Origin of the sequence: Bradyrhizobium sp. 2TAF36 (assembly GCF_052114925.1) — a bacterium.
In the GTDB taxonomy this organism is placed as follows: domain Bacteria; phylum Pseudomonadota; class Alphaproteobacteria; order Rhizobiales; family Xanthobacteraceae; genus Bradyrhizobium; species Bradyrhizobium barranii.
The window spans coordinates 1-51619 of record NZ_JBFRFR010000074.1 but is presented as its reverse complement, the minus strand read 5'-3'; the positions used below and the strand labels follow the sequence as shown (position 1 = coordinate 51619).

The window sequence follows — 51619 nt, the reverse complement described above, 5'->3', positions numbered from 1 at the left end:
AGGCTGAATGGGGGATTGGCGACCACGATATCGAAGTGACGCAAGCTGCTCTCGCCGTCCAGCAGCTTGGGATTTCTGATTGTGTCGCCCCATTCGACACGGTGATTGTCCTCGCCGTGCAGAAACATGTTCATCTTCGCTAACGCCCAAGTGCTGCCAATCGCCTCCTGGCCATAGAGCGCATATTTGTGAGAGCCTCCGAACTTTTGCTGCACCTGTCGCCCGCACTTCATTAGGAGGGAACCCGACCCGCAAGCAGGGTCACAAATGTCATCGCCTTCTTGCGGTTCGACAATCTCTGCGATCAGCTCGGACACTTCCGGCGGAGTGTAGAACTCTCCAGCTTTCTTGCCGCCTGTGGCAGCAAAGTTCTTGATCAAGAACTCATATGCGTTGCCAATGATATCCAGTTTCCCAACGCGGCTTGGGCGCAGATCGAGTGCAGGCTTGGCGAAATCTTCCAGGATATGACGAAGGATGTCGTTTTTCTGGGCCTCGTCACCAAGCCGGGTGCTATTGAAGCTAATATCCTGAAAGACATCTTGCAGTTTATGAATGTTCGCTTCCTCGATGGCATGGAGCGCCTTATCGATGCGTTCGCCGTTTCCGGCCTCGAAGCGCTTCTCGTAAAGTGCGTAAAAGCTTGCATCCTTCGGAAGAACGAAACGTTCGTTCTTCATCATCTCTGTTATCAGTTCGGGCTTATCGCCGAATTTCTTTTTGTATTCCTCGTAATGATCCTGCCAGACATCGGAGATGTATTTCAGGAAGAGCATCGTTAGGACGTAATCTTTGTAGATGCTTGGATCGACGACACCCCGAAAGGTGTCGCAGGCCTCCCAAACGGATTGATTGATTTTTGTTTGGTCAACTTTCTCGGACATGGCTGCGTATTTCCTTCCTAGTTCAAAATTTGCTTTGAGATGATATTGAGCTCTTGCTGGCGATTGAGGATCAGCTGTTCATGCAACTCCTTCTCGCGAAGTGCCGCCTTATGCAGTTGAATGATCGCTTTCTGAGTGGCGATGCTTGGTAAGCGCAGGGGCATATCTTCGAGCACCTGGCGTCTGATGCTAGTAATGAAGGTCCCCTCGGCAGCTTGCGCGAAGTATTTCTGGGCTTCGGGTTGATTGACGAGCCAAGCAAGAAACTCGGGGGTGGYGGGGCTATCCCGGTTGACTCGCACGAGAAAGAAGTGAGGGGAGCAAACGGCTTTGAGGGGCGRCTCCCCAACACACACAGCGAAATTACGATTGCCACGCGCGGCGAAGAGGATGTCGCCATTCTGCAGCCAGTCGGGATCTTTCCGTCCGTGCAATTCCGTTCGCACCAGAGCGGGCCAATCGATGCCTTTATCAGTGTTGGCGTCGCGGATGTGCACAACTGCCACACGACCATTCGGCGTCGGCTCAATCGCCTCGCGAAACGGGTATCCCGGCTTGATTTGTGCGCTGTCTCGTAATCGCATCTTTTCTCTGCATCATCGACAATGATGCAAAGGTACGTGACGGTTCCGTCGTCGTCAATGCTTCTTTCGCATCATATCAGATGATGCAAAAGAACCGCTGGTCCGCAGCAGTCCATATGGTATTAAAAATGCTCAATATTCGGTGCCGGGATGTTTGCTATGCATTCGGTAAAGCCTCGGGGTCGGATTGTTTTTGGTGCAATCTCGCTATTGCTTCCACTCATCTCGCCACCGATCAAGGATCATTAGCATACGGAGGCCTCCCGGCGGAGATCGCCGGAAAGGTCAACAAGAACACCTATGCGGTCCATGGCTTGCCGAATTTCCGAGTATCGATTGCCTCAAGGGCCATCAAACGTTCGAATAATTTGCTCGCATTGTTGTCCCTGGATTCCATGGTCGCGGCGCGCCCACTTCCATCCAAGAGAAACCAGCCGCCGTAGTTTGCCAAGTGCAACACGTCACTTCGGCTTCCAGCCCGGGGGCTTCAAGGTCCCGCTGTCCTCGCGCCCGATACCGCGGCCCGCAATGACGGCAGCGAGAGGGACGGCATCTCGGGCATGGCTGGCATCATGTCGCGTGCCGATTTAGTGATGCTGTCTATCCGGCTAAGTGCGGCGCCTTCTGCCAGCGCGATTGGGAGCATAGCAAAAGCAAGCAACAGGGCAACTCGGAGGGAGGGTTTCGCATTAGAGTGAGTGACCTGGACCCCTATATTTGAGGTCGCGTGTCCGCGGAAGATTTCTGAGGCCCGAAGCCCCAACCCAACAGGCTTTCTATCAATCACCCGAAGTAAGAGCCGGAATTGTTGCTAACGATGATCCGACCAGCCCTTGCAAATCGCCATACATGCCAGAAGTATTGGAAATTACCCTCTGAATTGTTTTTTCGCGTTTTGCCCAGCGCCGCTCGGCTGATCGACGCTCTTCTTGCAAATCTTCCTGCATGGTCACGAACGCTTCGACAATGGCGTCAACGCGTTGGCGAAATTCAATACCCGACAGGTAGGCGTATAGAATTTCCATCTTTTCGTTTTTCCCCATCGCCGCTCGTTTCGCCGAGGCGACTTCAAGCAATAGCAGCCGGAGGGCAGTCGCGAGATGAATCGCGCACCTGGGGTGAGTTACCCAAATTCCACCAACCTGTTTAAAGTGACTACAATCCTTTGGCAGTGCGTCACTCACCATGATGGCAATGTCGGCTTTGGCCTGTCGCTGGTCGTCCTTGATCTTTTGTATCCAGCCATCACTCCATGCCTTCGTCCTTTTTGATTCCCAAATGATGGAGCCAGCAAGGTCACCGCTCCGATTTTGAACACGCTGTATTATGTCCGCACCATTGATACCCTTTGGTACGGGCTGAATCAGATCCGATGGGAACGTTTGAGAAATCTGGTCTTCTAGAGCGAGTTCGAGTACCTCTCCCTGAAGCTGTTGTGAGCCCTGCTGCAGTTTGCGCCGAAGCTCATCGTTAGCCTTCATTGCATCTGAAAGGCGCTTATCTTTCTCAGCCACCTGCCGCGTATGTTCTTCTTCGAGACGTGTCGAAATTTCTAGCTGAAGCCGGACTCGCTCTTCGTCCAGCTTTCTCGCCATTTCGAGATCGCGCGCCTTTTCTCGCTCCTCTAGGTTTCGCTTCTCGGTACGGAGTTCAAGCTCGACTATCTGTGCTTGTGCAAGCCGTTCGCTCCGTTCGTCTGCTTGCCGCTTAAGGTCTGCAATCTCTGTTGAAAGTCCGGACCTCAATTGTGCTTCGATCTCTTTCGATAGATTGGCTCGTTCGGCAGCAAGCCGGTCAGAAATCGTCTGATCAAAAGCAGCCGCCTTTTTATCCAGTTCGCGTTCTCTTGCGGCAAGCAGCCTTTTTGTTTCCAACGCTTCGGCCTTAAATTCCTGGCGCGTTCGTTCGGCAATTTGGTGATGAATGGCTTCGCTGATCGGAATCGCCTCGCCACACCCCGGGCATTTGATGGTACCGAACCCGGTTTCCTCGTTCGCCACGATAGCTCCCCTCCGATCAATTGTTACTTTAGTGAATCACACCGCATTCGTTCGTGCAGAGTTGCACGATGCGCTGCTCGCGAACCAATTTGTCTCGCGCTATGCACAGCGCGTCCACAGAAGCTTGCATCCATGCCAGCAACAAATCCTGCCGACGCAGTCCCAATGCCGGAACGTTGAAGCGTGAAGACCTCTTTCTGCTGCCTACGAACATAGAGGCRCAGCCTTTCGATCTCAGCGCAGATGAATTGAAGATTCATAGCGCACTCAAATCATCGGGGACGTGGCCGAATTTTCTGATCACCTTGGCATCGCCGAAATCGCCGGTAGCAGGGTCACCAGTGCGGCTAAAGGCGACTGCGCCGACGTGACCTTCTTTGCGGGATAGCGCCTCAGCGCGCATTACAGCGGCGTTTGGATTGAAGCATTCCGTTGGCTCGCCAGCAGCCCGTCATCGGCGGCGACGAACGGCAGCGCGACAAAATAGGTGACTTCAGCCACGGCCTGACTCCAACCGCTTGACCTCACCGGCGAATAATGTTCTCTATATGTTCTTTTGTCAATCTGGCCTGACCATGACGAATGAGCGACCCGCAAGCTGGCGAATGCCCTCCGCGAAGCAGATGGAAAAGCTGGCGCGGGAGGCTGCTCCTCGGCGAGATATCGATAGGCCAGATAATCCGGCACCAAACGATTCGTCGCCGAGTGAATCATGGGATGCAGTCCTAGCTGATCCACGCGCCGCTCTGGCAGATCAGATCGTCATCACGGAGAAAACCAGCCAGGCCAAAGATGTCCGCGCCGCAATTGGTTCTCGCTACGGTGATGTTCTTCCAGCAGAGGGCCATTTGTTCGATCTCCTCGAACCGGAGGACGTTGTTCCGGCCTGGAAGCGATGGTCGCCTATACTTCTGCGGCCTGAAGGTCTTTACGGAACGCGCCCGGCAGAAGGTGGCAACAAGGCCGCTAAGCTCAAGGCTATTCGCGAGGCGTTACGCACCGCGAAACGAGTGTGGCTAGCAACCGATTGTGACCGCGAGGGTCAGCTAATCGGTCAGGAAATTCTTGAGCATTACGGGTATCGCGGTCAGGTGATGCGGGTGCTGTTCACCGCGCAGGATTCGCAGACCATCCGCGAGGCATTCGGTCGCGCAAAACCAAATATCGAATATGCCCGCCTTTACGCCGCTGCCGTTGCGCGCCGACAGGCCGATCAGATTTACAACCTGTCACTCACTCGCACCGCAACCGTCATCCTGGGACAGGGCGCGCGAAGAGTGATCGGGGTTGGTCGCGTAAAGACGCCGACATTAGCAATTGTATGCAAGCGCGAGTTGGAAATCCGGAATTTCGTGCCGCTTGCCTATTTCGAAATTGTAGCCACCGCGAAAGTTGCGGGCGGGCAATTCCAGATGCGCCACGCGCCGCAGGACCGAATTGTTAAGCGCGAAATTGCCCAGGACGTAGTCAAAGCGGCTGAAGGCTTCGAGGGCGCACTTGCCGTGCGCGTCGAGGGTAAGCGGCAAGCGCCACCCAAGCTGCATGATTTGCCGTCGTTACAGAAACTCTGCGGATCGCGTTTCGGCTGGTCAGCCAGCAAAACGCTCGAAGTGGCTCAGGAGCTGTATGACGGCCAGGGCAAGAAGATTATCACCTATCCTCGCGCCGAGGTTCGCTATCTGCCGCAGAACTTGATATCGGACGTGCCGCGAATCATTGCCGGACTGCAGGTGGGCCAATCGTTCAGCGCGATCCCTGTACCCGAGCCGCCGGTAATTCGTAGAGGCGCGAACGGCACGTTCTACGACAAGGGGCTGGAGGGGGCGAGCCATCATGCCATCATTCCCAACGTCAACACCATCAAAAAACTTCCGGAGGTCTGGCCCCGTCTGTCGTCTGACGAGAAGAAACTCTTTGATGTGATCGCGCGGGCATATATGGCCGCCCTGATGCCCGACTTCCGGTACCGGCAGACAACCGCAACGCTCGATGTGCACGGCTTTGAATTTCGCGCAGCCGGTCGCCAGCCCATTGAGCTCGGTTGGCGTGCAGCATTCCCGGAGTGGCAACCCGCCGACGAAAACGGCAATGAGGCCCAATTGCTGCCGCCGCTGCGCAACGGCGAGACCGCGCAACTGCAAGATCCAAAAATTGAGAACAAGGAGACCCGGCCGCCGCCACGTTACAACGAAGGCGCTCTGATCGAGGCGATGCAGAATGCCTGGCGTTTTGTCGATGACGAGGTTCTGCGGGATCGCTTGAAGGAAGCCAAGGGTATTGGCACGCCTGCGACCCGAGCCGAGATCATCGGTGGGCTTAAGAAGCAGGGTTTCCTGATTGCCCAGGGAAAGAACATTGTGCCGACCGAGACCGGCCTGTCGTTGTTCGGCGTTCTCAAACAGGCCGATCCGGCGCTGGTTGATCCGGGCGTGACGGCGCAACTTGAATGTCTGCTCGACGATGTCGTTGTGGGTAAACAGGAGATGGTCGGCGCGATTGACGCCGTATGCGATGTCGCCGAGCGCATTATCAGCAAACTGAAGGAGGGTGCAACTACGGGGCTGCCTTCTTTGCTTGGCAGGGCAGGTGGTAATGGCCCAGGAACGTTTCCGCCGACGCCTGCGATGAAACGCTTTGCTGACAGCCTCGTTCGGCAGAAAAGAATCAAACCACCGCCCGGTTACAAAACTTCGATATCGATCTGCCGCAAATTCCTTAGCGAACACGCGCCTAAAAAGTCAGATGGCGAAGCGGCCGGTAAGCTCGACCCCAAACTGGTAAGTCATGCACAATTGTTGTACGCCAAGAAGCTGGCGCAGGGGAAAGGTCTCATCATCCCCGATGATGCAAGGACCAACTCGGTCACGATGTCCGCATGGATCGATACAAATCGAGGTAAAAAACGCCGCAACGTTAATCGCAAAACCTCCAATAGGCCGGTGGGGTCGGCTGCACCCCAGGCTGCACCGCCGAAGAGGTCTCGAAAACGAAAAGTTAACGCCGATGCCGCTTCGACGGCTCCCGTGTCAGCAAACTCAAGCAGGACGCCGCTGCGGATTCCTTATGGCAACAAGCAAGTCGCTCTGAAGCTCGGTGCCCGTTATGGCTCAGAGGGATGGTATGCTCCGCCTGGAGTCGATCTTTCTGCATTCGGCGAACGGGGTTGGTTGCTTTAGGTGATTCTGAGGAAATTCTGTCTGAACCGAATCAGGATTGCGTGGCCTGTGTCGCAACACGTCGCCGCGCAATAGATTGTCGGGCTGAATCAGRAGCAATCTGCTTGCATCGACGAGTTCTCGTCGAACGAGTTTTGTGCTTTGAAATCCTGATCGGCGTGATGGGCAGCGGTGTCAGGCTTCGCATTGTTGAGACCCTCCATCGCTCTGCAAGCGCCGCCGTCCAAAGGCGAGAGCGGTGATCGGTGCATGTTGGCTCCAGTGACAAGCGAAATAGAGCAACCGGTCCGCGAAACCGTCCGCAGCAAAAACGGCAGTTTCGCCAAGTGCTTGATCTCATTGGTGGGCCCGGCAGTTTATGCACAAGCTAGCAAGTTCAACAGCTTACAGAAACGTGGTGACCAAAAAGCCGCTTTGAAGCCATTAAACTTTTTAACGCGCAGTCACCACCACCCTCTAGTTCGACCACGATTGGCAAAGCACCTGTGAGGTGCATGCCTTTTTCAGGCGGCCTCGTAGTGCGTTTACGCAAGCGGCCTAGCGAATGCCGCGCGTCTTGGGTAAACGCACGTGGGCTCGCGCCTCGCGCGGAAAAAAGACATCCGCCCCAAGTGGCGGCGTCACGAATGCAATCGACCTGCCTTCCCAAATCACGTACAACGGCGTGGGTCTCCGGACGGGGGGTTGTGAGGCAATGCCGCGCAGCGCCGAATGGTACGCTTGGCACGACAAGACGCTGGGCTATCGATCATCGGAAAACGCCGCCGGGTCCCACCACTGGGAGGGGTAGCCATAGTGCTTAAAGATTTCCGCTTGGTCGTTATCTAGCCTGGCTCGAGCGAAGCTGGGTAAAAGCTTCACCCCGAAGCCAGAGATCTTTCCTCCTTGATTGTCTGGTTCTCGGGCCATTCGGTCTTGAAGCAGCTTGGCAAAGCTGGGGTCACAAGCTCCGGTATCATGTTTGTCGCACGCTTTGAAAAAAGCTGCCGCAACCGTGTCAGCTAGTTGCAGGCCCTCACGTTCGTGGTGCGGATAAACGCGAAGCAGGTTTACATCCATCACTTCGAAGCAAAGCTTGCCCCAGGGCAGAAAGGGCTTATGTCGCTTCATTCGAAGCCACTCGTAGTACGCATGCATTTGGTCGTATCGGAGGCCACCTCTTGCGCTGTACTCGATGCGCAGACGCCTAGGTTCGCCATGGTCGGTCAGCGACCGTTGTAAGACGAAACGCGTGACGCGCTCCAGCAGCACCCTGGTCATCCAGCAGTAGAACCAGCATTGCGATGGAATCTTCTCGGCGTCAGGGTTCTTATATCCCTCCATGTTCTTTTTGTTCGATGCGACGACGAAACAACGCAAGTCCAACCCAGCTATGAACTGGCAGACTTGTGCCTTGTTAGCTGGAGACAGATCCGCGAAGTGAAGGGCCTTTGCCTGCCTACTTCTGAAACCTGCACGAATATCTCTGACCCAGCCCGCGACCTTGGACTCGTTGCTGGCTCTGATCACCACCGCCGAAAGGATGAGCCACTCGCTCGATCCAGGGAAGGTGCAGGGCTTTACAGCTCTTAGGCCGTCATCCCCCGATTCATCGATGTAAGCAATGTAGTCGTATGTCGTTTGTAAAGGTGTCATGATAGCTTTTTTGTCGCAAAAAATATGGCCGGTCGCAGCGCAATCAGGCCTGCCGTTTGATTCGGGCCGCGCGGAAGATTAGGGCAGCTTCTAATGTTAGGGCAGCTGGAAAGCCGTTTTCCCGGCTATTCACACTACGGGTTGCCGCACGAGGTCGATCTACTCGGGGGGGGCGGCAACCAAAAAGAAGTCCTTTTGCCCGTCCGAGCGCGGCGGCGCTTTAATCTTAACGGCCGCACTTGAACAGAATTGGCGAGAAAAGCGTTCTAAAGCTGATGGCCCTTGTGGCCTCGCGCGAAACCCTCGCTTCTACGGAGTTTGGCATGTCGCCGACCGCGCGCGCTTAATTTGCGCATGGTCCCGGTGGCAGCCCACCGGCGGTAAGTTCAGTGACTTACCAGGGCGAGAGTGCTGGCACGGGCTCTGTTGCGCGCAGGATCATCCGTTCGAGACGCCCTTTCGATGGCGCTTCAACTATTTTCTGATGGCAAAAGCCATTTGGCTCACTATTTTGGCGTGTGTAGCGGCTTGGCGGCGGGAGGCGATTTGTGGCGATAAAGTATGGTTCGGGTGCTGGCGGCCCTAGCGCCGATACCGTAGCCGACCCTCAGAAGTTATTTCAGGCACTTCCCGCCAAGGACAAGAAGTACGCGTAGTCTAGTCTTAATGAGGGGGTCCACCCGGCCGCCTATTTCGCTCCCGACAACTATCTGTGCTCGCAGGTTGAGGCAGAGGCCAAAGCGCTGGGGTTGAAATYCACCGACAATCCACGCTCGCCCGAATTTCTGACGGGAAGGGCGATCCTCATCGCGGACATTCGCGTCCTGTTCAATGGAAGCTCGAAATTCGGTGTCGGCACAACAGCGGAAATTGGGCTTGGGGCCTTTGTGATTGACGATGCTCACGCATGCCTCGCGACTATCGAGGGACAATTTACGGTTCGTATCCGTCGAGCGGAGCCTGCGTTTCAGCCCTTATTAGATCTGTTTGCGGACGATATGCGGACCCAATCGGAAACAGGGACGCAAGAAATCATCGACAATGCCGGACGCCCTCTAGTTCAAGTGCCGTTTTGGGCATGGCAGGATAAAACCACATCGGTAGTCAGTATTCTGAACAAGCACCTGCCGGAGAAGACGGCGAAGTTTCAGTGGCCGCTTATCAAGGAAGACTTGGCCGCGTGTAACTGCTTTTTCGTTCCGGGAGGGGTGGAAATATCGTCGAGGTGCCTTCCGACAGACAAGGTCCCCAGTTTTGAGAGGGCTGCGCGCCGGGTCTACATGACTGCCACGCTGGCTGATGATTCAGTGCTCGTCACCGACTTCGGCGTAGACGAGAAAGCGATAGCCAAGCCGATAACGCCAAAAACAGCCTCCGATCTTGGCGAACGCATGATCTTGGTCCCACAAGAGATCAATACTGGCATCATCGATCAGCACATCAAAGCGTTCGTTGCGCAGTACGCAAAGACTCAGAATGTGGCAATCATCGTTCCATCGAAATCGCGAGCGGATTTCTGGTCCGATGTCGTGACGCCTGGAATGACGCTGACAGCGGACAACCTCGAACAGGGCGTCGATCAACTCCGCAAAACGAAGGGTAATCTCGCTGTCCTGGTCAACAAGTATGAAGGCATCGATCTTCCAGATGATGCATGTCGGATTCTGGTCGTTGATGGCGTCCCGGATACCCGTCGGCTCATTGATGCCTACGAACAGGGAACGCTTTCTGACAGCGAGCGGTATCTCAGCCGACAGGTCCAGCGGATTGAGCAGGGAATGGGGCGCGGTATTCGGTCCAACGAGGACTACTGCGTAGTAATTCTTATGGGCCTCAATCTTTTGCGAGTCCTCTATGCCCAGGGTGCCGTTCAGCACTTTTCGCCAGCAACCCGCCAGCAGCTAAAGCTATCGCGCGATATCGCACAGCAGATTGCGCAGAAAGGCATCGATGCTTTGGCTGAACCGATCAACGATATGCTGACCCGAAATCCCGACTGGATTGCCGCCGCAAAGAACGCGTTGATTGATGTAACGTTTCCCGCAGAGGAGTCGGTGGACCAAATTCTGCCTCTTCAAAGGCAAGCCTTTGAAGCGTTCCGCCGTGCAAAACATGCGGAGGCCGCCGAAATTCTTCAGGCTGCTACGAACATTGCGGAAGAAGACGCCGTTAAGGGCTGGCTTATGGAGCAGAGCGCAGCGGCGCTGCATCGTGCCGACAGAGTTGGCAGTCAGGCCCGGCTGGCAGCGGCCGGAGATCGCAATAAGCTCGTGATGAAACCTCTCGCGGGCATCGCGTACAGGAAGATAGACACCCAAGGTGTGGATCAGGCCCAGCTGGCCCGTGAATTCCTCGTACATCAATATAAAGCGGGAAACGCATTGATCATTGGCGTGAACGCTATCCTAGCTCATCTGGTTTTTGACGAATTCGGGACTGACGACTTTGAAGAATCGCTGATGCTCGTCGGCAAACATATTGGGTTCAACGCACAACGTCCGGAGAAGGAGAAAACCGCTAAGCTCGATGTTCTTTGGGCGATAGGAAATCAACGTTACGTGCTATTTCCGTGCAAAAGCGGTGCGATTTCGGACGCGATCTCGAAGCATTACGCCGATCAGGTTAGTGGCAATATGAATTGGTTTACCCAGACCTATGGCCCGGGTTGCACTGGCACCCCGGTCGTTGTGCATCCGTCCACGGTTCTCGATAAGGACGCATACGTACCAAACGCCACACGCGTTATTGACAAGGGAATGTTGACTAAGCTTCGCGAGGCGGTCTCAGCCTATGCCGCTGGTATCAAAGATACCTTCGACAATCCGACGCAAATTAGAGCGCACCTGAATGCGAACAAACTTCTAGCAGCACAATTGTCAGAAGCCTTTACGCTCCAAGTCCAGAAGCCGACATAAGCGGCTAACCGCCGAGTTCTTCTGACCCAAGAGGCCGTATCCTCACGCCGCCGCGCTCGGGGAAGGCTCTCGTAAACCTCTCTTACCCGCGCCCCCGGCCCCTTTGAACGTGTCCGCTATTTAAAACCGGACATCGAAGGAGCCAGATCAAGAACCGAAGACGTTGGACCAGCTTCACTTTTCTTATGGATGAAGACACCTTTGTACCATACCGGTCCTAGCACCTGCATTTATGTCTCGCGAACCACCGGTACCAGGCARCTTGATCTCCGGGACCATTGGAAGGGCCTCGCGGCCAAGTTTCTGGCACCAAGCCAACATCGTTGTGTTTGGCTTCAGAGAACGCGTTTGATCGTCGAGAAAGCGACACGTTCCGGGCACTTCAACTCGCGTCGGATCTTGATATTTGGGATCGGACTTGCATATGTCGGTCGTCGTACAAGCCTGCCACGCCTGATTTTTCGCGTCTTCAATCGAGACTTTTGATAAGATTGTTATGGTGGAGTCGCCGCGGGGTTTGCCAGTATTTATGTCTTGGCAATCTGCTCTTACAGACCCCGAGTAAACAGGAGCCGGGAAGCCTCCTATCGCGTCGGAGGGTGTATCCCTACAATCCTGTGGACTCCCCCAACAAATGGGGAAAATCACTTCTTGCCAACTTTGAGGCCGCACGCCTTGGAGACCTCGTATCCAGTGGCCTTTTTTCCAACCATCTCCAATTTTTTCAAAGAAACCCTCGCCGCCAAGAGCAACCTCTCCACTGAACACGAAGAACACTGCTAGCATTATGCTACAGATACTTAGGAAAATCGCGCGCCACATAATGACTCCTCCATCTTCCAATTTACGGGAGCTGAACGCGCGCTGGCCTGATTTGTCGTGGTGAACCGAGCGAGGCTGCATGCACAAGCGACGAAAAAGCCACGCAGGGTCGGCGGTCAGCATAGCTTAATTACTTTGACTATACCCGGTAGCTTGGACGGCTCGCAATTGCCTGTCAATTGTAATCCTGTGACTGCGAAGGTCTGCTCGGTCATCAGCCGCAATACCATGATCGAGCACAAAATGCTTCTTGCGATCAGCCTTCCGTGTGTAGAGCTGAGCCATCTGGTGCCCGCTCCAGCCGAACATGGCATTCAGCTCGGCCTCACTGGCCCCGCTTTCGGCGGCGATGGTCGCCGAGGCCTTGCGCAGGCCGTGAGCGCTGGAGCCCTTCTCCTTCAACCCCTTCCTGGTCACCGGGATGCCTGCTGCCTCGACGGCCTCACGAAAGAGGTTACCGAGCGACTCCTTGGTGTAGTTGGTGCCGTCGTCCTTGGCGATGATCGCCAGGCCCGGCGAGGGACAGGCCTTGATCGACATCGTCAGCTCCGGATGGATCGGGACGTAGATCGGCATTTTCCCCTGGCGCTTTTCCGTCATGAGGTGGACGATGCCGCGCCAGATGTGCTGCCTGCCAAGTTGCGCGGCATCGCCGCGTCGCAGCCCAGAAAAATATCAAACACCAGGCGCTGCTTGGTGCCGACCGGCCAGCGCTTCTCGTATTTCTCGATCAGCTCGATGGGCCAAGGCAGATGGCCGTCATTGTCGCCGCTGTCGCTTCTGGTGCGCGTGATGCCCTCAGCCGGATTACGGCCGTCGAACAGCTCGTTCGCGATAGCCCACCGGAACAATGCACTCACCGCGTTGAGGAAGTGCCTCGCTTGATTGTCGGTTCGAGCCGACATGCCCTCCTCGACCTTCTTGCGCCGTGGAGAAGTGGACCGGCCCTCGTCGGAGGACATGGCGAGAGACTCCGAACTCGCATTTCTGCAGTTGGAGAAGGAGCGCGGCTGAAGAACGCGCCGCGAACATCGTAGTCACCACCTTGTGGGCAGGTGGTGACTCTAGGCCAAAAATCTCAATAAAATTAAGACTGGAATACCTGTCTGGTGGGCCCGGCAGGACTCGAACCTGCAACCAGACCGTTATGAGCGGGATTGCTACAGGTCCATCGCGGCATCCGTTGAATTGTTACCGGCGGCTAGCACTGCCGCAAGCTTTTCATCGTCGATGATGTAGTAGCGGGGCTTCCCCGGTATCCCAATAATTTTGCGCTCAACGGTGGCAACGTCTTTGCGCGTTGTTCGCATGACACGATATTCAATAAGCAATGCCTTCTCACCATCACTTGCTTTCCATGCCTGTGGTTTGACGAGCGTGGTTCGGGCGATCCGAAACCCGTCCGCTTCCTGGCGTTCGAGGGCTTCAATGTCGGAGCAAGATTGGCCTTTTTTTACCGGAACCAGAGTTAGGTGGTCCAGAATATCTCTCAATCTACGTGCTACATCCTTGATCGTCCGGGGTGCGAGCGCAGGATGAATGGGTTGCTGGGAGCTGCCAATAACAGCAAGGGCGCTGGCCATAGACTTCTCGATTGCGGCCCGCGTCGCTTTCTTTTTCCAAGGCAGTATTCCATATTCGATGCCGAGTGCTGCAGCGGCATACAGGACTGAAAAGTTTGCGCCGATCCGCTGAGCGGGGCCTGTCTCTAACCTCAGAGATGATTGCTCGCTGAATTGGCCGATGTGATGCTTGATCCGAGCTAACGCGGCTTCGGGATCGCGCATAAAATTCTTCAGAAAGGCGTCCATCGCGAAGCCTTGGTTGGCCAACGCATCCCGGCGAAGCTTATCAGCGAGAATCCGGCCAAATTCACCAGCTTCGCGGCCGCTTGGTACCTTGACGCCATCAAAAACGCCGATGCTGCCGGGCTCTACGACAGGCATATCGATGAAGCGTACTACTTCGCCTCCTATACGAGCCTGTCCGGCCACTTCGGCGATGGTCTTGAGCGCGAACTCACTGGTGCTCAAGACAATGACCCGGAATTCTCTTGCGGTTAAGTTGATCGTTCTCTGATAATTCTTGTCGAGATTCCTTGCTCGATTACGGGAGAACAAGAAAGCTAACTGCTTCGCTTTCACGTGGAGCGCGACTTTGTTGTCCTCGTCACCGCTTTCGTCTAAAGGTAATAAGCCGTCGCGGTGGCCAACCGCTAACTCCTCAAGCGCCGCCTCCGAGTCCGACCACTTTGGCAATCCGTTCTCATTATTCAAACCGGGCACCGATGCGGCAGCACAGAGGAGGCTGGACTTGCCCGTGGAGGTCGGCCCGAAAAGGTTGAGGGCAAACGAATCCATTGAGAGCGGACGCAGGAGAGGCGCTGCTAGGGCCGCAGCGATGGACAATCGAAGGCCAGTGGATTTCCTGGCTAGTTTACCCACCGTGTTTCGCCACCCCTTCAGGGATCCCGGCCCTTTCGTGTAGAGGGCCAAATGAGCGCCAGTATCCGGGTCAATCAAGATTCTTTTCGTTCCACCGTACTGACGCAACGGAGTGATTATTGCGGTACCGTTCTCGTACCAGCCCGGAGCGCCCACATAGACAAAGCGGCGGCTCGGTATTTTGGCCACCACCACCTTCAGTATGTCCAGGGCCGACACCCCGTCAGGCGGCCAAAGGTAACCCCTGTTGCCGAGCGCGTCGGCAATGGTTGATAGATTTCTGGGGTTGATCGCAGCCATGTTGAACTGTTCGGATGCCCTTCGGCCATCATAGTCCTCGAATCTAATTTCCACGACTTTCGTACGATCCGAGCGTTCGCCGATGGCATGGAAGCGGATGGGCGCAGCAATGCGTTGCTTGTCCCCACCCCTCCTAAGAAATACGCCAGCCTTCGTGAGTATTATGGGCTTATGTCGATCCATCGGAATTCCAGTATGCTCAGTGCTCAGGTGCTCAGTCAGAAATTAGCGTTCGCGCCACACGCCGATATGAGGAGGCCAACTCGATAATCAGTTCGGTTGAAAATCTCGGCCTAAACTGCCCCTTGAGGCGGGTTCTCTTCATCGAACCAGCCGCAACTCGGGATTTCATCGTCTATCGTCGATACGACGCTCTCGATTGCTCGCCCTTCACCGGCGCGCGATCTTTTTGAATTTGAGGCCACCCTTCTGAGCACTCAGGCGGATGCCAGACAGAACCATCAGTTCCAATGGTTCGGTGCCGTCGAGGGCCAGCAGCAGATACGGGAGCCCACGCCGATTGTTTCTCAGCAAAGCTGGAAGCTTGATCGCCTTGTCCTTGTAGGCGAGGAATTCGAGGCYGTAGGTCTCGGTGGTGTGGACGGGGCGGTCACCGCGTTGGAGGCCGGGGAAGATGCGCTTGAGGCGACGCCTCAGTCGCTTCCGATCAGAGGTCCACATGACGATGTGCCAATGCGGTTGATAAAAGCCGCCCTCCCAACTAAGGTCGATGCTGCCGAGCATGACTCGTTTGAAGCCAGCTTTCGTCAGCGCGTCCTTGAGCCACCGGTTCAGCTTCTGGACCTTGAGAACAGGTAGATCCTCCGGCTTGTACGTGACCATCAGTGGGATGATCGTCACCATCACCAGCAGCTTACCCTTCCGCGTATCCCTCAACTGCTTGATCGTGGTCCGCTGGGCCGCCACCTTTGCCTTTTGAAAAGCGCGCGAGCATTCGGGGCAAGCCAGCGATCCGCAACGTCGTGCCGCGCAACAGTAGTGAAGTTTGTCGGCCAAAATCTCAAGGCGGGTGGCAACGTCGGGATTTCCATCCCGCTGCTCCCGCTTTGCTGTTCGATACAACAGGTGGATGATCTCGGCCTTTCGCTCCCTCGCCTTTTCGGCGGTGAACTGCCTGCCGATAGAGGGCTTGCCGTCACCGAACCAATCCTCGGTCGCTAGAACCTCGCGGTGGACTTCTGCGTGGGTTTGAAAGACGGGGCCGTTGCGACGCAGGCGCTCATGAAAGTTCATGTGAGTGGTTACTCCTCGTCGTCCAGGTCATCATCATCTAGCTCATCGTCATCTAGCTCATCGTCATCCAGCTCATGGTCGTCGAGATCATCTTCGTCGTCATCTAGCTCATCGTCATCGAGATCATCATCGTCGTCATCGAGGTCTTCGTCGCCAAGGTCCTCGTGCTCATTTACAATTAGCTCCTTCCAGGTTTTGCCCAGCATCAATCGCTGTTTCCCGGCCACGACCGCGGCGCTTGCTCGCTCCTGGAGAGCCTCTGCTTTCCAGAATTCCGCGATCTTGGCCATTCTCTCTAGATTGGCAGCGGCTTCGGCGGCTTCCTGTTCGGCTACGAGCACACGGGCAGCGAGGTGATTCAACACCCCAACACCGACGGTCTTTCTTGCTCGCGATTTCTTTAGCTCAACACGGTCGATCTTCTTCATCCTGCGCTCCTATCCACAGATGCCGCCAATTGGAGCGCCTCGAATCCACACACGTCGAGCAGAGTCATTCCGCGCGGAAATTGAGCGTGAGCAATCTTCGGCAAACTTTGGAGACGTTCTGAAAAAGTGATCACGTTCTTCGGGTGCGGAAAGTGCACTTGTTGTTGCTGACCTAGCTTCGCCGTCGGCCAAGTTTTCTTGCTGGACCAATCAATGTGATTTCGTGGAATGCGGTTGTGGTTCATGCGACGGACTCTTCGGCGTGCGACCGAGATTCGGTCGAGGGGCAGTTGTTCGCCGGAACGATTAATTCGTCCCAGGTCATGCCCAGCTTGGCCCGTTGCTTCTCCGCCACCACCGCAGCGTTCGCTCGCTCCCCGGCTTGATCTGAGCCGAGCAAACCAAGCGCCTTTACCAAGAGATCGCGTAGACGGCCATCAACAGGGTGTCGTGGAGAGGTCGCGGCAGAGCTCGCATAGACCCTTTCTGCTCGTAGCCGCTCCCGAACCGCTTCTGYTTTCGCCCGCATCGCCTCATCCGTAGCTTGTTTCGCCTCAGCTCTAGCCCTAGCGGCGTCGGCTTGGGCGGCCTGCGCACGAGCAATAGCTGCAGTGAGATCGTCCTGCGCCACTTCGCCGTGCGATCTCTTCTTACTATTGGCGCGTTCGGTCGCCCGAACACGCGCGCGTTGACGTTTGGCTTTGGACTCAGGACCGAACGGGGTCTCATCTCGGTATCCGGAATCGTGCCAACTGAGATATCGATTTACAGTGGAAACCGCTTTTCCAATTGCAGCAGCAATCCGTCGTTGAGACGCGCCTTGCTCCCTAGCTTCGGCTATGTGCTTAGCGGCCCGGCGCAGATCATTCTCGCCGGATGCAATTGCTTTCTTCGCGATCTGCAAATGTGCTTGGATACACGCTTCTTGCGACAAACAATGGCTGTCGGCACGAGCATCACGAGCACCAGATGTTGCGTCTGCTTGATCGGTCATGATGTGGATCGCTCAGCAGTCGAACCGCTATGGTTCTGCTCGATCCAAGCATCGATATCGGTTTTAAGATACCGAACCAGCTTTCCAAGCTTTACGTAGCGCGGGCCTGTGCCCGAAACACGATAACGTTCGAGGGTGCGCGTCGATATCCCAAGCAAGGACGCGACACGCTTCTGATCAAGGATAGTTTGCATGTAATGACTCCGAGGTCGGAGTCACGTGACATTCGGCAATTTTGCCTGCAACGTCTTGCCAATTTTGCCGCAAAAAAATTGCAGCAAGATTAGCGACGACGTGGGCCTGAATTACCCGCTAATCTTCGCTGCTTCGCGAACTCTTCCTCTTTGAGAACTTTGCGAATCACACCTCTGGTCGCCCCTGGCATTGCCGCGCGAATGGACTGCTCAGCTTGCGCCATGTTTGGCTTGGGATTGGACCGGCTATATAGGGCGCGAACCTCATCCCTGATCAGGTTCTCCTCGGGGCTGACCCCTTTGCGTCGATTGTCCAGAGCAGGGCCGTGCGGCGAGCTCGACGCGCTATCTCTGTCCTTGGTGGGCCAAAGCTCATAAACCCTCGCACGTAAGAGCAACAATTGCCGCATCTTTCGGTCGGTGACTGCACGCTCGCTCGCTACTCCACCGGACAGCACAAAAGGCATTTGATCCGAAACTAAATAACTGTCTGGGTAGTCTATCTCTGCGTATCGCCAGAAAACGCCAGTTGGGGGATCATCGAGAGCAAACAGCTCACCAGGGATGAACGTATGGCTTTGTGGCCACCCATCCTGCGCCCACTTGATTGGTATCTCACCATCTTGGAGAGCCGCTCGAACCTGACTTAGAGCGTCCAATGCTGGAGAGTGAGGAGAAGGATTTCTCAGCCACTCCATGCCGGGGGGAGCGTCCTGCGTTGCTTTAGGCTCTTTGGGTTCGGAAGTAGACCGGTCGCTTTCGACAGAAGCTACGTGTTCCACGGCTTGCGCCAGTGTGATCCATTCCGATTTTTGACGTTCAAATCTTGTTTTGTACGGCATGTTGCGACCGTCTATGCTCCGACAGACACCGTCGTCCCAGCGACTCACCTATTTCGGACATCGTCAGCTCTTGTTGCGAGGCATTTTTGTCGCCGCGCGACCACGTTCAGAGATCGCACAACCGCCTGCATCCATGCAACTTGCACCGCTGATCTCCCCGAAGTGAATGCCTATTTAAGTGGATTGTCGCGCGAGCGCCAGTCAGTCCGGCAGTCTAGAAGTTGCTCGCGGCTCTGGCACCGCCACCGATATTTCGGGCAGAGAAAGCTCAATTCTGGAAAATCGCATTGGCGGCAGGTGTCGGTATGTGTCGTCTAGCTGCCAAGTAGTTTGGGCGCTACTCTCCGTCTCCACTACGCATATCAATCAGACACTGGTTAGCGAGGGCGACCTCTAGAGGCGCGACGCTGGTCGTGTGCGGCATCACTGTGCTACAATGCGCAATATAGGCAGCTCCAATATCGTTCCGCGTTTACTAACCCGTCAGGAAGCTGCGGCTTATTGTGGGGTTAGCGTTCCAACATTCGACGGCGTTTGCCCCGTGAAAGCTATCGCCTTGGGCAATGGAAAGAGGCTCGAACGCTTCGATAGGATTTCGCTGGACGGGTGGATCGATTCCCTTGCTCTGAAGTGTCGCGAAATAGGCAAAGACTGGTTGGCTGAACTGGATAAGCAATGACCGTTCTTCGCATCAAGGGTTTGAAACGCTATCGCGCTAAAGGGCGATGGTACGCCTACCACCGAAAGACCGGCATTCGCCTGAAAGCAGAGTTCGGCACCRCAGAGTTCATTGCCGAGCTGGCCTTGATCGAACGAAAGCTTAAGACGGCCAACGCGCTCCCCGGAACGTTGGGCTCACTACTGGCGTCTTACAGAAACTCGCCCGCTTTCACTGATCTAGCGCCCGCCTCTAGGGACGGCTATGCACGCATGATGAACCTGCTGAAGCCGCTCGATGCCATGCCGCTTGTCGAACTATCTTCGCAATTCGTTGCGGGACTACGGGATCGCGTCGCAGCAAAGCATGGTCGCAGACAGGCGAACTATGTAATGGCAGTTCTTTCGGTCGCTTTTGAGCACGGAAAAGAACACGGCATCGTCTCGGAAAATCCGGTCAAAGGGGTTAAGCGGGTCAAGCGAGCGAGGGGGGCCAAGACCGCAAATCGTCCTTGGACGCCGGATGAGTGTAGGACAGTGATCAGCAGCCTCCCCCCGCAACTGAGGCTTCCTGTTGCGCTCGGAATGTTTACAGGCTTGCGCAAGGGCGACGTGCTTGCACTTACCAAGGCGGCGATCAGGGAGGGCAGGATTTGGCGAAGGACCAACAAAACGGGACAGGAAGTCTCGATTCCAGTTCACCCCGATCTCGGTCACCTGCTGGCAACCGCACCAAGGCACGATGCGATTACGCTTGCGGCCACGACGAAGGGCACCCCTTGGACGGAGACCGGGTTCAATTCGTCTTTCATCAAAGCAATGGCTGCGCTGAAACGAGATGGGAAGATCGGGGACGGGCTCACATTTCACGGTTTGAGGCACACGGTCGGGACTTTGCTGGTCGAAGCCGGGTACGACCTCGATACTGTACGCCGATGGCTTGGTCAGAAGACGCTGGCCATGGCGATCCACTACTCCGAATCGGCCGACACCTCAGATCGCATGGACCAGGTGATCAAAAAGCTCGACCCACTGGGGCGCAAACCGCGAACATAAATGTCTAACCCGGGACGGAAACTGTCTAACCGGACCGACTGTGTATCGCTAAGCCATTGAAGTTATGGTGCCCAGGGGCGGAATCGAACCACCGACACTGCGATTTTCAGTCGCATGCTCTACCAACTGAGCTACCTGGGCGTGCTCCAAAGAGGGGCCAAGGCCCATCGAGCGGGCGGTTTATAGTGGGCTCGGAGCGGCATGTCCACCCGGCTTCGCCAAGTGGCTTCGCCGGGCGCGGCCCGGCTGTGCACAAGGTGGGGCGGGCTTGCTGCGGCTGGTGCGCGGCGAATCGGAAGTCGAAATAAACATCTGATATTATTGGCTATTCTTCGCCATCCGCCTCGTCATCGCGGCCGGGGATGACGTAGGAGCCTTTCAGCCAGCGGTTCAGGTCGACGTCGCGGCAGCGCGAGGAGCAGAACGGGCGGGTGGCTTCCGACTGCGGCTTGCCGCAGATCGGGCAGGTTTTGAGCGGGCCGGCGGGCTTTTTGACGTGGTCGTCCATGATGTCGGCAGCTTACTCGGGGTGAAGGCGTTCAAGAGCCTGTCGGTAAAGCGGTTCCTCGGGCGGTCGCGCAGGCGTCGCGGGCCGGGTCAAGCGGGCCCATTCTACTGTGCATGGGGTTGTTTTCGAGATTTTTGTCGGCGCGCTAGATGGCCGTGGCGTTGAGCCAGCCGAAGCGGATCGGAAAACCTTCGCCGCCGAGCAGCGTCGTGGTCTCGTAGAGCGGCAGGCCGACGACGTTGCTGTAGGACCCGACCATCTTGACCACGAAGGAGCCGGCGATGCCCTGCACGGCGTAACCGCCGGCTTTGCCGCGCCATTCGCCGGAGCCGATATAGGCTTGGATGTCGTCCTCGGAGAGGCGCTTGAAGCGGACGCGGGTCTCGACCAGGCGCTGGCGGAAGGCCTCGCGCGGCGTCACCAGGCAGATCGCGGTGTAGACGCGGTGGTTGCGGCCCGACAGCAGCCGCAGGCACTGCGCCGCCTCGTCCACCAGATTGGCCTTGGGCAGGATGCGGCGGCCGACCGCCACAACCGTGTCGGCGGCGAGGATGAAGGCGCCGCGCAGCTCGTCGTCGAGCTGCACCGATTTCAGCGCCGCATCGGCCTTGGCCCTTGCGAGACGGTTGGCGCAGGCGCGCGGCAGCTCGCCCCGCTTCGGCGTCTCGTCGACGTCGGCCGGCCGGAGCGCGTCCGGCTCGATGCCGGCCTGGTTGAGCAGCGACAGGCGCCGCGGCGAACCGGAGGCAAGTACGAATTTGGGGCGGCCGAGCATCAGGTGATTTGGGGGATGAAGCAGGGGATGAATTGCGCGCGGAACCTATCGGAAGGGGGCTGATTTCACAACCCGGGAACCCGGACTTTACTGATTCGAGGCGTCCAACATGCGTGTGCCCTCGGTCTGTGACGCGGGTGTTACGGCTAACCGCTCGCCGCGCCGACCTTCGCAAAACGCCTGCGGATGCGCATCAGGAGCTGGTCGCAGACCTCGCGGTAGGCGGCGAGCTTCTGGTCGCGGGTGCCTTCGATGGTGGTGGGATCCTGCGTCGGCCAGTATTCGACGTCGGCGGCGAGCGTGCGGGTCAGCTCCAGCGCCTTGTGGTGCGCTTCGGGCGAGAGCGTGATGATGAGGTCGAAATTCAGCCCCTCCCAATCCTCCAGCTCCTCGAAGGTCTGCGGCTTGTGGGTGGAGATGTCCTGCCCCAGCTCGTCCATCACGGCGACCACGAAGGGATCGAGCTCGCCTTTCCTGGCGCCGGCCGACTTCACGTAGAGGCCCTGCGGAAACATGTGCCGGAGCAGGCTCTCGGCCATCGGCGAGCGCACGCTGTTCATCGCGCAGGCGAACAGCACCGATTGCGGATCGCGTGCGCGTGGCGGACCCGCCATCGCGCCTAGCCTCTTTTGAAAGAGGGCATGGCCTTGTCGGAAAACCGCTGCACATTTTTCCGGGCCATTAAGCCGTTTGTCTCGCGCATGATCTGGTCCGAAAACCGGTGCCCACTTTTCGGGATCATGCGCCTAACCCTTCCAGTGCAGGACGGTGATGAGCGTGAACAGCCGGCGCGAGGTCTCGAAGTCGACCCGCACCTTGCCCTTCAGCCGCTCCTGGAGCGTGCGCGATCCCTCGTCATGGATGCCGCGGCGGCCCATGTCGATGGCCTCGATCTTGTCCGGCGTAGCTGTCCGGATCGCCTGATAGTAGCTGTCGCAGATCATGAAATAGTCCTTCACGATCCGCCGGAACGGCGTCAGCGACAACAGATGCGCGACCACGGGCGTGCCTTCCTCGCGGCGAATGTCGAACATCAGCCGGCTGCCGGTGATGCCGATATGCAGCGTGAACGGCCCCTTCCCGTCGGCGCCATCGGGCGCGAACAAATTCTGCTCGATCAGATCGTAGATCGCGATCGCGCGCTCGTGCTCGATGTCCGGCCCGGAACGGCCGATCGAGTCCTCGTCGAGGGTGACCGCGACGATGCGATTGGTCGAGTCGTCCTGTTCGGGCGGCTGGGTCATGACAGATTGAGGCGCAATCCAATCGAGCGCGAATGAGCGTCCAGCCCCTCCGCTTGTCCGAGCGTCATCGCGGCAGGTCCGAGCGCACGCAGCTGGTCCGGACCGCATTTCAGGATTGAGGTGCGCTTCATGAAGTCGGCAACTCCGAGGCCTGAGGAGAACCGCGCCGAGCGCGCCGTCGGCAGCACGTGGTTGGAGCCGCCGACATAGTCGCCGATCGCCTCCGGCGTATGCGCCCCGAGGAACACCGCGCCGGCGTTGCGGATCTTTCCGGCAAGCGCGTCGGGATCATCAGTCATGATCTCGAGATGCTCGGCCGCGATCGCATCCGCGAGCGGAATGGCGTCGGCAAGATTCTTGACCATGATGATGGCGCCGAAATCGGCCCACGACGTGCCGGCGATCGCGGCGCGCGGCAATGTCTTCAGTTGCGCTTCGACGGCCTTTTCGACATCCGCGGCGAGACGCGCGGAATCCGTGATCAGGATCGATTGCGCGCTGGCATCATGCTCGGCCTGCGCCAGCAGATCAGCGGCGATCCAGTCGGCATTGCCGGTGTCGTCGGCAATCACCAGCACCTCGGAGGGTCCCGCGATCATATCGATACCGACCTTGCCGAACACCAGGCGCTTTGCGGCGGCGACATAGGCGTTGCCGGGGCCGACGATCTTGGCCACCGGCGCGATCGTGGCGGTACCGTGCGCGAGCGCCGCCACGGCCTGCGCGCCGCCGACCCGGTAGATCTCGCTGACGCCGCCAAGCGAAGCGGCCGCCAGCACCAGCGGGTTGAGCTTGCCGTCCGGTGACGGCACCACCATGACGAGGCGCGCGACGCCGGCGACCTTCGCGGGGACCGCGTTCATTAGCACCGAGGACGGATAGGCCGCGGTGCCGCCGGGCACATAGAGGCCCGCGGATTCGATCGYGGTATAGCGCCAGCCGAGCTCGACACCGAGCGGATCGGTGAAGCGCTCGTCCTTCGGAAGCTGGCGGCGGTGATAGGTCTCGATGCGGTCGCGCGCGAGCTTGAGCGCATCCAGTGTCGCGGCATCGCAGGCCTTGACGGCCGTCTCGATTTCGGCGGCGGTGACGCGCAGGCCGGATGCATCCAGCTTCAGCCGGTCGAACTTTGCCGTGGCCTCGAGCAGGGCCGCATCGCCCCGCCGGGCGACGTCGTCGACGATGGTGCGCACGACGGCCTCGACGTCGGCCGAGACCTCGCGCTTGGCGGCGAGGAAGGCCGCGAATCGCTGGTCAAAATCGGCGCTGCTGCGGTCGAGACGAACGGGCATTTTTGGCTTGGCTTCCGGCTGGTCTTTGGGGCGGATTGGCTCACCCGACCCCCTGCTCAATGGCGCGGCGGGGAAGCTGCGTCAACCCTCGGGAGATGCCGTTCCGGCAGCGGCCCGACCTGGCTTGACTGGTATACCGGCCAGCTCACCCCTCCTCCTCGAGGCCCAGTCCGGCCCCGAGCGCGTCCGCCCCCAGATCGGTCAACTCGCATTCCAGACATTCGACGTCGAGGCGGATGGCGCCGCCATGGGCGAACAGCAGCAGGGCGCTGCCGCCGGGCTCCTCGTCGCGGCCGTCCTGGGAGTGAAACTCGATGCCGACGAGGTCCAGAACCTCGTCCGGCGCGCCGAGGTCGATGTTGCGCGACTTGCAGGCGAGCACGCGGTCGAAGCGGAGCGCGGCGACCAGCCGGCGGGGTTCGGCCTCGCCGTCCAGTGACTGCTCCCAGTCCAGCCGGCTCATCCCGACCACCAGCCGCTTCTCGCTTTGCCGCCAGATGATGTCGGCGGCCTGGACGCGGGCGTCCTGCACATGGGTCGAGATCACGGCGAGATCGTCGGCGTCGAGCGCGATCAGTTTGAGCTGGGGCGACATCGCCGGCATTTCTCCTCGGGGGCCGATAAGGCTCAACGCGCGCGGACGCGGAAATTTCCGTGAAACTAACGGGCCAGCCGGCTAGAGGCTATTGATATCCTCCATCTCCAGCACCTTCCGCGGATACCCCTCCCGGGCGACACGAATCATGGCGCGGCCCATCTGCTCGGTCGAGGTGACGAGCCGCGGCGAGATCCGGCGCAGCGCCGACCAGAGCGGCCCGGTTGTGGCATACACGGCCTGCACCCAGGCGGTCTTCGAGCGGGCGCCGTGCAGGGGCTGGATCGCGCCTGGACGGAACATGTAGGCGCCCCGGAACGGCAGCTTGAGCAGATCGTTTTCGGTCTTGCCCTTGATCCGCGCCCACATCCGCGATCCCTGCTCGGTGGAATCGGTGCCGGCGCCGGTGACGTAGACGAACGTCATCTGCGGATTGAGCTTCGCGAGCGTCGTCGCCGCCGCGAGCGTGAGATCGTAGGTGAGATGGCGATAGCGATCCTCGCTCATGCCGATCGAGGAGACGCCGAGGCAGAAGAAGCAGGCATCGAAGCCCGTGAGCTGCGCTTCGATCGCCGAGTAGTCGGTGAAATCGCCGTGCGTGATTTCGGTGAGCTTGGCATTGCGGACGCCGGTCGGGCTGCGGCCGACCACGAGCACGCGGTCGATGCCGGTGTCGATCAGGCATTCGCGCAATACGCCCTGCCCGACCATGCCGGTCGCGCCGAAGATGATGACTTGCATCGTGACGTCCCCAACCGGCCCGTGGCTCATGCGGCGACCGCGATCTCGTCGAAGGATACACCGGTCAACGTCGCCGAGACATCCCACAGCATGGCGGCCGCGGCGAAATCCTTCGCCTGCGGCATGATCTTCGCCGGCGCGGGCGGCCCCTTCAATTCGTAGAACCAGTTCGGACCGTAATAGCCACCGGGCTCTGCAGCCGGAGAGGTTGCCGCGAACAGCGTGGGCAGCGCGCCTTCGGCTGCGGAGTGGCTTATGAAAGGCTGGAGCCAACGGCTCACACGCCACTGGAAGCTGTTGGCGCCCGGCCCGTTCGGAATGAGATCGGTCCGCGCGTAGCCGGGATGGGCAGCAAGGCTCGTCAGGCCCCAGCCGGCGGCGAGGCTGCGGCGCTGCAGCTCCAGCGAAAACATCAGCATCGCCAGCTTGGACTGGCAATAGGCACGCCAGGGACGATAGGAACGCTTGCCTTGCAGATCGTCGAAATTGATCGCGCCGGAGCGGTGCGCGAGGCTCGACAGATTGACGATGCGAGGCGCTTTCGCGCGGCGAAGCTGCGGCAACAGCTGTGCTGTCAGCGCGTAATGGCCGAGATAGTTGGTGCCGAGCTGCATCTCGAAACCATCCTCTGTCTGCTGCCGCTTCGGCAGCGCCATCACGCCGGCATTGTTGATGAGGAGATCGAGCTGCTCATTGCTGGCGGCAAAGCGCCTGGTAAAATCGGCGACGGAGGCGAGACTGGCGAGATCGAGATGCTCGTAGGCGATCAATGCGTTGGGAAACCGCTCGCAAATGCCCTCGATCGCCCGCAGGCCCTTTGCGTCGTTGCGTCCGGTGAGTATGACAATGGCACCGGCGCCCGCCAGCGCCATCGCCGTCTCGTAGCCGAGGCCGCCCGTCGCCCCGGTCACGACGGCGGTCTTGCCGCTGAGGGAGGGGATGTCTGCCGTGCTCCAGTCGGTCATGCCGTATCTCCGTTCGGGGCTGGAATGAGGCCCGCGACCGGTCTAAATGTGCACTGAGTGCAAGTTTGCAAGAGGTGAAATAATTTGAAGGCTTCAAAGCCCGGCGGGAAATCGGTCAGGACAGGCGCCAAGCCATTGCCGGCAGGAGCAAAATCCCCTGACGGCCCCGGCCTGCGCCAGCGTAAATTGCAAGAGACCCGCGAGCGGCTGACCCGTGCGGCGATGGCGCTGTTCCTGGAGCGCGGCTTCGAGGCCACGACCATCGACGACATCGCGACCGCGGCCGACGTGTCACGCCGCAGCTTCTTCCACTACTTCGCGTCGAAGGAGGACGTGGTCGCCGCCTGGCAGGAGGGCGCAGCAAGCGCGCTGGTCGCAGAGGTCGTGGCGCGGCCAGCGGGCGAAACCATGCTGACGGCGGCGGAGAATGCGATCGCGGCGGCGGTCAGGCGGATCGACCCGGCGGAAGCGGCGGCGATGTCGCGGCTCAAGCGCGACAATCCCGCGCTGCAGGCGCGCGACCAGCTCAAATACGAGAAGCTCGAGCGCGCACTGGCCGAAGGGCTTTCGCAGCGTGCCAAAACCAAATCGGACAGGCTCAAGGCACGGCTCGTCGCCATGATCGCCACCGGCGCGATGCGCGTCGGCGGCGAAAGCTGGATCGGCGAAGGTGTGCGCGAGAAGCCGGAGGTTTTCGTGAAGCGCACGTTCGATGCGATCAGGGCGATCTTGAAGTGACGCTCTTCCCCTCTCCCCTTGTGGGAGAGGGTGGATCAATCGCGCTTCGCGCGATTGAGACGGGTGAGGGGTTGTCTCCGCGCGTGAACTCTTGCAGTTCGACTCGTTGAAGCAGACCCCTTATCCGGCGCCATAGCCGATGCAGAGCATCGGCGTTCTTAAGAACGGCGGCCGAAGGCCGCCTATGCCACCTTCTCCCACAAGGGGAGAAGGAAGACTCCCTCACCCCTTGAAGAACGCGAGCAGGTCCGCGTTGATGGTTTCGGCGTGCGTGGTCGGCATGCCGTGCGGGAAGCCCTTGTAGGTCTTGAGCGTGCCGTTCTTCAGCAGCTTGGCCGACAGCGGGCCGGAATCGGCGTAGGGAACGATCTGGTCGTCGTCGCCGTGCATCACCAGCACGGGCACGCTGATCTTCTTCAGGTCCTCGGTGAAATCGGTCTGCGAGAACGCGACGATGCCATCGTAATGCGCCTTCGCGCCGCCCATCATGCCCTGGCGCCACCAGTTCTGGATCACCGCTTCCGACGGCTTTGCGCCGGGACGGTTGTAGCCGTAGAAAGGACCGGAAGCGACGTCGCGGTAGAAGCCGGTGCGGCTGGCGGCGAGCTGCTTCTGGAGATCGTCGAACACGCTCTTCGGCAGGCCGCCGGGATTGGCCGCCGTCTGCACCATCAGCGGCGGCACCGCGGAGAGGATCGCAGCCTTCGCCACCCGGCTCTCGCCGTGACGCGCGATGTAGTGCACGACCTCGCCGCCGCCGGTGGAGTGGCCGACATGGATGGCGTTCTTGAGGTCGAGATGCGCGGTCACCGCCGCGAGATCGTCGGCATAGTGATCCATGTCGTGGCCGTCGGCGACCTGCGAGGAGCGGCCGTGGCCGCGGCGGTCATGGGCGATGACGCGGTAGCCGTGATTGGCGAAGAATATCATCTGCGTGTCCCAGTCGTCGGCCGACAGCGGCCAGCCATGGCTGAACACGATCGGCTGGCCCGAGCCCCAATCCTTGAAAAAGATCTCGACGCCGTCCTTGGTGGTGATGGTGGGCATGAATGGCTCCTTCAGTGAAAATCAATCCGGGGCTCGCAAAACGCGAGCCGGCGATCCGGAGATGGTCGGGCGATGTCACGAGGTCGATGCCGCGCACCGACCGTGAACGTGCGATCAGGCAAACGTCATCGGCTTGTAGCGGCGCCAGGCGCCGATGGTCAGCACCACGAAGAACACCAGCACGATGCCCTGCACCACGGCGAACACGGGGCCTCCCGGCGGATTCGGCGGCACGGCAGGCGCGAGCGCGGCGAGCGCCGGCACCTTCAGGAACGACTGGATCACCAGCACGAAGACGTTGAAATAGAGCGAGATCATCGCGGTCACGATGTAGACGGGACGCCAGACCCCTTTGAGCTTCATTCCGTAGAGCGCGAGGCAGGCGATCGCGAGCAGCACCAGCGAGATGCCGGCGATGATGTACGAGGGCAGCAGCTCCTTGAACGGAAACAGGAAGCCGGTGACGCTGGTGAGGATCGTGAACAGCAGGAAGATCGCGGTGAGGCCCGGCATCGGCTTCGACCCGAGCAGGCCGAACATCACGACCAGGCCGGCGACGATGCCGATCAGGCTGATGATGACATGGACCAACGTGAAGGCGGGCAGGCTCAATCCAAGCATCATCTCACTCTCTCCGTTTGGAAGCTTTGGATGGTATTACGGCCCTCATTGAATGGCTACATGCGCGATGTCACAGGCTCGTGCGGAGCCATGCGCCGTCGTGCGAATCGACAAACGCATGACTGAATTTTTTGCACCGCTGTCACAAACGAGAGCAGTTTGTAGCCCGGATGGGGCGAAGCTAAATCCGGGCTACGAGCTTGCAGGTCTTCGACGAAAGTTGAATCGAATTTGGCGAGACGCTTCGCGCGCGCTCAGACTTCCTTGGTGTCGAAGATCAGCAGATCGGCGCCGCCGCTGGCGAATTTCGGCACGTCGCCCGCGGCCGCCTTGCCAGCTTCGCTGCCGAAGGCCTTCTGGATGTCGCCCACGCTGTCGAAGCTGAGAATGGCGACGAGGTGGACGCCCGATGGTCCGGCGGGCGAGCCGACTGCGCCCGTACTGACGGCGTATTTCTTCAGGCCGGGAAGTTTCTTCGCGAGCGGAATGTGGGTCTCGGCATAATGCTTGTCGAAGGCGGCGGCGTCCTTGGGCGTCTTGTAGAGCACGACGAGTTCGGCCATTTAGTCCTCCCTTGTGAATCTTTTGTTCTTCCACGCGCGATTGGCCTCGCGACGGGGCGATAGTCCGTGGGACACGGCAAGATGGCAAGTGAGATTCCGCTTGCCGTCTGCTTGTCTTGTCCTTGACTAAAGCGCCGGTTTTGCGGCGTCGCCGAGATAGCCGTGCAGGGAGGCCACGACCTGCGCGCCTTCGCCAATGGCGCCGCCGACGCGCTTGACCGAGCCGGAGCGGACGTCGCCGACCGCGTAGACGCCGGGCACCGAGGTCTCCAGTGGGGCCACCAGCTTGCCCTGGTTCAGCTCGGACTGCGCGCCCGTCACGACGAAGCCGCCGCGATCGAGCGTGACGCCGCAGCCGTCGAGCCAGCTGGTGGCGGGATCGGCACCGACGAACAAAAAGAGATTCTTGATGTCGGCGGAGTCTTCATCGCTCGACAGCCGGCTCTTCCAGCGGATGCGCCGCAGCAGCGAAGCCTCGTCGCCCTCGAGCGCGGTGATCTCGGTGTTGAACATCAATTCGATGTTGGGTGTCGCTTCGATGCGCTCGATGAGATAGCGCGACATGCTGGCCCCAAGCCCGCCGCCGCGGATGATCATCAGCACCTTCTTGGCGTGTCCCGACAGGAACACGGCCGCCTGGCCCGCCGAATTGCCGGCGCCGACCAGGGCCACCTCCTCGCCGGCGCAGAGCCGCGCCTCGACCGGAGAGGCCCAATACCAGACGCCGCGGCCCTCGAACTTGTCGAGGTTCTCGATCTCGGGGCGGCGATAACGCGCGCCGCTCGCAACCACGACTGCGCGCGAACGCAAGGGATCGCTGCCGTCGAGCGTCACCGCAAAGGCGCCGTCCCGGCGCGTGCAGTCGAGCGACTTCACCGTGACGGGGATCATGATGTCGGCGCCGAACTTCTGCGCCTGGTTGAACGCGCGCGCGGTCAGGGCCTGGCCGGAAATGCCGGTCGGAAAGCCCAGATAGTTTTCGATGCGCGCGCTGGCGCCGGCCTGGCCGCCGAAGGCGCGGGTGTCGAGCACGGCGACCGAAAGCCCTTCGGAGGCGGCATACACCGCGGTCGCCAGCCCCGCGGGTCCGCAGCCGACGATCGCGACATCGTAGATGCGGTCGTTGCGGGGGCCGCCGATCATGCCGATCGCGCGCGCAACCTCGGTTTCGCTGGGGTTGCGCAGCACCTCGCCGCTCGCCGCGACGACCAGCGGCCAGTCTTCCGGCTTCGGCGAATAGCGCGCGATCACCTCGGCGGCGTCGCGGTCACGCTCGGGATCGAGCAGATGATGCGGCTGGCCGTTGCGGGTGAGGAAGCCCTGCAAGCGCACCACGCCGGCCGAATACGAGGGACCGATCAGCACCACACCGCCGACGCCGGCCTGAAGCAGATTGACCCGGCGCAGGATCAGCGCGCGCATGATGCGCTCGCCGAGCTCGGCCTCGGCGACCAGCAGCGCGCGCAGGCGGGGCGGCGGCAGCAGCAGCGTCTCGACCTCGCCTTCGGCGCGGCCGTCGACCAGCGCCGGCCGGCCCGAGAGCTGGCTGAGCTCGGCCAGAAATTGCCCCGGCCCCTGGTCGATCAGCGGCGTGACATTGCCGAGCCCGTCGCGCTGGGTGATGGCGACGTGGCCCTTCAGCACGACGAACATGCCCGGTCCGGGCTTGCCGGTCTCGAATAGGAATTCGCCGTCAGCGTAGGTGCGGACCTCGCCGAAATTCCGCATGCGCTCGATCTCGGCCGATGTCAGCGCCGGAAAGGTCTGCTCAGGGCGCGTGAACCGCGACATCTGCGCGTCACCATCGTCTCGTTGCTGCTCGTCCTGCCCCATTGCCACGTCCATGCACTCCAAAAAATCTAATCGCCAGACTTCAATCGCCGGTCTTGCCGGCGGTCCCCTCATCTAGGGAAGCATCGTCGTTCTGCGAGGGGTCGGTGATTGCGGCGCGTTCGCGCGCCTGCACTTTCCGTCGCTTCAGGTTTTCGCGCAGCGCCGATTTCAGCCGGTCGTCCCGCGCCCCCCTCGCCTGTCTCGTGCTCTTGTCGTTCTCGTCAGCCATTAGCGGTCCATACCAGCGATCCGCGATAACATGCCCGGAGAATGCGGCAGCTCAAGAGGCCCCTCACGAACTGTTCGTGCGAAATCCAAAATGGGCCGAATGCCATGCCGCGGCCAACTGGCCAGTTGGCCGGGGATATCGGAACCGAAATCGGCGGAAAGTCGGTACTTTCACCTGAAAACGGGCATTTTGGCCCCGATATCGACCCGATTTTCTCGTTTTGGCGGAGCTAGCAAGCTTGCACAGGAGGGGGGCTTGTGGCAGATATCGGCCCGCTTGGTAGGCCCCCTTGGCGGCCGATTCTCATCCCAGCACATGCTGCCGTAGCTCAGTGGTAGAGCACTCCATTGGTAATGGAGAGGTCGACAGTTCAATCCTGTCTGGCAGCACCAGTTTCCTCAGAAAATCGCCTTCTTCCGTTGCCCGGTTGCCTCCTGGGAGGGGCCGGACGTGTCGTCCGCCCCCTCCGATTCTCGCAGTGATCGAGCTCAGCTAGAAGCCGAAGCCGATGCCGCCGGCTGCGAGATGGTGCGATGTGCCGCCGAAGCTGGCCGTCCACGGGCTGGTCGCAGCATGAGCGGGATTCACGGTGGAGCCGAAAACCTGATTCACATCGCCGACGTACAGATAGCGGTACTCGCCGAACAGGTAAGCGCCGCTGTTGCCGAGGGCGAAGCGCGCACCGGCCTTGGCCTGTGCCGCAAAGGTCCAGGCTGAGGAGTCCGGACGCGCGTTGAAGTGGTTGATGCCAGGCTCGGCCGGGTCGGTCTGTGTGGACGTGGCGCCGTTGATGGAGACGTTCGCGGCCCCGATCCCGCCACCGATATAGGGCGTGATGCCTTGATAGGGCGTGTTGAAACCGACAACCATGTTCGCCAGCAGCACCGTGGTGCGCGTCGGGAAAGTCGTGTCGAAGGAGTGCTCTGCAAATCGGTCTGTGGGGGTCACCAACGTCGCACGCGGCTGGTTACCTGCCAGATAGAAACCTTCGATCTCCAAAGCGGGCCGCAGATACGTACCATACGACCATTCATAACCGAGATGCGCGCCACCGAACCCGACGCCGCCGCTGCTGGTCCGCCCTGTGGCGTCGACAGCCAAGGGGCCCCCGACGGCCTCAACGAAAAAGACGGTGCCGAGCTGGCTGACGTCAGTGCCGCCGCGACTGCCGCCGCCACCGAACACACCGACATAGGCACCGCCGGTGCGCGCCGGCACGACTGCGGGTCCCTTGTTGTACATCGCATAAGCCTGCGCGGGCGGTGCTACCGCAACCGTCTCCCTCGCGGCGTCGCGTCCGGCTGGCTTGGCTGCCGGTGCAGTCGCCTCTCGCGGAGTGACCGTGCGCCGCTCCTGTTTGGCCTCCTTCAATTCGGCGCGCAGCTCGGAGATGGTCTGCTGCTGCGCTTTCAGCATGCGAAACAGTTCGGCGTTGGAGGGAACGTCCTCGGCATGGGCGGCGCTCGCCGTCATCAATCCCGCGGCCACGATGAAACATTTACGCGCTGTCATTTGATACCCCGCCCCTCGGTTGCAAATCATCGCTGACACTATGGAACCTGGTCAGGCCATCGCAAAGATATCGCGTCCGCGGATGCGACCGTTTGAGGCACCTAAGCTGGCGATTACGAACGCATGTGGATTTTGAGCGACACGCACCCCGCGTCTCGATCAATCCCATCGGGCAACACGATTCTCAATTCACGCATGAAGCGGCATTCTCGCGGCATGAAACGCCCGAGTTTTGCTCTCCTCTTTCGCTCTCTTCCGTGAAGAGGGCGCAGGGAAGGCCGGGTGCCGGCTGGCACCCATGATCCGCTGCGCCAGGAATTTGCACACGCAAATGCGCAGGCGGGAAACAGGTGGGCCGGAAAAACACCCGGCCTTCCCTGCGCGATGGTCTGACGGCTTATGCGCGCTCTCCCCGGAGCCGAGTTCCTTCTGGCCTCCGTCACCTCGCGAATTGGCGATGCCTCGAAACCCGGTAGAGCCCCGATCCATCTCCGCAAGGCTTGACCGTAGCAACGACGGTCAGGACCACGCGTTTTCGCCGTACGCAGCGATCCAGCTCCGCCCAAGGGCTTCGCCGGACACAGGCGCCGTCCGTCCCGCACGCAGTCAAGGCCCTCACGAGGTTCATCTCGCCCTGGTCCCGCATTCGCGTGCCCGGCACTGCCGCGTCCACCGCACCCCGGCCCACGTTCGTGACGACGTACGATCGCCCCTCTTCTCGGGCCGGGATGGCGGAGAGAATGCCGCAATTCCGAATTTCGGTAAAGTGGAATATTTTTACTGAAGAGGATTGACGGGTTTGTGCGAGCGGCGGGTGTTTTGCCCGACGCATCAATTAGCGCGAGCGTGTCGGCTTTTGGCGACATCGCATTTGTCACTCGCCGCAGGTTCCATCAGGTCATGCTGCTGACGCATTCTCTGTCTTAGTCGGGGACAACCTAAAACACTGCGTGCGGACCGCTCTGGTTCGCACATCGGTTCCGTAGCCAGGGGTTGGCTCGAATCCGCAAAGCACTGGTGCAAGTTCGTGAACGCTTCCGCGTTCGCTTGACCATGTTTGCGGTGTCGGAACCGGACGATCGAAAAAATCACAGGAGTTATAATGCTGTTCCGCTCGAGCGCCGCAATTTGCGGCGCCCTGGTTGCGCTTGCCGTTTCTGTTCCCGTTGATCGAAGTGAAGCGTGTGAAGTTCACTCAAGCGCCGTCGTCGATGCCGCCTCCGGGGAGGCGATCGTTGGCGCCGCATCCATGTACAATCCGTTCAAGCCCGGCAAGGAAGAGGGCGGTCCGAACACAGCCTCCGGCGAGCGCTATGATCCCTCTGTCTGGGCGGCTGCCATCAAGACGAATTTGCGCGGGAAATTTGGTGGGGTCCAATTTGGCGCGAGGCCGAAATATGCGCTCGTCGAGGCCGTCGGCAAGAAGGTCATCGTCAAGATAAATGACGTGGGGCCATTAAGGCCTGGCCGCATCATCGACCTCAACGAGCGGACGATGCGCCATTTCGATCCAAGCCTGGAACTCGGAGTCATTGTTGGCGTAAGGGTGATCCCACTTTCAGGGGACGATTGGATCCCGGGACCGGTGGGCTGAACGTCCCACGCGAAGTGGCGTGGCCCGGATGGAGCGCGAGCGTAATCCGGGACCGTCAGCCGCGGAGCGAACTTGCGGCGGCGCAGAGAAGCACAGTCATCTCGCGGGGGTTTCGTCTTCGTCCGCCTGGTGTCCGGTGAGGCGATCGTCGGCACGGCGCAGCCGCCGGCATAGCTCTCGATTGACGTTCTGCAGGACGATCACATAGGCGTGGATATCGGCCTTGTAGCAAGCGTAGAGCTTTTGCGCCGTCAGCTCGTACAGCACCGTCGGACTCTCCGCGACCACCGTGGCGGAGCGATTCTGCATTTCAATCAGCGTCATTTCACCGAAGAAATCGCCAGCCTCCAGAACGGAAATCGGGATGACGTTCCCCGAGTTCGCCCGCTTGCTCACCGCCAGCCGGCCGGACTTGACGATGAACAGCGAGCGTCCCGGCTCGCTTTCCGCCACGACGGTCGCGCCGGCATCAAAGCGGCACTCGACCAGCATCGAAATCAGCAGGTCGAGGCTCGGGTCCGGAAGACCGCCGAAGAACGGCGTCGCGAGCAGGAACGTTTTCAGCTCGGGGGCACTGACAACCATCGCGCTAGGATACGCCCCGTCGCTATCTGCGACAAGCGGAGCGGAGATCGGCGCTGACGACGCCGAACGTGTTTGAACAAGGCGGTCAGCAAAAGTTTCGTAGGATGGTAGAGCGCTTGCGAAACCCATCATGCTTCCGCGCGGACAAAGTGCGATGGGTTTCGCTTCGCTCTACTACGCGCTACGCGCGGCCATGTCACCGCGGCGCAGTGCTCTCGCCGCGCAAGGTCCTTCGCTTTCGCCACACCTGCAGGTCGATCATGACTTTTACGGTTGCCGCGAGGACGAGCGCGCAGAGTGCCGCCTTAGAGATCGTCTCCATCGTCCCCTCGATTAGCAGGCAATGGACCACGCTGCCTGCGACGATGACGATCGCCAGCGGCATGTGAATGAAGCGCCAGGTTCGTGGTCGCAGTCCCAATCGCCGGCGCAGGGCGGCCAAAAGCGCGACCGCGAAGATGGCCCACATCGCGGTCACGCCAAAGGGAGAGAACGGCGTCGGCGATGAGAAAGTCAGCGCGTCGATCATGTCGGGCGGGCTGGTGATCCAGAGGCCAACGACATGGATCACGATCGCTGCGACCAGCGCGCCGCCAATCCAGTGATGTGCGCGCCGTCCGCGATAGGCCGGAAATCCCGGCAGATATCCGCCGATCAGCAGGGGCTGAACGAGCACGAGGCCGAGGGCAACAATCCCCGCAAACCCGGCCAGGATGTAAAGCGAACCGCGCCATGCGAGCTGCTCGCTTCCCGCTGCCGCGGCGATCGGCACGCCAATTGCCAAAGCAAGGGCGACCCAGATCAGGATCACCCGGGCCAGTCTCCACCCCTTCATTCGCAACCCGGTCAGCCCGGCTGCAGGACGAAGTGCGCTTCCAGGCTCGTCTCCTTCGCGCTCCGCATCACCGGCCGCAGAAAGACGGTCTTGAACTCGCCGCTGTCATAGGCGAGGTGACCGTGCGGCTGGCCGAAGATCGGAATGATCTGCGGCATCTCGAGCCGGAACTTGCCGTCCTTGTCGGTGAGCGTGGCGCCATGACTCTGCGGCTCCTGCTCCTGCCCTTCGGTCGTGTGCGCCCAGATCTGGATGCGCTGCCCGGCGAGCGGCGCCCCGTCGCCTGCGCGGCGTACGGTGCCGCTCATCCAGAAGCCGCCCTTGCCGATCCGGTCCACGATCGCCGCGCCCTTCCGGTAATTGTTCGCGCCACCCGACATCGACTCGGTCGGTGCGAGGCCTTCGGCACGGGCCGGCAACAGGAGCCCGGACACCCCGGCCGCCAGGACCGAGCCGCCGGCGGCGAGGAGATAGCGTCGGTTGAGTACGACCATGGTCATGTCAGTTCCTCCTCGCGACCCCAGCAGTTGTTTCACCAAGGGTACAACAACAGGCGCAAAACGCCCAGTTGAGACAAAGGGCGCCATGGGTCGCAATAACAGGGTTGTGAACGGAGGTGCCGGCCACTCAAACAGCCGCGAACGAACGCCATTCTCGCGGCATGAAACGCCCGAGTTCGGTTTTGGTCCTTCCCGCTCGTCCGTGAAGAGGGTGCAGGGAAGACTTGGTGCCGGCTGGCACCCATGGCCCGCTGTGCTGCTTCGGCCATAGCGCCGGGCCACTGTTCAGCCTGCTGCGGGCGTAATAGCCTGATCGGTCCAACACATCATGCGGGGCAAACTTGCTCAATGCGGGCTGGGAGAGACCATCAATGAAGCGCTGGTTGCCCGGACTCGACACTCTCCGTCAATATGAAGCAGCATGGCTTCCGCACGATATCTTCGCCGGCATCGTCCTGGCGACAATGCTGGTCCCGGTCGGCATTGCCTATGCAGCTGCATCGGGCCTGCCGGGCATCTACGGTTTGTACGCAACGATCGTGCCGCTGCTGGCCTACGCGCTGTTCGGCCCAAGCCGCATTCTCGTCCTTGGCCCGGACTCGGCGCTGGCGGCAATACTCCTTGGAGTCATCGCTCCCTTGGCTCAGGGCGATCCCCTGCGGGCCGTGACACTCGCGGGCATGATGGCGATTGTCTCAGGGACGGTCTGTATCCTGGCAGGTGTCGCGCGCCTTGGCTTTATCACCGAGCTTCTCTCGAAGCCGATACGCTACGGGTATATGAACGGAATTGCCCTGACCGTATTGATCAGCCAGCTGCCCAAGCTCTTCGGCTTTTCCATCGAGAGCGAGGGGCCACTGCGAAGCCTGTGGGCGATTGTCAGCGCGATCCTTGGGGGGCAGATAAACTGGGTCGCGTTCGCGATTGGCCTCGCCACGTTGATCGTGATCCTGCTTCTCAGGAACAACAAGCGGGTACCGGGCCTTCTGATTGCGGTCGTTGGGGCTACGCTCGTCGTCGGGGTGCTTGATCTCGGGACGCAATACGGCGTCAAGGTGCTGGGCCCCCTTCCCCAGGGCCTGCCGGGTTTCGTTGTCCCATGGATCACCTCCAGCGACCTCGTGCCGGTGCTGATCGGCGGTTGTGCAGTAGCGATGGTTTCGTTTGCCGATACGAGCGTACTTTCACGTGCCTATGCTGCGCGATTGGGGTCTCGGGTCGATCCCAACCAAGAGATGGTCGGGCTCGGTGCCGCCAATCTGGCGACGGGATTTTTCCAGGGCTTCCCGATCAGCAGCAGTAGTTCACGGACACCCGTTGCGGAAGCCGCCGGTGCCCGCACTCAACTCACCAGCGTCGTAGGCGCGCTTGCCATCGCGTTGCTCCTCCTGGTCGCGCCGAGCCTGCTCCAACATTTACCCACCGCCGCATTGGCCGCCGTCGTCATCGCATCGGCGATTGGCTTGATTGAAGTTGCCGACCTCAAACGAATCTATCGCATTCAGCGGTGGGAATTCTGGCTGGCGATCGTCTGCTTTGTCGGCGTAGCAGTGCTCGGAGTCATTCCAGGAATTGGTCTTGCGATCGCAATCGCTATCATCGAGTTCCTGTGGGACGGTTGGCGCCCACACTCCGCCGTATTGGGGCGCGCCCACGGCGTCAAAGGCTATCACGACATCACACGATATCCGGATGCGCGCCGGGTCCCCGGGCTGGTCCTGTTTCGCTGGGATGCACCTCTGTTTTTTGCCAACGCCGAATTCTTCAGGGAACGCGTCCTGGATGCCGTAGCGACATCGCCAACACCCGTGCGTTGGCTAGTTGTTGCCGCGGAGCCGGTCACGAGCGTAGACGTCACCGCCTGCGACGTGGTTGCCGAACTGGACCGATCGTTGCACGCGCAAGGCATAGAGTTTTGTTTTGCCGAACTCAAAGATCCCGTGAAGGACAAGCTGAAAAGATTTGGCCTCTTCGCGCAGCTTGGAGAGAATTACTTCTTCCCGACAATCGGCGTAGCCGTCGCCCGCTATCTCGAAACCAACAACGTGGAATGGGAGGACTGGGAGGACGACGATGTGCAGGGCTTGGAGAGAGTAGCGGGCCAAGATACCGCGTCTGGTCCTTAGCCGAGATTCAGACTCAAACCCGACAACTGCGTCCTGACGTGGTATCATTTTTGTCCCGGATGCGCAGCGATTGCAGTCGTATGCTCGCCGTCCCTTTTTCGACGACAGCCACCGTCATCGTGTCGGGCTCGAAGGTCACCTCGAGGTCGGCGCCGGCATCGACGGCAGTGCCGATCATCACCAGATCGACGAATTCCCTCCCATCGTTATCGCCGAAGATGGCGCGCTTGATACCCAACCAACTTTGGACCGGCACCCTGACCGGGTCGCATTCGTTTGCGTAGGCCAGAGTCACGCTGCCCCGAGGCCTGGCGCCGTTATGCACGAGATAGATGCCTTGGCCACCGACAAGCCAGAAACCGGGCGAATCTCGACCGTTCATGGCTCGCACCGAAACCGGCCATTGCCGGACGGCCTCGTTCCAGAGCGCCTTCAGCCTCGCATGAGGGAAGGTCAGCTTCACTGAAGTTGGTTCCGCCGAGCTGCGTAGTTACGAGTTGCGATCGCGTCGGCAATCTGGTCGCGTGGCACAACGCACACGATCTGGGCATCATTCGGCAGGGCGAACGTCGGCCAATAGGTTTCGGCGTCGTACGCCGCGATCACCACGACGGCTTCGACGTAGGCAGCCTTGCTGTTGTCGGCGACGGAAAACCCAGCGTCCGTCAGCGCGGTGCGTTCCTGTTCGTCAAACTTCACGGCGTCATCTCGTGTCTGGAGGACGCCCCCGCGACTCGCGGTTTACCCACACCGCTTACGGAAACCTCGTTAAATCGCATTAAGGTTGTGAAGGATCGGCAATGTCCGGCGACGACGGGAGCCCGACGACCCAAGCGTCACGGCTGCGCGAACGAGACCCAAGCCGTTGAATGATCTTTCTTGTCAGCGCCGCGTCCCTCAATACTCAGCAGGCATCCACTGGTGGCGCCGCAGCGCCCTGCCACGACTGCGTCCAGATGTCGCGCTCCCCGTCCATGGTCAGGACGATCGGCATCGGCTTCGGCTGGATCGGTTGTTACCGCGATTTAACTGGCTGATCTCTCCGGATCGGGCGAGGGCTGCACGCGAGCACACCGTCCGCGAGAACGACCAACAATGCCGGAAATTGAAATCACCGACGAGTGCCGCGCTCTGATTGCGGCCGAGTTCCCGTCCGACGATACCGGACAACGCATGGCAAGCGGCAAATGGCAGATACAGATCGATGAGGTGACGTGGCAAATGCTGCACAAGGCACGGCGGCCCGGCGAGTCAGTGTCGGACTGCATCATTCGCGTTATCATCATCATCCAGCACAAGCGCGGCTTGCTGTAGCTGCTGCCAACGGGAAAGGTGCCGGCCACATCTCGACCGAACCGACAATCATGGAGGTTCGTCCCTCCACCCCAGAGACGTGGAATAGGAACAGCAGAACAATTCACGAGATGGAGCCAAAACTAGTAAACGGAGGACGATTTCGCTCTTGAGAAGCAAAAAGGTAAATCCTGGCCCGCTGCGTCGTTTCTGACGTTAGCACAGCAGGTTTGGATTGCATTTGCGCGCTACGGCCGCGCTAACATTTCCATAATGAGCCACTACATGTGAGGCCGCAGCGCACATCGCACTCCCACCCGGTACGCCAAACATGATCCCCTTCTCCGTGCTCGACCTCGCGCCCATCCGAAGAGGTGGCGATGCAGCGCAGGCGTTCCGCAATTCGCTCGACCTCGCCCAGCATGCCGAGCGCTGGGGCTACAAGCGGTTCTGGCTGGCCGAGCATCACAACATGACGGGCATCGCGAGCGCGGCGACGTCGGTGGTGATCGGGCATGTCGCGGGCGGGACCAGGACGATCCGGGTCGGGTCCGGCGGGATCATGCTGCCGAACCATTCGCCGCTGGTCATCGCCGAGCAGTTCGGCACGCTGGAGTCGCTCTATCCCGGGCGCATCGATCTCGGGCTCGGCCGCGCGCCGGGCACCGATCAGTTCACGGCGCGGGCATTGCGGCGCGACCTCGCCACGAGCTCCGAAAACTTTCCGCACGACGTGCTGGAGTTGCAGGCGCTGCTCGGTGATGTCCAGCCGAACCAGTCGATCCGCGCCGTGCCCGGCTTTGGGACGAAGGTGCCGCTCTGGATCCTGGGATCGAGCACCTTCGGCGCGCAGCTTGCCGCGATGCTCGGGCTGCCATTCGCGTTCGCCTCGCATTTCGCGCCTCAGATGATGATGCCGGCGCTGCGCGAATATCGGGCGCGCTTCGAGCCGTCGGCGCAGCTCGACAAGCCCTATGCGATGGTCGGCGTCAACGTGTTCGCCGCCGAGAGCGACGCGGAGGCGCAGAGGATGTTCTCCTCGCTCCAGCAGCAGTTCATCAATCTGCGCCGCGGCACGCCCGGCCCGCTGCCGCCGCCGGTCGACGACATGGACGCGCTGTGGTCACCGGCCGAGAAGGCTATGGTTGGCCAGTCGCTGTCCTGCTCCGCCGTCGGTTCGCCCGAAACGGTCGAGGAGAAGCTGAAGGCGCTGATCGCCGAGACCGGCGCGGACGAGCTGATGACGACAGGCCAGATCTACGACCACACCGCGCGGCTGCGCTCGTTCGAGATCGCAGCCGAGGTGCGCGACCGGCTGGCGGCGTGAATCAATTCCGCCCTAGTCCGGAAAGCCGAACAGCTTTGCCGGATTGTGCACCAGGATCTTCTCCAGCTCGGCCTGGTCGGGCGCGTAGCGGTACATCAGCTCGAGCAGATCGGCGTCGTTCGGCGGCTGCTTGACGGAGACGGGATGCGGCCAGTCGCTGGCCCAGACGCAGCGGTCGATTGCGGCCTCGATATAGGCGCGCGCGATCGGGATCACGTCGTCATAGGGCGGGCCGGCCTGCGAGGTCTTCTCGCCGAGCGACAGCATGACCCAGAAATTGCCCTTCTCGAGCAGCTCCAGCATCTTGCGCAGGTTCGGATCATCCTTGCCATTCGAGGGCACAGGCCGCGCCATGTGGTCGATCAGCACGGGGACGTCGAGATTCTCGTACTTGGCGACGCTGGAGACGATGCCGTCCTTCTCGGGCTGGATCTTCACGTACCAGCCGAGCTCGCGGATGCGCGCGATGGCGCGGGCGAAATCGGCGTCCGACAGCACGGCGCCGAGCTCCTGGCGGAAACTGAAGCGCGCGCCGCGCACGCCCGCGTCATGCAGCTTGGAAAGATACGAGTCGCTCGCTTCCGCGAATACCAGTGCGTTGGCGCAGCCGCGATAGTTCGGGCCCATCGCCGCAAGACCGTCGAGCACGACGGAATGATCCGCACCATAGGTCGTGGTCTGCACGATGATGCCGCGCTCGATGCCGAGCGTCTTGTGCACGCGTAGCGCCGCTTCCCAGGTCGCGCTCGGCATCCGGTAGGCAGCGCCGGGGCGTTCCGGATATTTGTCGATGGGCCCCAGCACGTGAAACTGGCTGTCGACGGTCTTCGGCGGCGGCGCCTTGATGGGACGGCGCGGGTTCGGGTCGAACGGCAGATAGGTCGGCATGCGCAAACTCCCTCAGTCGATCACAGCGGTGAAGTCGCACTGCACCAGCGCGCCGCCGTCCATATTGTCCATCGGCAGCGCGTGGCGCGCCGGGCGCGAATGCTCGTCCGGAAACATTTTTAACCACTCGACATTGACCGGGCCGCGCTGCGTGCGGTCCTTCAGCCACACCGTCATCTTGATGATGTCGTCGGTGGTGCCGCCGGCGGCTTCCACCGTCGCCTTCATATGCGCGAACATGTTGGCGCATTGCGCGTCGAGGCTCTCGGGCATCACGCCGGCCGCATCACGGCCGAGAATGACGCCGGACATCACGAGATTGCCGATGCGGCAGGCGTTGGGAATCGGGTTGGCGTGCTTGAAGCCACCGATGTGGATGCTCTTGCGCCGCGTTTGACCCGTCATGATGCGCTCCCTCTTATGTGTTGGTTCAGACGAACTGGCACGACACCGAGCCGAACGCGCCATAGTCGGCGTGAAAGGTGTCGCCGCGGCGGATGTCGACGGGCCGCGTGAACGATCCCGCCAGCACCACCTCGCCGGCCGCGAGATATTCGTCATGCGGCGCGAGGCGATTGGCGAGCCAGGCGATGCCGTTGGCGGGATGGTTGAGCACGCCGGCCGCAAGCCCGGTCTCCTCGACCTCACCATTGCGGAACAGCAGCGCGCCGATCCAGCGCAAATCCGCGTCCATAGGACGGAACGGCCGGCCGCCCAGCACCAGCGCTGCGTTGGCCGCGTTGTCCGAGATCGTGTCCATGACCTTTCGCGTCTTGCCGGTCTCGGGATCGACGCGATGCATGCGCGTCTCCAGGATTTCGAGCGCAGGCGTGACGTAGTCAGTGGCGTTGAGCACGTCGAAGATGGTGCAGTCGGGGCCGCGGAGCGGCGCCTTCAGCACGAAGGCGAGCTCGACCTCGATGCGCGGCGCGTGGAAGCGATCGAACGGAATCGGCGTGGCGTCGGCATAGAACATGTCGGCGAACAGCACGCCGTAATCGGGCTCGGAGATGCCGACCGCGTTCTGCATCGCCTTCGAGGTCAGGCCGATCTTGTGTCCCTTGATGACGCGGCCGCGGCCGAGCTGAAGTTTCGTCCAGGCGCGCTGGATGGCGTAGGCATCCTCGATGGCGAAGTCGGGATACTCCTTCGAGAACATCGGGATCAGCGTCTTGCTGCGCTCGGCCTCATCCAGGCGCGCGGCGAGGCGTTCGATCGTGGCGGTATCGAGCATGGCTTACTGCTCCGCGGAGACGGTGTTGCGCAGCACGCCGATGCCAGCAGACTCGACCTCGACGACGTCACCCACCCGAAGCCAGCGCGGCGGATCGAAACGCGCGCCCGCACCCGTCGGCGTGCCTGTTACGATCATGTCGCCGGGCTTCAGGGTGGCGAAGGTCGAGAGATAGGAGATCAAGAAATCGAACGGGAACATCAGCCGCTCGGTCGTGTCCTGCTGCCGCACCTCGCCGTTGACGCGCGTGATGATGTCATGAGGCCCGCGCGGATCGAGCTCGTCAGACGTGACGATCCACGGCCCGATGCTGCCGGAGCGATCGAARTTCTTGCCCTGGGTGACGTTGAACTTGSCGTGGCGSASCCAGTCGCGGATCGTGCCCTCRTTGCACAGGGTCATGCCGAAGATGTGCGCGAAGGCCTGTTCGCGCGGGATGTGACGGCCGCCCTGGCCGATCACGATGACGAGCTCGCCTTCATAGTCGAGCTGGTCGGAGACCCTGGGCTTCTCCAGCGGCTGGCCGGAGCCCGTCATCGACGACATGCTGCGCACGAACAGGCTGGGATATTTGGGCAGGTCTGAGCTGTCTTTATACTCGGCATTGCGCTCGGCGTAGTTGACGCCGATGCACCAGAGCTTTTCCGGCGCCAGCACCGGCGGAAGCAGGACCAGGCTTTCCAGCGCGTGGTCGGGTTTTTGTCCGGCCACCGCTTCCTGCGCGTCCGCGAGCGCGTTGGCCGCGATCAGCGCTTTCACGTCGGAAAAATCGCGTCCAATCCGCCTGGTCAGATCGACGACACCGCCATCCACCACCGCGCCATAGCGCGGCTCTCCGTCCAAGAGATAGCTTACGAGTCGCATTGTCGTGTTCTCCAATTGTCTTCAGGCACAAGGGCCCGCGCGATGGGCCGCGCGCTCAGTCTTTGGATTTGGGCGTCTGGAAGACAGTGTTCAGCGTCACGATCTCGCCGAGGCGGGCGTAGCGCGGGCCGCCGATGCGCGCGATCGGGTCGAGCGCCGCGGTCTCGACCTTGCCGTCGTTCACGAGGCCGTCGCGGATGTGGAACATCACGACCTCGCCGACGATCAGCCGGCTGCGGGCATCGCCGAATTCGAGGCACTGCCGGAAGCGGCACTCCATCGCCACGGGTGCCGCCGCAAGCCGGCGCACCTTGATGCGCTCGCACGGCAGCGTCTCCAGCCCGAGATGCTCGACCTCGCTGATTTCAGGCGGATGCTCGACCGAGCTGTCGTGCACCGCGGACATCAGCGGGGTATCGGCGATGTGGATCACATATTCCTCGGTGTCGAGGATGTTGTGCGCGGTGTCCTTGTAGTCGGCGCCCTTGCGGCCGACGCTGATGGCGAGCATCGGCGGCTTCTGCGAGACGAAGGTGAAGGCGCTGAAAGGGGCGAGGTTGAGCACGCCGGAGCGCGACAGGCTCGTGACCCAGGCGATCGGGCGCGGCACCACGATGCCGGTCATCAGCCGGTAGATGCGCTCCGCGCCGAGCTCGGTGGGGTCGATCCGCATCGCTCAGTCAGCCTTGATGTTGGCCTTGCGCACGACCGGAATCCACTTGGCGTCCTCGCGCTCGAGATAGGCCTTGAACTCGCCCGGCGTCATCGGGGTGGATTCGCCGCCAAGCTTTTCGAACTTGTCGATCACACCGGGATCTTTCAGGATCGCAACCAGCGTCTCGTGAAGTTTGTCGACGATCGGCGCCGGCGTGCCGGCAGGCGCGAACAGGCCCGTAAAAGTCTGGCCGTCAAAGTCCTTGTAGCCGAGCTCGGCGAAGGTCGGCACGTCAGGCAGCGACTTCAGGCGATGCGGGCTGGTGACGGCGAGCGCACGGAACAGGCCGGCCTTGATGTGCTGGAGGCTGACCGTGAGCTGGTCGAATGCGAACTGCACCTGGCCGCCCAGGAGATCGTTGATCGCCGGCGCGTTGCCGCGGTAATGCGCGGTGACCCATTGCAGGTCGAGGCTCGACTGCATCAGTTCGCTGAGCAGATGGTTGGTGGTGCCGGGGCCCGGCGAGGCCATGGTCAGCTTGCCGGGCTCGCGCTTGGCGAGCTCGATGAATTCCTTGAACGTCGTGGCCTGCACGGACGGGTGCACTTCGAGCACCAGCGGCGTCATCGAGATCGTCGAGATCGGAAGAAAATCCTTCTTCCAGTTATAGGCCTCGCGCTTGTTGATCTCAGTCGCGAACAGCACCGGACCGTTGGCACCGACGAACAGCGTGTAACCGTCGGGCGCCGATTTCGCGAAGGCTTCGCCCGCGATCATGCCGCCGGCGCCGGCCTTGTTCTCGATGATGAAGGGCTGGCCGAGCTTTTCCTGGAGCTTGTCGGCGACGATGCGCGCGGCGCTGTCGACATTACCGCCGGCCGGATAGGGCACGATCAGCTTGACGCTGCGCGCCGGCCATTGCTGGCCCGATGCGGGTCCCGCCAGCATCGCGGCTGCGGCAGCTATGGCAATCCAGATTAATCTCATGTTAACCTCCCGGCGGCGCTTCCAATTCCATATCGAATGCCGTGACGTCGCGCATGGCGCTCGATCGCGGCGCAATCTCCAGATGAGCGCTTTACCTGTCGAGTGAATTGTGGCGTTCTTGTCCATAATATGGACAAGACAAACTCCGCAACATCCGCCCGCGGAACGGCAGAGCCGCGACAGGGCGCGCAGGCGATCCGGCGCGCCCTCGCGGTGCTGCGTATTCTTGCCGCAGGCCGCGAAGACGGCGTGCCACTGGCCGAGGTCGTGCGCGCGACCGGCCTCACCCGCCCGACGGTGCATCGCATCGTCCACGTGCTGATCGAGGAAGGCATCGTCGAACGTTACGAGCGAACCGGCCGCTACGCGATCGGCAACCAGGTGCCGGAGCTCGCACTTGCGCGCCCGCGGCCGTCGCGGCTGCTGGTCGCGGCAAATCCGTCGCTGCGGCGTGCCTCCACCGAGATCGGCGACACGCTGTTCCTGACGGTGCGGACCGGCAACGACACGCTGTGCGTCGATCGCAGGATCGGCATCTATCCGATCCAGGTGCTGTCGATCGAGGTCGGCGCGCGCCGGCCGCTCGGCGTCTCTAGCGCAGGCGTCGCCATCCTCGCCGCGATGCCGGCGCAGGACGCGCGAAAAATCGTCGCGGCCAACGAGAAGCGATTCGGGGCCTACCGGACCGACGTCGCGACGGTGCTCGGCCAGGTCACCGCCGCGAGACGGCTGGGGTATGGCATGCGGGAGATCGGCCTCGTGCAGGGCACGAAATCGATCTCCACCTGGATCAAGACCCCGGACGGACAGCCGGCCGCAGCGATGACGGTCTCCGCCGTTCGGACGAGGCTCGGCCCCCGCCGCGAGCAGGAAGTCGTGGAGATCCTGCTGCGGGAGGCGCGCACGATCGAGCAGGCGATCCGGGGTTAGGCGGCGCTGTCAATGGGCTGACTTCGCGCACCATTTTGTGGCACAACGGCCGCCTCCGCCGACCGACCAACGAGGCCACGCATGCCCGCGCCGAAACCGCCAGCCTTCGAGACCCTGAGCCTGCACGCGGGACAGCATCCGGATCCCGCGACCGGCGCCCGCGCGGTGCCGATCTACCAGACCACGTCCTATGTGTTCCAGGATTCCGACCACGCCGCCGCGCTGTTCAATCTGGAGCGCGCCGGCCACATCTATACGCGCATCTCCAATCCGACCACCGGTGTGCTGGAAGAGCGGCTCGCGGCGCTCGAAGGCGGCGTCGGCGCGATCTGCACCGCAAGCGGCATGGCCGCGCTGCATCTGGCCATCGCGACGCTTTTGAATGCCGGCGACCATATCGTGGCGTCGAGCTCGCTCTATGGCGGCACCATCAATTTGCTGGCGCACACGCTGCCGCGTTTCGGCATCACCACGACCTTCGTCAAGCCGCGCGATCTCGACGCGTTCCGTGCGGCGATCAGGCCGAACACCCGGCTCGTGATCGGCGAGACCATCGGCAATCCCGGGCTCGAGGTGCTGGACATTCCGAAGGTCGCGGCGATCGCGCATGAGGCAAAGATTCCGCTGCTGATCGACAATACGTTTGCCACGCCCTATCTCAGCCGTCCCATCGAGTTAGGCGCCGACATCGTAATGCATTCGGCAACCAAATGGATCGGCGGCCACGGCATCGCGATCGGCGGCGCCATCGTCGACGGCGGCCGGTTCGACTGGCGTAGCTCCGGAAAGTTCGGCGTGCTGACCGAGCCCTATGGCGGTTATCACGGCATCGTTTTCGACGAACAGTTCGGCACGAGCGCCTTCATCATGCGCGCGCGCACCGAGGGCCTGCGCGATTTCGGCGCCTGCTTGTCCCCGACCAACGCCTTCCAGCTCTTGCAGGGCGTGGAGACGCTCGGCGTGCGCATGGACCGGCATATCCAGAACACACATCTGGTGCTGGAGGCGCTGAAGTCGAACAAGGCCGTCGATTGGGTGCTACATCCTTCGCTGGAGGATCACACGGACTACCAGCTTGCAAAGCAATTGCTGCCGCGCGGCGCAGGCTCGATCGTCTCCTTCGGCATCAAGGGCGGGCGACCCGCCGGCCGAAAATTCATCGAGTCGCTGCGCATGATCAGCCACCTCGCCAATGTCGGCGACGCCAAGACACTGGTGATCCACCCGGCCTCGACCACGCATCAGCAGATGGATGCCGAACAGCTCAAGGCCGCCGGCATCGGCGAAGAGCTGGTGCGGCTGTCGGTCGGCATCGAGACGGCAAGCGACATCATCGACGATCTTGCGCAGGCGCTGCGCATCTCGCAAAAGGTCTGACACCATGAAGCTCACTGTCAACGGCGCCGAGGTGTTTGTCGCAAACGGCGGCCGCGAGTTCGACAAGTCCCTGCCCGCGGTCGCGTTCATCCACGGCGCCGGCTTCGATCACTCGACCTGGGCGCTGCATACGCGCTGGTTCGCCCATCGCGGATTTTCCGTGCTGGCGCCCGACCTGCCCGGCCACGGCCGCTCGGCCGGACCTTCGCTGTCAACGATCGCCGAGATGGCGGACTGGACGGCGGCATTGCTCGCCGCGGCCGGCGTGGCTAAGGCGCACCTGATCGGCCATTCCATGGGATCGCTGATCTCGCTGGAGACGGCGGCGCGTCACCCCGACAAGGTGTCCGCGCTGAGCCTGATCGGCACCGCCGCGACCATGTCAGTCGGCCCGGATCTGCTGAAAGCGGCCGAGGCCAACTTGCAGGATGCCAACGACATGGTGTCGATCTGGGGCCTCGGCTTCAACGCCGAGCTCGGCGGCAGCCTCGCGCCGGGCCTGTGGATGCATGGCGGCGCACAGGCGGTGCTGAAGTCTTGCGAGCCGGGCGTGCTGTTCAGGGATTTGTCGGCCTGCAATGCTTACGCGAATGCGCTGACTGCTGCCGCGAGCGTCAAGGTGGCGACGACGCTCATCCTCGGCGAACGCGACATGATGACACCGGCGAAGGCGGGCAAGGCGCTCGCCGCGGCGATCCCGCATGCGAAGACCGTCGTGGTGCCGGGCGCGGGCCACATGATCATGGCAGAGCGCCCGGATGAATTGCTGACGGCGTTGAGGGGCTGAGGGTTTAGATAGAAGACAGCCTCCACGGGCGTCATGGCCGGGCTTGTCCCGGCCATCCACGTCTAGCTATTCGGGACGAAGAACGTGGATGCCCGGGACAAGCCCGGGCATGACGACGTCTTCCTAGCCTCATCTTACGAACCCGGCGTCCACTTCCAGACGATGTCGGAGACGTTGACCGGCTTCGGGATCAGGCCGAGCTTTGCAAAACGGTCGGCGACGGCCTGCTGCGTCCTGATCACCTCCGCGTCGAGCGGCACCACGCTGTAGACGGAGCGGTTGACGAAGCGCCTGACAGCTTCGATGTCGACGCCGGTCGCCTCGGCCTGCGCCTTTGCGACCTCCTCGTGATGCTGCTCCGCCCACTTGCCTTCGGAGGCGAAGGTCGTGTTGAGCTTCGCGACCAGCGACGGAYATTTCTCGACGAAGTCGGTGTTGGCGATGTAGTAGGCGTTCGGCTTGTGCACGTCCTTGTCGAAGACGAGAACGCGGGCGTTCTCCTTCAATTCAGCGAGCGCGAGATAGGGATCCCAGATCGACCAGGCGTCGACCGAGCCTTTCACGAAGGCCGCCGTCGCATCGGCCGGCGCGAGCGGCGCGGGCGTGATGTCGGACCAGGACAGGCCGGCCTTTTCGAGCGAGGCGACCAGGAGATTGTGCGCGCTCGATCCCTTGCCGAAGGCGACGCGCTTGCCTTTGAGATCGGCGAGCGTCTTGATGGCTGAATCCTTCGGCACGATGATCGCCTGGTTGTCGCCCTCGGACTTCACGGCCGCGACATATTTTATTTTTGCGCCGCCGGCTTGCGCGAAGATCGGCGGCGTGTCGCCGACGAAGCCGAAATCGACGCTGCCGACGTTGATGGCCTCCAGCAGCGGCGGACCGAACTGGAAGTCGATCCATCTGACTTCGATGCCGAGCGGCCTGAAGGCGTTTTCGAGCGTTTGACGCTGGCGCACCGCCGGGAAGAAGCCGCCCTTCTGGGTGCCGATGCGGATTTCCGCCGGCTTTTCCTCGGCGCGTGCGGGTGCGGCCAGGGCGGTTGCGAGGAGAAGCGCTGCGGTCAGGATATGTCGTCGTGCAATCATGTTGCGGTCCTTTGCGTCAGGTTCAGTTGGCGAAGAGTGGGGAATTGGCACGGCGGCTCCGCTCCGAAAACACCGCACGCGCGGCTCGTTCGGCCTCGCGCGCCGAGCGGAACTGGCGGCCTTCGAGGCTGTCGAACAGGCGCTCGGAGGAGAAAAAGCGGAAGCCGCGCTCATCTCTTGTGATGATGCCGGCGGCGCGGTCTTGGATTTCAATGATGTAGGCGTTGGACTGGATTTGGGACATGACTGCTCGTTCGCCGGAATCTCGGCGTTCCTGTCGTGGGATTTGTGCTGTGGGAGGTTGCTAGGAGGCGATCAGCAACAACAACAGGCGCCGGTTGCCGCCGAGAAACAGCGCCGCGTCATGCACGCGTGCATGTCGCTGGGATTACGCTGGTGATCGGTTCTCATATCGCGACATCAAGCCCGAGGAGCAGTTTCGATGCTGCGAATATTGAGCGATTGGCGCGTTCGGTCAATGAAATGGCTATCCATATTTGGCACGAGCGCGCTGGCGCGCTTCTCCCGGTGCAAGCACCGACAGACGGATTCATCTCGCAATGAGTTCAACAGGCGCGGGCGGCGGGCATGGTACGCTCGCGCGACGTCAAAACAGACAATTTGGGAGATCCGGACATGGCGGATGATCTGAAGGGGCGCACCGCGCTCGTCACCGGTGGCTCGCGCGGGATTGGCGCAGCCGTCTGTCGCGCCCTGGCCGCATCAGGCGCGGCGGTGGCGATCAACTGCCGGGAGCAGATCGGGCAAGCCGAAAAGCTGGCAGGCGAAATCGGCAAGCAAGGCGGACGCGCCATTGTCGCTGCCGCCGACGTCTCGCAGCGCGACGCCGTGGCTACAATGGTCGAGCGCGTCGCGGCCGGGCTCGGACCGATCGACATCCTCGTCAACAATGCCGGCATCGCCATCACGCGCGGCGTTGACGATCTCACCGAGGACGATTTCGACCGTACCATCCTGGTCAACCTGAAATCAGTCTTCCTGTGCACGCAGGCGGTGCTGCCGTCGATGCGCGCACGGAAATGGGGCCGCATCGTCAACATCTCCTCGGGCGCGGCGCGCGGTGCCGGCTCGATCGGCCCGCACTACAATGCATCCAAGGCCGGCATGGAGGGCCTTACGCGCGGTTATGCGGCGCGGTTGGTGAAGGAAGGCATCACCGTCAACGCGGTAGCTCCGTCACTGATCGAGACCGACATGATGAGCGGCCAGCCCCAGCTCGTCAGCCGCATCCCGCTCGGCCGCTTCGGCACGGCCGATGAGGTGGCGAAAACCGTGATGCTGCTGGTCGACAATGCCTACATGACCGGGCAGACCATCGCGCTGAGTGGCGGGATGGCGTTTAACTAGGAGCGAAGATGGTGCCGCCTTTCCTTCTCCCCTTGCGGGAGAAGGTGGCGCGAAGCGCCGGATGAGGGGTATCTCTCGGCGCGCACCGCTCTTCGTGAGCCGTAGGGTGGGCAAAGCGGAGCGTGCCCACCATTTCTATCGCGGTGTTGGATGGGTGGTGGGCACGGCGCAAGTGCGCCTTTGCCCACCCTACGGCTCCTTTTCGTGAGGAGAGATACCCCTCACCCGTCTCGCCGCTTCGCGGCGATCCACCCTCTCCCACAAGGGGGAGAGGGTAAGAGAGAGCTACCACATCGTCGCCGCAGCGCGCTCCGGCCAGATGCGGTCGTACTC

Annotated in this window: 53 protein-coding genes, 2 tRNA genes and 1 pseudogene; 14 read left to right on the top strand and 42 right to left on the bottom strand. The window is 61.0% G+C overall.

What is annotated here, in order from left to right; all coding sequences use genetic code 11:
- A partial coding sequence (locus tag AB4Z51_RS34280) for a type I restriction-modification system subunit M (RefSeq protein WP_441498873.1) occupies positions 1-884 on the bottom strand: 884 nt, incomplete at its 3' end.
- Positions 885-901: 17 nt separating this feature from the next.
- On the bottom strand, positions 902-1468 hold the full coding sequence (locus tag AB4Z51_RS34275) for a restriction endonuclease subunit S (protein WP_441498872.1): 567 nt from the start codon (positions 1466-1468) through the stop codon (positions 902-904).
- 80 nt (positions 1469-1548) lie between these two features.
- On the opposite strand from AB4Z51_RS34275, the gene AB4Z51_RS34270 reads away from it, so the two are divergent.
- Positions 1549-1911, top strand: a complete 363-nt coding sequence (locus AB4Z51_RS34270) for a hypothetical protein (RefSeq protein ID WP_441498871.1) — start codon at positions 1549-1551, stop codon at positions 1909-1911.
- Between the two features lie 336 nt (positions 1912-2247).
- Here AB4Z51_RS34270 and AB4Z51_RS34265 read toward each other — a convergent pair whose 3' ends face one another.
- Positions 2248-3468 carry a DUF2130 domain-containing protein gene (locus AB4Z51_RS34265; RefSeq protein WP_441498870.1) on the bottom strand — a complete coding sequence of 407 codons (1221 nt, stop codon included), beginning with the start codon at positions 3466-3468 and terminating at the stop codon, positions 2248-2250.
- A gap of 256 nt (positions 3469-3724) precedes the next feature.
- Positions 3725-3969: pseudogene (locus tag AB4Z51_RS34260) on the bottom strand (hypothetical protein).
- A 104-nt stretch (positions 3970-4073) separates the two neighbouring features.
- Here AB4Z51_RS34260 and AB4Z51_RS34255 point away from each other — a divergent pair.
- Entirely contained in the window at positions 4074-6644 is a 2571-nt protein-coding gene (locus AB4Z51_RS34255; protein ID WP_441498869.1) for a type IA DNA topoisomerase, read from the top strand.
- Positions 6645-6733: 89 nt separating this feature from the next.
- Here AB4Z51_RS34255 and AB4Z51_RS34250 read toward each other — a convergent pair whose 3' ends face one another.
- Together AB4Z51_RS34250 and AB4Z51_RS34245 are read right to left on the bottom strand one after the other, a co-directional pair.
- Positions 6734-6970, bottom strand: coding sequence for a hypothetical protein (locus tag AB4Z51_RS34250; protein ID WP_441498868.1), 237 nt, complete (start codon positions 6968-6970; stop codon positions 6734-6736).
- A gap of 415 nt (positions 6971-7385) precedes the next feature.
- Positions 7386-8279, bottom strand: coding sequence for a DUF3800 domain-containing protein (locus AB4Z51_RS34245; RefSeq protein ID WP_441498867.1), 894 nt, complete (start codon positions 8277-8279; stop codon positions 7386-7388).
- 749 nt (positions 8280-9028) lie between these two features.
- On the opposite strand from AB4Z51_RS34245, the gene AB4Z51_RS34240 reads away from it, so the two are divergent.
- Entirely contained in the window at positions 9029-11194 is a 2166-nt protein-coding gene (locus AB4Z51_RS34240) for a helicase C-terminal domain-containing protein (RefSeq protein ID WP_441498866.1), read from the top strand.
- A 948-nt stretch (positions 11195-12142) separates the two neighbouring features.
- On the opposite strand, the gene AB4Z51_RS34235 is transcribed toward AB4Z51_RS34240, so the two are convergent.
- The 8 genes from AB4Z51_RS34235 to AB4Z51_RS34200 all read right to left on the bottom strand — a co-directional run bounded on the left by AB4Z51_RS34235 (position 12143) and on the right by AB4Z51_RS34200 (position 17630).
- Positions 12143-12628, bottom strand: a complete 486-nt coding sequence (locus tag AB4Z51_RS34235; protein ID WP_441498874.1) for a tyrosine-type recombinase/integrase — start codon at positions 12626-12628, stop codon at positions 12143-12145.
- On the bottom strand, positions 12613-12978 hold the full coding sequence (locus AB4Z51_RS34230) for a hypothetical protein (protein WP_441498865.1): 366 nt from the start codon (positions 12976-12978) through the stop codon (positions 12613-12615). Before AB4Z51_RS34230 ends, AB4Z51_RS34235 begins: the two co-directional genes overlap by 16 nt.
- A 198-nt stretch (positions 12979-13176) precedes the next feature.
- Positions 13177-14943 (bottom strand): DUF927 domain-containing protein, encoded by a 1767-nt coding sequence (locus AB4Z51_RS34225; RefSeq protein WP_441498864.1) that lies wholly within the window; start codon positions 14941-14943, stop codon positions 13177-13179.
- Between the two features lie 207 nt (positions 14944-15150).
- Positions 15151-16014 (bottom strand): hypothetical protein, encoded by an 864-nt coding sequence (locus AB4Z51_RS34220; protein WP_441498863.1) that lies wholly within the window; start codon positions 16012-16014, stop codon positions 15151-15153.
- 8 nt (positions 16015-16022) lie between these two features.
- The gene (locus AB4Z51_RS34215; protein WP_441498862.1) at positions 16023-16442 is read right to left on the bottom strand and encodes a hypothetical protein; all 420 of its coding nucleotides are present in this window, start codon (positions 16440-16442) and stop codon (positions 16023-16025) included.
- Positions 16439-16687 (bottom strand): hypothetical protein, encoded by a 249-nt coding sequence (locus tag AB4Z51_RS34210; RefSeq protein WP_441498861.1) that lies wholly within the window; start codon positions 16685-16687, stop codon positions 16439-16441. The genes AB4Z51_RS34215 and AB4Z51_RS34210 overlap by 4 nt, the downstream gene beginning before the upstream one ends.
- Positions 16684-17436: a hypothetical protein gene (locus AB4Z51_RS34205; RefSeq protein WP_441498860.1), complete on the bottom strand. Its 753-nt coding sequence runs from the start codon at positions 17434-17436 to the stop codon at positions 16684-16686. Before AB4Z51_RS34205 ends, AB4Z51_RS34210 begins: the two co-directional genes overlap by 4 nt.
- The gene (locus tag AB4Z51_RS34200) at positions 17433-17630 is read right to left on the bottom strand and encodes a helix-turn-helix transcriptional regulator (protein WP_441498859.1); all 198 of its coding nucleotides are present in this window, start codon (positions 17628-17630) and stop codon (positions 17433-17435) included. Before AB4Z51_RS34200 ends, AB4Z51_RS34205 begins: the two co-directional genes overlap by 4 nt.
- A gap of 1517 nt (positions 17631-19147) precedes the next feature.
- Here AB4Z51_RS34200 and AB4Z51_RS34195 point away from each other — a divergent pair.
- Entirely contained in the window at positions 19148-20185 is a 1038-nt protein-coding gene (locus AB4Z51_RS34195; protein ID WP_441498858.1) for a tyrosine-type recombinase/integrase, read from the top strand.
- Between the two features lie 65 nt (positions 20186-20250).
- Here AB4Z51_RS34195 and AB4Z51_RS34190 read toward each other — a convergent pair.
- From AB4Z51_RS34190 to AB4Z51_RS34150, 9 genes are all read right to left on the bottom strand, one after another.
- A tRNA-Phe gene (locus AB4Z51_RS34190) sits at positions 20251-20326 on the bottom strand.
- A 184-nt stretch (positions 20327-20510) separates the two neighbouring features.
- Positions 20511-20693, bottom strand: a complete 183-nt coding sequence (yacG, locus tag AB4Z51_RS34185; protein WP_028151429.1) for a DNA gyrase inhibitor YacG — start codon at positions 20691-20693, stop codon at positions 20511-20513.
- A gap of 145 nt (positions 20694-20838) precedes the next feature.
- Complete coding sequence (locus AB4Z51_RS34180; RefSeq protein ID WP_085400916.1) at positions 20839-21468, bottom strand: Maf-like protein; 630 nt, start codon at positions 21466-21468, stop codon at positions 20839-20841.
- A 146-nt stretch (positions 21469-21614) separates the two neighbouring features.
- Positions 21615-22082: an arsenate-mycothiol transferase ArsC gene (locus AB4Z51_RS34175; RefSeq protein WP_085400915.1), complete on the bottom strand. Its 468-nt coding sequence runs from the start codon at positions 22080-22082 to the stop codon at positions 21615-21617.
- A gap of 132 nt (positions 22083-22214) precedes the next feature.
- Positions 22215-22712 (bottom strand): UPF0262 family protein, encoded by a 498-nt coding sequence (locus AB4Z51_RS34170; RefSeq protein WP_071909262.1) that lies wholly within the window; start codon positions 22710-22712, stop codon positions 22215-22217.
- Positions 22709-24004 (bottom strand): histidinol dehydrogenase, encoded by a 1296-nt coding sequence (hisD, locus tag AB4Z51_RS34165; RefSeq protein WP_441498857.1) that lies wholly within the window; start codon positions 24002-24004, stop codon positions 22709-22711. The genes AB4Z51_RS34170 and hisD overlap by 4 nt, the downstream gene beginning before the upstream one ends.
- 145 nt (positions 24005-24149) lie before the next feature.
- The gene (locus tag AB4Z51_RS34160) at positions 24150-24599 is read right to left on the bottom strand and encodes a DUF2948 family protein (RefSeq protein ID WP_063986739.1); all 450 of its coding nucleotides are present in this window, start codon (positions 24597-24599) and stop codon (positions 24150-24152) included.
- Positions 24600-24680: 81 nt separating this feature from the next.
- Positions 24681-25340 (bottom strand): NAD(P)H-binding protein, encoded by a 660-nt coding sequence (locus AB4Z51_RS34155; RefSeq protein ID WP_085400977.1) that lies wholly within the window; start codon positions 25338-25340, stop codon positions 24681-24683.
- Between the two features lie 26 nt (positions 25341-25366).
- Positions 25367-26305, bottom strand: a complete 939-nt coding sequence (locus tag AB4Z51_RS34150; RefSeq protein WP_085400913.1) for an SDR family oxidoreductase — start codon at positions 26303-26305, stop codon at positions 25367-25369.
- A gap of 84 nt (positions 26306-26389) precedes the next feature.
- Here AB4Z51_RS34150 and AB4Z51_RS34145 point away from each other — a divergent pair, with 84 nt between their 5' ends.
- Entirely contained in the window at positions 26390-27043 is a 654-nt protein-coding gene (locus AB4Z51_RS34145; protein WP_085400912.1) for a TetR/AcrR family transcriptional regulator, read from the top strand.
- A gap of 222 nt (positions 27044-27265) precedes the next feature.
- Here the strand turns inward: AB4Z51_RS34145 and AB4Z51_RS34140 are convergent, their stop codons facing one another.
- From AB4Z51_RS34140 to AB4Z51_RS34120, 5 genes are all read right to left on the bottom strand, one after another.
- Entirely contained in the window at positions 27266-28090 is an 825-nt protein-coding gene (locus AB4Z51_RS34140; RefSeq protein WP_085400911.1) for an alpha/beta fold hydrolase, read from the bottom strand.
- A 114-nt stretch (positions 28091-28204) separates the two neighbouring features.
- On the bottom strand, positions 28205-28714 hold the full coding sequence (locus AB4Z51_RS34135; RefSeq protein WP_085400910.1) for a hypothetical protein: 510 nt from the start codon (positions 28712-28714) through the stop codon (positions 28205-28207).
- Positions 28715-28965: 251 nt separating this feature from the next.
- A complete protein-coding gene (locus tag AB4Z51_RS34130; RefSeq protein WP_063985878.1) occupies positions 28966-29274 on the bottom strand; it encodes an EthD family reductase in 309 nt (102 codons plus the stop codon).
- 126 nt (positions 29275-29400) lie between these two features.
- Positions 29401-31107, bottom strand: a complete 1707-nt coding sequence (locus AB4Z51_RS34125; protein WP_085400907.1) for an FAD-dependent oxidoreductase — start codon at positions 31105-31107, stop codon at positions 29401-29403.
- A gap of 40 nt (positions 31108-31147) precedes the next feature.
- Positions 31148-31336 carry a hypothetical protein gene (locus AB4Z51_RS34120; RefSeq protein WP_028159142.1) on the bottom strand — a complete coding sequence of 63 codons (189 nt, stop codon included), beginning with the start codon at positions 31334-31336 and terminating at the stop codon, positions 31148-31150.
- A gap of 317 nt (positions 31337-31653) precedes the next feature.
- Here AB4Z51_RS34120 and AB4Z51_RS34115 point away from each other — a divergent pair.
- Positions 31654-31728 (top strand) — tRNA-Thr (locus tag AB4Z51_RS34115).
- Between the two features lie 100 nt (positions 31729-31828).
- Here AB4Z51_RS34115 and AB4Z51_RS34110 read toward each other — a convergent pair.
- On the bottom strand, positions 31829-32848 hold the full coding sequence (locus AB4Z51_RS34110) for an outer membrane protein (protein ID WP_245344060.1): 1020 nt from the start codon (positions 32846-32848) through the stop codon (positions 31829-31831).
- Between the two features lie 1102 nt (positions 32849-33950).
- Here AB4Z51_RS34110 and AB4Z51_RS34105 point away from each other — a divergent pair.
- Positions 33951-34442: a septal ring lytic transglycosylase RlpA family protein gene (locus AB4Z51_RS34105; RefSeq protein ID WP_094184040.1), complete on the top strand. Its 492-nt coding sequence runs from the start codon at positions 33951-33953 to the stop codon at positions 34440-34442.
- 96 nt (positions 34443-34538) lie between these two features.
- Here AB4Z51_RS34105 and AB4Z51_RS34100 read toward each other — a convergent pair whose 3' ends face one another.
- The 3 genes from AB4Z51_RS34100 to AB4Z51_RS34090 all read right to left on the bottom strand — a co-directional run bounded on the left by AB4Z51_RS34100 (position 34539) and on the right by AB4Z51_RS34090 (position 36362).
- Positions 34539-35027 (bottom strand): cyclic nucleotide-binding domain-containing protein, encoded by a 489-nt coding sequence (locus tag AB4Z51_RS34100; protein WP_071909253.1) that lies wholly within the window; start codon positions 35025-35027, stop codon positions 34539-34541.
- A gap of 196 nt (positions 35028-35223) precedes the next feature.
- Complete coding sequence (locus tag AB4Z51_RS34095; protein WP_085400905.1) at positions 35224-35862, bottom strand: ferric reductase-like transmembrane domain-containing protein; 639 nt, start codon at positions 35860-35862, stop codon at positions 35224-35226.
- An 11-nt stretch (positions 35863-35873) separates the two neighbouring features.
- Positions 35874-36362, bottom strand: coding sequence for a Twin-arginine translocation pathway signal (locus tag AB4Z51_RS34090; protein WP_085400903.1), 489 nt, complete (start codon positions 36360-36362; stop codon positions 35874-35876).
- Between the two features lie 371 nt (positions 36363-36733).
- Between AB4Z51_RS34090 and AB4Z51_RS34085 the strand changes: the two genes are divergently transcribed.
- Complete coding sequence (locus AB4Z51_RS34085; protein ID WP_085400902.1) at positions 36734-38488, top strand: SulP family inorganic anion transporter; 1755 nt, start codon at positions 36734-36736, stop codon at positions 38486-38488.
- 13 nt (positions 38489-38501) lie between these two features.
- On the opposite strand, the gene AB4Z51_RS34080 is transcribed toward AB4Z51_RS34085, so the two are convergent.
- Both AB4Z51_RS34080 and AB4Z51_RS34075 read right to left on the bottom strand, forming a co-directional pair.
- Complete coding sequence (locus AB4Z51_RS34080) at positions 38502-38951, bottom strand: DUF3085 domain-containing protein (RefSeq protein ID WP_071909249.1); 450 nt, start codon at positions 38949-38951, stop codon at positions 38502-38504.
- Positions 38948-39187, bottom strand: a complete 240-nt coding sequence (locus tag AB4Z51_RS34075; protein WP_441498856.1) for a hypothetical protein — start codon at positions 39185-39187, stop codon at positions 38948-38950. The genes AB4Z51_RS34080 and AB4Z51_RS34075 overlap by 4 nt, the downstream gene beginning before the upstream one ends.
- 396 nt (positions 39188-39583) lie before the next feature.
- On the opposite strand from AB4Z51_RS34075, the gene AB4Z51_RS34070 reads away from it, so the two are divergent.
- On the top strand, positions 39584-39802 hold the full coding sequence (locus AB4Z51_RS34070) for a hypothetical protein (protein ID WP_071909248.1): 219 nt from the start codon (positions 39584-39586) through the stop codon (positions 39800-39802).
- 310 nt (positions 39803-40112) lie between these two features.
- Positions 40113-41108 (top strand): LLM class flavin-dependent oxidoreductase, encoded by a 996-nt coding sequence (locus AB4Z51_RS34065; protein ID WP_441498855.1) that lies wholly within the window; start codon positions 40113-40115, stop codon positions 41106-41108.
- A 12-nt stretch (positions 41109-41120) separates the two neighbouring features.
- Here the strand turns inward: AB4Z51_RS34065 and AB4Z51_RS34060 are convergent, their stop codons facing one another.
- The 6 genes from AB4Z51_RS34060 to AB4Z51_RS34035 are packed head-to-tail and all read right to left on the bottom strand — an operon-like array spanning position 41121 to position 45736.
- The gene (locus AB4Z51_RS34060; RefSeq protein WP_441498854.1) at positions 41121-41996 is read right to left on the bottom strand and encodes an amidohydrolase family protein; all 876 of its coding nucleotides are present in this window, start codon (positions 41994-41996) and stop codon (positions 41121-41123) included.
- Between the two features lie 12 nt (positions 41997-42008).
- Complete coding sequence (locus tag AB4Z51_RS34055; RefSeq protein WP_028151405.1) at positions 42009-42401, bottom strand: RidA family protein; 393 nt, start codon at positions 42399-42401, stop codon at positions 42009-42011.
- Positions 42402-42426: 25 nt separating this feature from the next.
- Positions 42427-43230 (bottom strand): 2-oxo-hept-4-ene-1,7-dioate hydratase, encoded by an 804-nt coding sequence (gene hpaH, locus AB4Z51_RS34050; protein ID WP_085400894.1) that lies wholly within the window; start codon positions 43228-43230, stop codon positions 42427-42429.
- Positions 43231-43233: 3 nt separating this feature from the next.
- Positions 43234-44094 (bottom strand): fumarylacetoacetate hydrolase family protein, encoded by an 861-nt coding sequence (locus tag AB4Z51_RS34045; protein ID WP_441498853.1) that lies wholly within the window; start codon positions 44092-44094, stop codon positions 43234-43236.
- A gap of 55 nt (positions 44095-44149) precedes the next feature.
- A complete protein-coding gene (locus AB4Z51_RS34040; protein WP_441498852.1) occupies positions 44150-44767 on the bottom strand; it encodes a flavin reductase family protein in 618 nt (205 codons plus the stop codon).
- A 3-nt stretch (positions 44768-44770) separates the two neighbouring features.
- Complete coding sequence (locus AB4Z51_RS34035) at positions 44771-45736, bottom strand: Bug family tripartite tricarboxylate transporter substrate binding protein (protein ID WP_441498851.1); 966 nt, start codon at positions 45734-45736, stop codon at positions 44771-44773.
- A 129-nt stretch (positions 45737-45865) separates the two neighbouring features.
- Between AB4Z51_RS34035 and AB4Z51_RS34030 the strand changes: the two genes are divergently transcribed.
- The 3 genes from AB4Z51_RS34030 (at position 45866) to AB4Z51_RS34020 (ending at position 48830) form a co-directional block, all read left to right on the top strand.
- Entirely contained in the window at positions 45866-46666 is an 801-nt protein-coding gene (locus AB4Z51_RS34030; RefSeq protein WP_085400886.1) for an IclR family transcriptional regulator, read from the top strand.
- 81 nt (positions 46667-46747) lie between these two features.
- On the top strand, positions 46748-48043 hold the full coding sequence (locus tag AB4Z51_RS34025; RefSeq protein WP_085400885.1) for an O-acetylhomoserine aminocarboxypropyltransferase: 1296 nt from the start codon (positions 46748-46750) through the stop codon (positions 48041-48043).
- A 4-nt stretch (positions 48044-48047) separates the two neighbouring features.
- Positions 48048-48830, top strand: a complete 783-nt coding sequence (locus AB4Z51_RS34020; protein WP_135216930.1) for an alpha/beta fold hydrolase — start codon at positions 48048-48050, stop codon at positions 48828-48830.
- A 134-nt stretch (positions 48831-48964) separates the two neighbouring features.
- On the opposite strand, the gene AB4Z51_RS34015 is transcribed toward AB4Z51_RS34020, so the two are convergent.
- A complete protein-coding gene (locus AB4Z51_RS34015) occupies positions 48965-49918 on the bottom strand; it encodes an aliphatic sulfonate ABC transporter substrate-binding protein (RefSeq protein ID WP_441498850.1) in 954 nt (317 codons plus the stop codon).
- 22 nt (positions 49919-49940) lie between these two features.
- A complete protein-coding gene (locus tag AB4Z51_RS34010; RefSeq protein ID WP_085400880.1) occupies positions 49941-50162 on the bottom strand; it encodes a hypothetical protein in 222 nt (73 codons plus the stop codon).
- A gap of 392 nt (positions 50163-50554) precedes the next feature.
- Here AB4Z51_RS34010 and AB4Z51_RS34005 point away from each other — a divergent pair, with 392 nt between their 5' ends.
- Entirely contained in the window at positions 50555-51286 is a 732-nt protein-coding gene (locus tag AB4Z51_RS34005; RefSeq protein WP_441498849.1) for an SDR family NAD(P)-dependent oxidoreductase, read from the top strand.
- Positions 51287-51619 lie beyond the last annotated feature (333 nt).

Bases quoted from the DNA above. Each gene is read 5' to 3' on its own strand.
- AB4Z51_RS34270 (WP_441498871.1), top strand. From the start codon at position 1,549: ATGATGCAAAAGAACCGCTGGTCCGCAGCAGTCCATATGGTATTAAAA.
- AB4Z51_RS34255 (WP_441498869.1), top strand. From the start codon at position 4,074: ATGCCCTCCGCGAAGCAGATGGAAAAGCTGGCGCGGGAGGCTGCTCCT.
- AB4Z51_RS34245 (WP_441498867.1), bottom strand. From the start codon at position 8,279: ATGACACCTTTACAAACGACATACGACTACATTGCTTACATCGATGAA.
- AB4Z51_RS34230 (WP_441498865.1), bottom strand. From the start codon at position 12,978: ATGTCCTCCGACGAGGGCCGGTCCACTTCTCCACGGCGCAAGAAGGTC.
- AB4Z51_RS34225 (WP_441498864.1), bottom strand. From the start codon at position 14,943: ATGGATCGACATAAGCCCATAATACTCACGAAGGCTGGCGTATTTCTT.
- AB4Z51_RS34215 (WP_441498862.1), bottom strand. From the start codon at position 16,442: ATGAAGAAGATCGACCGTGTTGAGCTAAAGAAATCGCGAGCAAGAAAG.
- AB4Z51_RS34210 (WP_441498861.1), bottom strand. From the start codon at position 16,687: ATGAACCACAACCGCATTCCACGAAATCACATTGATTGGTCCAGCAAG.
- AB4Z51_RS34200 (WP_441498859.1), bottom strand. From the start codon at position 17,630: ATGCAAACTATCCTTGATCAGAAGCGTGTCGCGTCCTTGCTTGGGATA.
- yacG (WP_028151429.1), bottom strand. From the start codon at position 20,693: ATGGACGACCACGTCAAAAAGCCCGCCGGCCCGCTCAAAACCTGCCCG.
- AB4Z51_RS34180 (WP_085400916.1), bottom strand. From the start codon at position 21,468: ATGCTCGGCCGCCCCAAATTCGTACTTGCCTCCGGTTCGCCGCGGCGC.
- AB4Z51_RS34175 (WP_085400915.1), bottom strand. From the start codon at position 22,082: ATGGCGGGTCCGCCACGCGCACGCGATCCGCAATCGGTGCTGTTCGCC.
- AB4Z51_RS34170 (WP_071909262.1), bottom strand. From the start codon at position 22,712: ATGACCCAGCCGCCCGAACAGGACGACTCGACCAATCGCATCGTCGCG.
- AB4Z51_RS34160 (WP_063986739.1), bottom strand. From the start codon at position 24,599: ATGTCGCCCCAGCTCAAACTGATCGCGCTCGACGCCGACGATCTCGCC.
- AB4Z51_RS34155 (WP_085400977.1), bottom strand. From the start codon at position 25,340: ATGCAAGTCATCATCTTCGGCGCGACCGGCATGGTCGGGCAGGGCGTA.
- AB4Z51_RS34150 (WP_085400913.1), bottom strand. From the start codon at position 26,305: ATGACCGACTGGAGCACGGCAGACATCCCCTCCCTCAGCGGCAAGACC.
- AB4Z51_RS34140 (WP_085400911.1), bottom strand. From the start codon at position 28,090: ATGCCCACCATCACCACCAAGGACGGCGTCGAGATCTTTTTCAAGGAT.
- AB4Z51_RS34135 (WP_085400910.1), bottom strand. From the start codon at position 28,714: ATGATGCTTGGATTGAGCCTGCCCGCCTTCACGTTGGTCCATGTCATC.
- AB4Z51_RS34130 (WP_063985878.1), bottom strand. From the start codon at position 29,274: ATGGCCGAACTCGTCGTGCTCTACAAGACGCCCAAGGACGCCGCCGCC.
- AB4Z51_RS34125 (WP_085400907.1), bottom strand. From the start codon at position 31,107: ATGGGGCAGGACGAGCAGCAACGAGACGATGGTGACGCGCAGATGTCG.
- AB4Z51_RS34120 (WP_028159142.1), bottom strand. From the start codon at position 31,336: ATGGCTGACGAGAACGACAAGAGCACGAGACAGGCGAGGGGGGCGCGG.
- AB4Z51_RS34110 (WP_245344060.1), bottom strand. From the start codon at position 32,848: ATGACAGCGCGTAAATGTTTCATCGTGGCCGCGGGATTGATGACGGCG.
- AB4Z51_RS34105 (WP_094184040.1), top strand. From the start codon at position 33,951: ATGCTGTTCCGCTCGAGCGCCGCAATTTGCGGCGCCCTGGTTGCGCTT.
- AB4Z51_RS34100 (WP_071909253.1), bottom strand. From the start codon at position 35,027: ATGGTTGTCAGTGCCCCCGAGCTGAAAACGTTCCTGCTCGCGACGCCG.
- AB4Z51_RS34095 (WP_085400905.1), bottom strand. From the start codon at position 35,862: ATGAAGGGGTGGAGACTGGCCCGGGTGATCCTGATCTGGGTCGCCCTT.
- AB4Z51_RS34090 (WP_085400903.1), bottom strand. From the start codon at position 36,362: ATGACCATGGTCGTACTCAACCGACGCTATCTCCTCGCCGCCGGCGGC.
- AB4Z51_RS34085 (WP_085400902.1), top strand. From the start codon at position 36,734: ATGAAGCGCTGGTTGCCCGGACTCGACACTCTCCGTCAATATGAAGCA.
- AB4Z51_RS34070 (WP_071909248.1), top strand. From the start codon at position 39,584: ATGCCGGAAATTGAAATCACCGACGAGTGCCGCGCTCTGATTGCGGCC.
- AB4Z51_RS34065 (WP_441498855.1), top strand. From the start codon at position 40,113: ATGATCCCCTTCTCCGTGCTCGACCTCGCGCCCATCCGAAGAGGTGGC.
- AB4Z51_RS34060 (WP_441498854.1), bottom strand. From the start codon at position 41,996: ATGCCGACCTATCTGCCGTTCGACCCGAACCCGCGCCGTCCCATCAAG.
- AB4Z51_RS34055 (WP_028151405.1), bottom strand. From the start codon at position 42,401: ATGACGGGTCAAACGCGGCGCAAGAGCATCCACATCGGTGGCTTCAAG.
- hpaH (WP_085400894.1), bottom strand. From the start codon at position 43,230: ATGCTCGATACCGCCACGATCGAACGCCTCGCCGCGCGCCTGGATGAG.
- AB4Z51_RS34040 (WP_441498852.1), bottom strand. From the start codon at position 44,767: ATGCGGATCGACCCCACCGAGCTCGGCGCGGAGCGCATCTACCGGCTG.
- AB4Z51_RS34035 (WP_441498851.1), bottom strand. From the start codon at position 45,736: ATGAGATTAATCTGGATTGCCATAGCTGCCGCAGCCGCGATGCTGGCG.
- AB4Z51_RS34030 (WP_085400886.1), top strand. From the start codon at position 45,866: ATGGACAAGACAAACTCCGCAACATCCGCCCGCGGAACGGCAGAGCCG.
- AB4Z51_RS34025 (WP_085400885.1), top strand. From the start codon at position 46,748: ATGCCCGCGCCGAAACCGCCAGCCTTCGAGACCCTGAGCCTGCACGCG.
- AB4Z51_RS34020 (WP_135216930.1), top strand. From the start codon at position 48,048: ATGAAGCTCACTGTCAACGGCGCCGAGGTGTTTGTCGCAAACGGCGGC.
- AB4Z51_RS34010 (WP_085400880.1), bottom strand. From the start codon at position 50,162: ATGTCCCAAATCCAGTCCAACGCCTACATCATTGAAATCCAAGACCGC.
- AB4Z51_RS34005 (WP_441498849.1), top strand. From the start codon at position 50,555: ATGGCGGATGATCTGAAGGGGCGCACCGCGCTCGTCACCGGTGGCTCG.